This is a genomic window from Hephaestia mangrovi (assembly GCF_019880555.1).
Classification (GTDB): Bacteria; Pseudomonadota; Alphaproteobacteria; order Sphingomonadales; family Sphingomonadaceae; genus Sphingomonas; species Sphingomonas mangrovi.
Window position 1 is genome coordinate 57,672 of sequence record NZ_JAINVU010000009.1, and the last position, 43,360, is coordinate 101,031.

A 43,360-nucleotide genomic window follows, 5' to 3' on the forward strand; every position below is an offset into this window, starting at 1 on the left:
GCATCGCGGCAATCGATTCCATGCCGGCGACGATGCGGTCGCGCCATTGCGTGTCGCCTGTGCGCTCCCATTCGGTGTACCAGGCCGCGACCAGCGCCGCCCAGGTCGTACCGAACTGCATGAACACCTGGCCTTGGGGCAACGGCGTTTTCGCCTGCACCGCCGAGGTGCCCCCCGGCGGCTTCGATCCCTGCGGGCGCGCATTGACCTTGCGACCGATATCGACGCGCTCCAGCGTCTCTCCACTGGTAATCAACGCGTGCATCAAGTCGCCGACGCGCTCGTCGGCGGTGAAATAATAATAGATGCGCTTGTACAGCGCGTTGGAGATGCGCGGCTGCTTCGAACTGTCGCCCCAATGCTGCACGCCGTGGCGCGTGCCGAAGCCGGCGAAGCGCCCGATATGATAGACATCGACCTCGCTGGTATGCCGCGTCATCGCCTCGGCCATGCGGAACACGTCGGCGCGGCCGGTGCGCAGGAAGCCATACCACAGCCAAAGGTCCGACGAGAGCTCGCTATTGTCCCAGGCAAACCCGCCGATATCGTAACGCCAGACATGACGATCATTGTCATAGCTGTGCATGACGTCGCCATAGTTCCAGAAACCGTACCAGCGTCGCTCGTCGACCTGGCCGATGTAGAAATCGAGCTCACGCTTGGCGCGGCCCTCGATCTTGGCGAGCAACGGGGTCGAGCTGTCGGGCAGGCTCCAGACGCCGAACATGCCGGTATCGTGCGCGCGCCGTGTCGAGGCGAGCAGACGCGGCGGCTTGGCGACGCCGCCGGCCATCGTCGCGAGCCGCTCGCGCGCGGGCGTTTCGGGCAACGCCCACAGCCGGAACTCGGTCGTCCGCGCGATCCCGCGCGCATCGCCCCAGCCGGGCTCGTAATCCTCATAAGTGATGTCGAGACCCAGGTTCTGATGGGCGTAATCGGTCATGCCCATTTCGTCATGATAGAAGCGCATGTCCATCGGAGGCGCATCGGGCGCGTGATACCAGGCCGTGAAGCTCGCCTTGTCGCTTGCCGCATTGCGGATATCGAGCCGCGTCGGGCAGCGTTGCCAGAAATCAGCCATCGTGAAGGCAACACCGCCGCTCACTCCGCCGACATAGCCGAGGCCGGGCGCACGGCCGGCGCTGTCCACTGCGATCCAGCCATGCCCCGGGCTCGTCCGCTTGGTGATCGCGAAGCCGTCCGATGTCGGTTGCGACAGCGTGAAGTCATCCCATTGGGGGATATATTGCAATTTGCCGCGCACGCTATCGGCCATCTGCCCCAGGGGCGGCACAGCCTTGCCCGCAACCTGGGCATAGCGAAACGCTTGCCCGGGATCGCGACGCAGCCCGGTTAACGGCTGCACCGCCTCCCCCCATAAGCCGCCATCTTCCCCGGCAAACCGCAGGTGCCGATCATAGCCGGCATCGCGCATCGGCACGTCGCCGCTCAGCCCCAACCCGCACAGAAAGCTGCTGGCCGGATCGCCATCATAGATGAAACTGTGGACGATCCGCACCGACTCGCTGCCGGCGTAGAAATAGAGCCGCAGCGAGAATGGCAGCCATTCACCCGCCTCGCCCGCGTGTTTGCCGTCGAGTTTGATTACCGCGCGCACCGGCCCGCGCTGCTCGATCGTCGCTTTCTCGATGGTCGCGATAAAGGCGTTGCGTGGGCCGGCCGCCAGCCCTTCGTCATCGACCGCCGCAACCGACTGGGCAACCAATCGAACGGTATTGAGCACCTCTCGTTGACCGTGCGAGGCGGCGCGGATGATTGCCTTTCCGCGCGTGCCGATTTCCCATTGCACCGGACCGTTTACGACCTTGATGGTGTCGGCTTGCTCGCGGACGAAAATGGCCTGATCGGGCGTCGTAGCCTTGCCGGGCTGAACTTCTCCCGGCGCCGTCAAGGCCGCATTCGCCGGGATGGCGTGGGCGGTCCATTTGATCGATCCATCGGGCCACCAAGCCAGCGGCCAGGTCTGGACCGGAACGGCGCCTGCCCCAGTCAATTGATAGCCGGCTTCGGAATAGCGCGTGCCGCGCGGCCAGGGATATCCCCAAGTCTGGCCCTCGTGTTCCGTCGGCACTACGTCGTCGAGCCAGGCGACGCCATCATCGGGCGCGGAAGATTTGGGCGAGCGCTCGGCAAGCGCCGGAGACGCGTTCATACCGATCATCGTTCCGGTGATTGCCGAACCGGCAAGGAAATGCCTCCGGCTTAGCGACTCGTCCAGCATACCCTCTCCTTCTCTGGCTATGTCGCTGCCACCATATAGAACGTCGCCGAGTGTTCAATAAATGAGTTTATATTCCATATTATAGGAATATTAAAGCGGGAACGTTCGCTTTGTGCAAGCGGTTGACGGCAGAGGACTTCAGCCATGACCCAGCCGAACGAGAATATCACCCTGCCGCAACTGGAGCGAACGCCACAGCGGCACTTCTACACCGGCAGCGACATGTCGCGCGCGCTGTCTATCGGCGATTTGCGCGCTCGCGCTCACAAGCTAATGCCGCGCTTCGTACTGGAATATCTGGAAGGCGGTGCTGAGGACGAGGCGAGCCTGGCACGCGAGCGACAATGCTATGCCGAATGGCGGTTCATCCCGCGCCAGCTGGTCGACGTATCCCGCCGGTCGCTCGAAACCGAGATCCTCGGCAAGCCGGCCGCCATGCCGCTTGCGATCGCGCCGACCGGGCTCAACGCGCTGTTCATGCATCAAGCCGATAGCGCCCTCGCCCAGGCCGCAGTCGGCACGGGGGTGCCCTATATCCAGAGCACGATGTCCAACGACACGATGGAGGAGGTTGCCATCGCGGCGCCGGGCGTGCGGCATTGGTGGCAACTCTACGTGCTCGGCGGCGACGAAATCTGGCAGGAATTGCTGCGCCGGGCCGATGCCTGTGGTTGCGAGGCGCTGGTACTCACCACCAACTCGCAGATTTTCGGCGACCGCGAATGGAGCAGCCGCGACCGGATCGGCGGCGGCTGGCCGGATGCCTCGTCGATGATGGACGCGGCAAGCCATCCGCGCTGGTTTGCCGGCAGCATGGCGCACGGCATGCCGACCTTCGCCAACGTCATTGATTTCGTGCCGGAGGGCAAGCGCGGCTTTTTCGAAAGCGCCAACTGGATTCGCTCGCAAATGCCCAAATCGCTATCCTGGAACCACGTCGCGAAAATCCGCGACCGGTGGAAGAAGCCGTTTCTCCTGAAGGGGCTGCTACACCCGGACGATATTCGCAAGGCAATCGACAGCGGCGTCGATGGCGTCATCCTCGGCACGCATGGCGGCCGGCAGGAGGATTGGTCGGTCGCCGCACTCGACGTGCTGCCCGAAGCGGCAGAGATCGTGCGCGGGCGGATCGCGCTGATGATGTCGGGCGGCATCCGTCGCGGGACCGACATGCTGAAGGCCATGGCGCTGGGCGCGGACGCGGTGATCGCCGGGCGCGCGCCGCTTTACGGCCTGTGCGCGGCGGGCGCCGAAGGGGCGGCGCGCGCGCTCGAAATCCTGCACGACGAGGCGACCAACGATATGGGGCAGATGGGCGTTGCGCGCCTTTCCGACCTGACGCCGGAGATGATGGTGTCGATCAGCCGCGTCGCTTATCCCGGTGGTCGCCGCGGGTCGGCGATGGGCTGAGCGACGGGAACAATATTCCTGCCCCCTATCCCCTATAATTCGCCCCGCGCAGCCATCTCCCTGATCCGGTCGCCCGTGCGGCACGCCACCGCCTGAATGGTCAGCGACGGGTTGACGCCGCCCACCGTCGGGAACACCGATCCGTCGCAAATCCACAGATTGGGAATGTCCCATGAGCGACAATCGGCATTGACTACGCTGGTCGTCGGATTGTCGCCCATCCGCGCGGTGCCGTTGAGGTGGCAGGTGTCGTTCATCTCCTTCCACCGTTCGGTGGCGCCGGTGGCTTCCAGGCTCTGGTCCATGAAGTCGACGGCATGTTTGATCATCGCCTTTTCATTGTCACGGAAAGCGAAGGTGATGCGCGGGATGCGCAGGCCATATTGATCGGTTTCATCGGCCAGCGTGACGCGATTGCGCTCGTCGGGCAGCGTCTCGCCGACCATCTTCAGGCCGACCGAATGGTTGTTGCGGTTCATCTCGTCGATCAGGTCCTGGCCCCACAGGCTGCGCCCGCCGGCGAGTGACTTGGCCCAGATGATCGGCAGCGGCCCCTGGCTCATGTAGCTCCAGCCGCCGAAATAGTCCTTGCCGCTATCCTCGTAATTCCAATGTTCGGAAATCGCGAGGCTGGGCGGCCCCTTGTACGATCGCACCTCGTCTTCGACCTGGCCCCAGGCGGCCTGGTTGAGCTGCGCCATCAGATTCTTGCCGACCAATCCCGACGAATTGGCGAGGCCATCGGGGAATTCGTCATTGGCCGAATTGAGCAAAAGGCGCGGCGTCTCGATCGCATAGCCGGCGACAACGACATTCTTCGCCTTCTGGAACCGCCATTCGCCGTTGCGATGATAATGGACGCCGGTGGCGCGGCCGTTCCTGGTCTCAACGCGGCCGACCATCGCCAGGTCGCGGATTTCCGCGCCCGCCTCGATCGCGCGCGGCAGCCAGGTGACGAGCACCGATTGCTTGGCGTTGGTGGAGCAACCGGTGACGCAAAAGCCGCGATAGACGCAGGGATGCGCCTTGCCGCGTGGAGCGGAGAGGGTGGCTATCGGTGTCTCAGTCCAGTCGATGCCCAGCGCCTCTGCCCCGCGCGCGAGATATTCGGCCGCGGCGTTCAGCGGATGCGCGCGATAGGGGTAGCGACCGCGCTTCGGCCCCCAGGGATAGCGTACCGGCCCCGCGATCTTCAGCATCTCCTCAACTTCGTCGTAATAGCGCCACATCTCCTGCCAGCCGATCGGCCAGTCGGCGCCATAGCCGAGCTTGGTGCGCGTCTGGAAATGATCGGGGCGGAAGCGCAACGACACCATCGCGAAATGGACCGTCGAGCCGCCGACCGCCTTGCCCGAATTGTTCGACCCCATCTTGAGCGGCGTGTCGCCATCGACGATGCGTTCGTCGGTCCAGTAGAGCTTCTGCTGGTGCGTCTCGTCGGAGGCGAAATCCTCGAGGGGGCGCCAGTAAGGCCCCGCGTCCATCGCGACCACCGAGAAGCCCGCTTCAGCCAGCTTGCAGGCGAGCGTGCCGCCGCCGGCGCCGGTGCCGACGATGACGAAATCCACCTCGTCGATTTCCGGATATTGCCGCATCGGCACCCAGCCGCCGGGCTTGAACACATCGGGCGCACGACCAGCGCTCGCCTGTGGCGCGTGTTGCGGGTCAGCCGACATGAATGTTGCGCTCCTCGGCGGAGATCACCCGGCCGTCATCGCGCTCCGCCGCCTCCCAAGGGTCGCGGCGATTGGCCTGCAGCCGGACATAACCGCGCGGTGCAGCCGGGCCGCCAAAGCCCATCGCACTCCATGCGGAAGGGTGCGCGTAATAGGCCGAGACGATGTCGGGAATCAGCCGCCAGCTCCAGAACAACATTGCCGGCAAACTGGCCCATGCCGCCGCCTGCACATCACCCTGTTCGATAGCGCGCAATATCTCGTCCGCCTTGTCGCCGTCGAGGATCGCGAACGGGTGCCCTAATCGTTCCTGCGCCTCGGCGTCGATCGCGTCGAGCCCGCGCTCCCATGCCTCGCGGACCTGCGGCAGTTCGTGATGGCGGAAGCCATCGGACTCGTTCGTCATGATCTTATGCAACACCAGCGCCGTGGCGTTGGTCGCGGGACGCTGCTCAGGCTGCGGCACGATACGGTCCACCACCGCGCGCAACGTCGCGCGCTGCCCGGGCGTCAGCACCTCCGGCTCCTCGGTCGCCAGCCGGTCGCCGATTACCTTGCGCGTCTGCGGGTTCCAGCTCGGCGTGTCGCGCTTGGCCAGCACGTCGTAATGGGGGAAACGATCAACCATGCCGGCGCCTTTGCCGCATCATCAGCAGCGCACCGAAACCGGCGATAGCCAGCCCGGTGAAGGCCGGTGGCGCCGGGAGCGGCGGGCCCGCAAGGATGTTCTGCCGCCAGTTCTTCCAGCCGCCCATGTTGCGGGCGACGCCGTACGCGTGGAAGCCCATGCCGATCAACCCCAGCGCGGCAGTGGTGCCGAGCAGGATCATCGTCGCCTGTCGCGGGTGATCGTCGATCACGTCGCGCAGCAGCGACACCGCCGCGATCGGCGGCAACGTCACCGGCAGCCACATGAACGGATCGTGATACGCGCCGCGGAAATGCAGCAACGCCGCCTCGCCGACGGAGCCGAATAGGCCGACGCCGACCATCGCCCCGATCGCTCGCCCCGAGGCGAGCTCGACCGGGCCGATCCGATCCTTGCCCTGCGCCAGCGTATCGGCCGCCTTGCCCAGCGCGCCGGCGAGCACCAGCGCCGCGGGTGCGCCAGCCGGCGCGCCGTAGAACAGGTTGGTGAAGCTTGGCCCGCCCGGCCGCTTGAGCACGTTGTAGGCGTGGAAACCCAAGCCAATCAGCCCGATCGCGGTCGAGCCGACATGGCTGACGGTCGGCGCCGCCGTCCCGCGGCTTTCGGGCTGCTGTGCGCGCCGCCCGTTGACGGCGATGCCGAACGCCGACGAGGCGAGCGGCAGCACCATAGCCTTGTTGGCGAATGAGCCGCGATAATGTTCCAGCCCGCTATCGGCGAGAACCGAGGATGCCAGCGTCGTAGCGCCACCGGCGATCAGGCGGATCGCCACGGTGCCATCGGCTTGGGACGCTTGCGCCATGGCTCAGTCGTGATCTCCGAAAACGTGCGCCAGAACCTGCTTGGCGCTGCCCTTGATGACACCCTCCTCCTCCGGGTCGCCCTTGATCAGCATCTCGGTGAACTTGCGTGCCTGCTGGATGGTGATGTGTGGCGGCAGCGGCGGCACCTCGGGATCGGTTTTGACTTCGATCACCACCGGGCAGTCGGCCGCCAGTGCCTCGTCCCAGGCCGAAGAAAGCCGGTCCGGATTGTCGACGAATATCCCCTTCAGCCCGATCAGCTCGGCGAACTTGTGATAGGGCACGTCGGGTAGCTGCTGCGTCGCTTCGAAGCGGGGATTGCCTTCCATCACGCGCTGCTCCCAGGTCACCTGATTAAGATCCTGGTTGTTGAGCACCAGCACGACGAACCGGGGATCGCGCCAATTCTGCCAGTATTTGGAAACGGTGATCAGCTCGGCCATGTTGTTCATCTGCATCGCGCCATCACCGACGCTGGCGATCACCGGCCGATCCTGATGCGCGAACTTGGCGGCGATCGCATAGGGCACGGCAGCCCCCATCGACGCGAGCCCACCCGAAAGCGATCCCATCATGCCGCGCCGCATCTGGATGTCACGCGCATACCAGTTCGCGCAGCTGCCGCTGTCGCTGGTCAGGATGACGTTGCTCGGCAGCTTGGGGCTCAATTCGCGGAACACCCGCTGCGGGTTGACCGGGTTGGCCTCGACCATCGCCCGGTCCTCAAGCGTTTCCTCCCATTCGTTCTTCCAGTCGGCGATGGTGTCGCGCCACTTGGTGTCGGTCTTCTGGTCGAGCAGCGGCAGCAGCGCATCGAGCGTCGCGCCGACATCGCCCTGCAGATTGACCTCCATCGGATAGCGGATCGACAACATGCCGGGCTCGAGATCGACCTGCACGCCGCGCGCCTGCCCTTCCTTGGGCAGGAACTCGGCATAGGGAAAGCCCGAGCCGAGCATCAGCAGCGTGTCGCATTCCATCATCAGGTCGTAGCTTGGCTTGGTGCCGAGCATGCCAATCGAGCCGGTCACCCAAGGCAGATCGTCGGGCAGCACCTGCTTGCCGAGCAGCGCCTTGGCGCAGCCCGCGCCGAGCTTGTCGGCGACCGCAATCACCTGGTCAACCGCGTGCTTCGCACCCGCGCCGACCAGCATCGCCACCTTCTTGCCGGCGTTGAGCGCCTCGGCGGCGGCGCGCAGATCGTCGGCCTTGGGCACCACCTTGGGCTCGCGATAGCCGACACCGGAGAAGACCGCGCCGTGGCTGCGCGGCGGTTGCTCCATCTCCACTTCCTGCATGTCGTTGGGGAAGATCAGCGCCGTCACTCGCCGCTCACCCATTGCGATGCGCACGGCGCGGTCCGTGAGGTGGCGCACCTGGGCAGGCACCGCGGCATAACCGGTAAACGCGCCGGCGACATCCTTGAACATCGCCGGCAGGTCTAGCTCCTGCTGATAATGCGCGCCCACCGCAGTGCGCGCCTGTTGGCCGACGATCGCCAGCACCGGCATATGATCGAGCCGCGCGTCATACAGCCCGGTCAAAAGATGCGCAGCGCCCGGCCCAGAGGTCGCCAGGCAGACGCCGAGTTCGCCGGTGAACTTGGCGTGCGCAGACGCCATGAACGCCGCCATCTCCTCGTGGCGCACCTGGACGAACTCGAACTTGTCCTTCTGGCGATCCAGCGCGCCGAGCAGGCCGTTGATGCCGTCACCTGGATAGCCGAAAATTCGGCGGACGCCCCATTGATGAAGCCGTTCCCAGAAATAGTCGCCGACCGTCTGCGCCATCGTCGCATCTCCTATCTGAATACCGGACTGTCGCTGTGCCCCACCAACGGAGCGGGGCTGCGATCGTTCCGCAGGACACCCAACTTGACTTCTATCTCTACATAGGTTGTTTATAGCGAATGATCCGTCGTCGGCGTCCTTCGAAGCAGATGCTCGTCCTGTTGAAGGCGCTGGCTGCTCAAGCGCACCAATGGCGCCATGGCTATGATCTAATGAAGGAAACCGGGCTTCTTTCGGGCACGCTCTATCCGCTGCTGATGCGCATGACCGATCAGGGTCTGGTCGAGGCCGAATGGCGCGAACCTGTCCAGCCCGGGCGGCCGCCGCGTCACGCCTACCGGCTGACGACCCAGGGGCTGGAGCTCGCCCGATCGGCTACCGACCGCGCCGACGCGCCGCCGTCGAAGGCGGCTCTCGCATGACCGAGGCGATGGCGAAGGCCTTGATCGCTTTGGCCGGCCGCTGCCTCGGGGAAAGTCGACGCGATTGGGCGCTCGCCATGCAATCGGAGTTCGACATTGCTCGCGCGGAAGGACGGCCGCTCGCGTTCGCGGCCGGCTGCCTGATCGCCGCCGTGCGAGAAATGCCGATGCACGAGGAGGGGCGATTCGTCCTCGCGAACTATATTCTCGTGATCGGCCTCGTCGTTCCGATGGCGGCGCTGCAATTCGCCTGGGGGTTGGGCTTTCCGTCATCGGTGCCGGGACAGACCGGCCTTTACAGCATGCTGGCGCCGGGAATCTTCGGCGATCCCTATCTGGCTGGTGCCTACGCGGCAGCTGCGCCGCTGTTGCTTGCCCTTTGGCTGTTGCTCGGCTTGGGCCATCTGCGGCTCGCCTGGGCGGTGCTCGATCACGACTGGGCACGGGCGGGTCGGGCTGCGGCGTTCATCATGGCCTTGATCGTGACGCTCGCGATTTTCATGGCGGTGCTGTTCCTCGATTGTCGCGACGTGATGTTTCATGTGGCGGCATTGGCGGTCGAGCTGATCGCCCTTTCCTGCTCCGCGCGCTGGCATCGCGAGCTCTTCCCGAGCGGCGATGTCGCCTCGTGCTGGCAAACCATCTAGCGGCAATCGCTCACTGGCAACCGGGCAATGCAACCGGCTTACCGGTACCGCTTGACTCTTAAATCTACATATGTCGTATTATGCTTCAAGCGAGGCGAAAGCGACACATCCCCGCATCGCATCGCCGACGATCCCAAGGGGAGTTCGATCATGAAGGTCCGCGCTATCCTATTGCTTCCGGTTTTGAGCTTCATGCCGACATTGCCGATCACGGCATCATCCGCGGCCGAAGTCGCGCCCGCCCGAACCACCGAGGCGACAGCGCTCGACGCCGGGAAGCGCAAAGCAGTGCTCGACGCCGCGATCGTCAAAATGCGGGCCGATTACGTATTTCCGGAAAAGGTGCCTACCATCGCCAAGGCGCTGCGTGCCGCCCTCGCCTCGGGCAAATACGACGCCTTGACCGCTCCCGACACGTTCATCACCGCGGTCAATGACGATATCGAGAAGGCCGCGAACGACCGGCATCTCCACCTCATCTGGTCCGCCGATCCGCTGCCGCCGATGCCCGATCCGGGCAAGATCGACCCCGCGATTAAGAAGATGATGGACGAGCGCATGGCGCGCGTGAACTACGGCATCCGCAAGGTGGAGATTCTCGACGGCAATATCGGGTATCTGAAGATCGACGGTTTCCCCCCGGCCGAGATGGCGGGCGACACGTTCGCTGCGGCGATGGGCGTGCTTAGACACAGCGACGCGATGATCATCGACCTGCGCGACAATGGCGGCGGCGATCCGGAGATGGTCGCGCTGGCGATGAGCTATCTCGTGCCGCCCGCCACGCTGATCAACACCTTCCACAAACGAGACCAGGCCGTGAACGACCAGATCTGGTCGCTGCCCTTCGTTCCGGGCGGACGCTGGAGCACCGACAAGCCGGTCTATATCCTCATCAGCAAGCACACAGCGTCAGGCGGCGAGGAAATGGCCTATGACGTCCAACAGCTGAAGCGCGGCACGCTGATCGGCGAGCCGACATGGGGCGGCGCCAATCCGGGCACGTTCGAACCGATCGACGATCATTTCGCGGTCTTCGTGCCGTTCGGCATGGCGGTGAATCCGATCTCGAAGAGCAATTGGGAAGGAACCGGCGTCAAGCCGGATGTCCCCGTCGCAGCCGCTGACGATTTGGAAACCGCGAAACACCTAGCGCTGGAGAAACTTGCCGCAAGCGCCACTGGCGATAGGCTCAAGGAACTGCAGCATCTTCTCGATCCGAAGAATTCGACGCCCGGCGCGGCGCAATGATCGGTTCGCACCGAACTTGCTCGGCGAGCATCGGTGTCGCGGTCGCCATCGTGGCAATGCTGTCCGGCTGCCACCATCCGGGCCCTCCGCCGCCGCGGCTGATGTTCGATAACTTGCCGGTGAGCGGCACCCTTGCCGATGCCAGGCGCGCGGGTTTCACCGACTGCGTCGCGGGACCGGATTCAATGCGCTGCCGTCGCCGCTCAGTGATGTTCCAAGGCAAGGGACCGTATGAAGCGGCGGTCGATCTCGACGGCGATGATGGCGGCGGTGGCTTCGACCAGCTGACACTATGGCACGACGACGACCAGATGGCGGTTCAGGCGGCGGGCGATGCACTGCACATGACGGGCTGGAAATTGTGCATGACCGGCAGCGGCACGCACGGCGATTATGAGATTTACACGCGACAGGGATCACCCGTGAGGGTGGCGATCGATATCAGCTATTGGAGCAAGCGCCGGTTGCGCGTGATTCCGGAGCGCAATCCGAAGAAGCCCCTGTGCACGGCAACACCAGGATGATGCGAACGCTCCTTATCTCGGTGCTCTGCCTCTACGGGACGATTAAGTTCTGCCATGTTCAATTCGGCAGAAAGCGCGCGCTGAGCGAAGACGAGTCAGGCGTTACCAGCGCCGTGAAAGCGGGCGAGCCAACCGTTCTCCTGCTGGCGCTTTCGATCGCATTCGCACTCAACCTATATTGGACCTGGTGGTATCATCGACTGGGCGCGCGCGAGGTGGCGCGCGCGACCACTTGCTACGCACTGCTGTCGGCGACGCATCGTCTCCCTGGGTATGAAGCGAATGCTGGAGTCGGCCGCATCGAACCCGGTCGCGCGTCTTACATGCGCGTTGCGATCGAGCACGGCGCTTGGATCGGGGTCAGCGCGCCGAACGTCCGGGCCATGCTCGCGGGGAAGCGATCGTCGTTTGAAGTCACCTATGCCGCACTAGCCCGGCAGCGAGACTGGCGTGGCGTCAGCTTGGCGTTCGTCGATATGCAGCATTGCCTCAATGACCAATGGGCGCCGCACGGCGAGATGTTCAACCCATGATACGCCATAAATCGTCGGATCCCGTCGATGCCGCCCTTTTATTCAATTGTCGCTGCCAGAGCCTCTCGCCGATACCGTGACTTGCGCCACGCTTCAGCCGCCAGTCACACCAATCGTGTCGAGCAGCAGCTTGACGTTGAGGACGATGATAACGGCGGCGATGAACCAAGCCGTCGCCTTGAGCCATGCAGGGCTGGCCAGCCCGCCCATCTTCGCGCGATCGGAGGTGAATTGCACGAGCGGCACGATCGCGAACGGCAACTGCATCGACAACACCACCTGGCTCAGGATCAGCAGCCGGGCGGTGCCGCTCTCGCCATAGAGCGCGGCGACGATCACCGTCGGCACGATCGCCAGGCCGCGGGTGATGAGGCGACGCAGCCACGGCTGGAGACGCAGCCGCAGAAACCCCTCCATAACGATCTGGCCGGCAAGCGTGGCGGTGATCGTCGAATTCTGCCCCGATGCCAGCAACGCAACCGCGAACAATGTGCTCGCCAGTGCCGCGCCCAGCGTCGGCGTGAGCAGTCGATAAGCGTCCTGGATTTCCGCGACGTCGGTGCGGCCGATCGTGTGAAAGGCCGCCGCCGCCAGGATCAGGATCGCCGCATTGACGAACAGCGCGAGCATCAGCGCGATCGTGCTGTCGAGCGTCGCCCATTTGACCGCGTCGCGCTTGCCCTCGGGGGTCGGTTCGAAGGCGCGCGTCTGCACCGCGGCGGAATGCAGGTAGAGGTTATGCGGCATCACCGTGGCACCGAGGATGCCGATCGCGATGTACAGCATGGTCGGATTGGTGACGACCTCGCTCTGCGGCACGAACCCGGCGAGCACCGCGCCGATCGCCGGTTGCGAGGCGATCAGCTCATACAGGAAGCACAAGGCAATGATCGCGATGAGCGCGATGACGAACGCCTCCAGCCGCCGGAAGCCCCGCCGTTGCAGCAGCAGGATCAACAGCACGTCCAGCCCGGTGAGGCACACGCCCCACACCAGCGGGATACCGAACAGCAGGTTGAGGCCGATCGCGGTGCCGATCACCTCGGCCAGATCGCAGGCGACGATGGCGATCTCGCACAGCAGCCACAAGGCCAGCACGACAGGCTTGCTATAGGCATCGCGGCACGCCGCGGCGAGGTCCCGGCCGGTGGCGATGCCGAGCCGCGCCGCAAGCGCCTGGAGGACGATCGCCATGACATTCGATAGCAGGATGACCGACAGCAACGTGTAGCCAAACGCCGATCCGCCAGCGAGATCGGTCGCCCAATTGCCCGGATCCATATAGCCGACCGCGACGAGAAAGCCCGGCCCGGTAAACGCCGCCAGCTTGCGCCATCCCGCCCCCGAGCTGGGCACCGCGATCGATCGGAACACCTCCGGCAGGGACGGGGCGCCGCCGGTTCGCCAGCCGCCTTCGAGCGGGGCCGAGGCGGGCGAATCGTTCATCAACAGGCTCCGGGTTCGACCATCATGCAGATGCCAAACTAATCCCATAGCCCTTTCGTTCAAGTATAGCCTTGGCTAATTATCTATCGCGCCCGACGCGAAGCGGGTAGTCAATCGCTGCAAGGCGTCCAGCGTGGCATTGCTGACATGATGCTCGATACCCTCCGAATCGGCTTCGGCGGTGGATTGGTCGAGTCCGAGCGCGCGTAGGAAATCATAGACGATGCGGTGGCGGCGGCGCGATTCCTCGGCCATGCGCGCGCCGGCCTCGGTAAGGAACAGAGAGCGGTAGGGCTTGCTCTCGACCAGCCCCTCACGCTTCAGCCGCGCGACGATCTTGGAAGCGGTCGCCTGCGTTACCGCCATATTCTCGGCAACGTCGATCAGCCGCGCCTCGCCCTGTTCGGCGATCAGATCGCCGATCAGCTCGACATAATCCTCGGCCACCTCGCTCTGGTGCGCCTCGCGGGTGCGCCGGAAGGCGGCAGCGCGGCGTTGGGCGTTGGTTTCGGTCATCGGCTTCGGTATTCCCTTTGCCCCGCGCTGTATCGCAACTTCACACAAAGGCGAAGCGCTCGGTGACCGCTTCAATCCTTGGCGCCAACGCGAACGGCATGCACGACATAGCGCGACGGCCCGTGCCGCGTGGCGCCGAACGGGTAGCAGGTGGCTAATGCGAGTTGCTGGCCCCCGCCGGTCGCAATCGCGAAGCGATCCCATCGCACGATCTCGGCGCCGGTGACGACGTAGCGGCGCGTCCGGCCGCCCACCCCCTCGACCACGATGACGTCGCCTTTGCGAACATGCTGCAGGAAACGAAAATGGGTGTCGCGATGCGCGGCGATGACTGCAGTACCGGGTTCGCCGATACGCGCGGCAGCGGGGAGCAGGGTCGGGCCGAACGCCATCGCCTGCCCCGAGCCGGTATCGAGAACGATGCGATCGACGCCGAGCCGCGACACGCTGATCCGGGCGACGGGCGCCATATCGGCCCAGGGCCAAGGCTTGACCGAATGATGCCGCGCGACACTGCGATCGAAGGCGTGCTCGAGCAGGATCTGCGCGACCACCGCCTTGGCCGGCACGATTGCCCCGGCAGCGATGCGGGCGATGCCAGCCAGGCTGAGCGCGATCAGCAGGGTGGCGGCAAGGCCGCGCCCGAAGACGCGACCCTTGGGAAGCGCGCGGGCGGCCATCACGCTTCCCCCCGGCGACGGCGGTGCAGCAGGAACAGCCCGCCCAGCCCGATCAGCAGCAGCGCGAGCCCTTGCGCGATCGTCGCGGCGAAATCGGTCGCGGTCTGCGGCAGATCGAGCCCGGTCGCCTGCTCCGCCGCGCGCGCCGCCATCGTGTCGGCATTGCGCAGCGCCGCAGCGCCGGCCTTGCCGCCGAACAGCGTGCCGAAATCCCAGCCCGCGGGGAGGTTGATCGGCAGATCCTCGCTGGTCAGGCCCTCGCCGGTGGGCCGCGTCGGCGTCTCGTCGATCGCAACCAGGCTGGTCTGGCTGGTGACGATGCCGCTCGCCAGGCCGATCTCGGCGATTTGCGCATCGGCCTTGTCGTCGTCGATCACGCCGAGCGTGCGATCAGCCTCGATGTCGCTGATCCGGCGCCTCGCCCACAATTTGGCAACGGCCGAGCTCGCCTGCGCCTTGGCGAGATCGACGCTGCGCTGCCAATGCTTGTTCCCGATCGTGCCGCTGACGGTGAGCGTGCCGGCGAGATGATCGGTCTTGCCCACCAGCACCAGCGGGCGGCCGGCATAGATATCGGGCAAGCGCTTCGGCGTCAGGTCGAGCGTCCCGCCGGACACGCTGACCTTGAGATCGCGCATCGCCGGATGATCGAGCACGTCCAGCAGCGGCATCATCCGTGCCGCTACCTCCTCGGGCGTGCCGACATGGGTGTAGGTGCCGCCGCCGATCGTCGACATCCGCTCCATCAGATAATCATTGGGCGCCGAACCGATGCCGACGAAGAACACATGGCTGCGGCCACCGTCATGGCCCAGGGCGGCCAGCATCTCCCGCTCATTGGAAATCTCGCCGTCGGTAAGGAAGATCACCTGGCGCAGCGCGTCCGGCCCGCCGCTCGCCGCCGCGTCGGTCAGCGCGGCCTTGAGCGCCGGCAGCATCTCGGTGCCGCCATCCGCCTCCAGCCCTTCGGCATAATGTTTGGCGAGCGCGACCTGATCGGGCGTCGCGGCGACGCTGTGATCGAACAATTGCGTCATCGTATCGTCGAAGCGGATGATGTTGAAATGATCCTGCGGCCTGAGCGTCGCCAGGGCGTGGACCAGGCTGGCCTTGGCCTCGCGCATCGAATCGCCGCCCATCGAGCCGCTGTTGTCGATCACGAACACCATTTCGCGCGGCGGGGTCGTCAGTTTCGAGAGATCGGCCGGCGGCGTGATCGTCGCCATCACGTAATCGCCGTCCGTGCCATGCTCGCTGAACAGGCCCACCGTCGGATCGGCTGAGGCCGAGCGCCAGTCGAGCTCGAAATCGCGATCGGCCGGCGCCGGGCCGAGCAGCCGGACGGTGCGGTCGTCTCCGGGCCCCGAGACGCTGACGCGGTGATAGCGGCTGATCAGGTTGGCGACCTTGAAGCCCGGCGCGAGGTGAACGGTGATGGAAACCGGGTTGAGCTTGGCGCCCAAAGCGGGGTCGAGCACAGGTGCGCTGGTCACGGCATTGGCGTCGTTGACGGCGGCCGCGGAGGTCAGCGTGTGCGGCGGTGTGTAGCGCGGGCCGACCACCAAAGGCAGGCGCAGCGAGAAGGTGCCGTTGGTGGCGGTGACCGGCGCCTGATATTCGATCTGGACGAGCACCGTTTCGCCGGGGCCGATATTGGCGACGCTGTTGGTGAACATATTGGGCCGCTGCTGCTCGACCAGACCGGCCTTCTGGCCGTTGGCCCTGGCGGTCTCGTACATCTGGCGGGCGGCCTCGCGCTTCTCGATATGGCCGATGATGTCGCGTTGCCCGACCACCATCTTCAGGCTGTCGACGGCACCATCCTCAGGCAGCGGATAGAGATAGGTCGCCTCCATCCATTTGTCGGAGGTGTTGCGGAACGCCTGCGTCACGCGGACGCGGGCGATCTCGCCGGTCACCGTCACGTCCATGTCGGTGCCGAGGCGGACAGCGGGCAACGTCTCGCTCGCATGGAGGCCATGCAGCATCAGCGTGCCCGCGCCGGGGCCGTCGTCGCTGGCGAGGGCGCTATCCTGCGCGACGGCGGGTGCGGCGGGCATCGCCAGCGTGGCGGGGACGCTCATCGCGATCGCCACCGCGGGAATGAGGGCGCGGCAGATGTGGTGAAATCGAGGCATGGCAGGCTCCATCGGTAAAGAGGAGCCTTCCCTCTATGCGCACGACATGCCGGACAGCCACGAGCAACATCGGGCATTGTTTGCCGCAGCCGGCAGCCGCTGGCGGCGCGATGAGCCGTTGTGCGCAAATGTGCGCAGATGTACGGATACAGCGATGCACGATCTCGATCCGCCCGCCGCCGAAGCCGATACCATCGCCCGGCGCGTGCGCGAAGAGATCGCGCGCCGCCGCATCTCGCGGCAGGCACTGGCGGATATGGCGCGGATCAGCCTGTCGACGCTGGAAAAGGCGCTGGCCGGTACGCGACCCTTCACACTCGCCACGACGATCCGGATCGAGGAAGCGCTCGGCGTGCCGCTTCGCCACGGCGCGCCGGTCGCGCCGGCACCGGCGGCGATCGCGCCGGACGACATGGGCGCCTATTCCCGTTCGGCGGTCGGCTGGATCGAAGGGCGCTACCTCACATTGCGGCCGAGCTTCGGCACGCCCGGCGGCATCTTCGCTTACGTGACGACGATCCGCTGGCTCGACGACAAGGGCTATCTGGGCTTCGCCGAATCCGAGCGGACCGACGCCCGGTTCCAGCAGGCCGGACACGTCTCGCTACCCAACCTGTCCGGGCATATCTATCTGGTGACCAGCGAGCAGGGCCAGCACCGCCTGGTGATCCTGTCGCGACCGACGGTCGACGATGTGCTCTACGGCATCCTGGCGACGCTGGAGATCGGCCACGGCTCGCAACTGGTGCCGGCAATGACGACCATCGCATTGCGCAAGACCGACCGGATCGAGGACCAAACGCTGGGCCTCATCGAACCGGGCGCGCTCGCTTATCAGGCCTATCGAGAGACGCTTACGGCCGCCGCGCGGAATGACTTCGTCCGCTTTCATACGCTATAGGTGTCGATCGGGCACGGTCGCTGCAATCGCGGCGGATTTGACCGGGATCTGCACGCCACGGATTGAAACCGGCCTGCCCTTTATTGCGATGGCGCACCCGACAGGATTCGAACCTGTGGCCTCTGCCTTCGGAGCGCCCCTGAAATTCGTTTTTTGCGTCCACGAAAATCTATCATTTTCTCCTAAAAACAGTTATATAGAGGAATACGCTTCGCAGCCGTCCACCGGCGTACGAGGGCGTATATTTGACGTATATTTGACAAGTTGAGGGCCTTCGCCGATGCCCCAGACGCTGAAAGAAGCGCCGCTTACGACACGAAGCGCACGAGCCGCGTTGCGGTGCGGTGTCTATTGGCGGAGTATCGATCCAGACACTCACCTTGGCTACCGCAAAGGAAAGCGAGGCGGACGTTGGCTTGCGCGTTGGTACGAGGGTGCAGGTAGATATGCACAGATTACGCTAGGCACCGCGGATGATGTGATAGTTGAGGGAAACCTGTCCTTCAATGCGGCGGTAAGCTCGGCACGCGAGGCCGTTATCGCGGCCCGTCAAGCGGCCGCTCTGGCGCAAGCTGGACCAATCCAGACGGTTCGCTCTGCGGTTGAGCTATACATCATGAAACGCAACGAGCGGTCCTCTGCACGAGCCGGAAGGAAGATCCGCTCTAGCGCTGATCATCGGCTCAGCTTGCACGTGCTGAGCCGGCCCGAGCTTGCTGACGTCCCGTTGCACGAACTACTCGAAACCGACTTGGCGAAATGGCGCGCGCGTCTAGGTGGGAAAATCGCGACGCGCCGCCGCTTGACCGCCGATTTTCGGGCAGCGCTGAACGAAGCTGCGCGCGCCGGGCGAAAGGTACTCCCCCCGGAACTTCCAAGCATAATTAAATACGGGCTGCAATCACCCGAAAGTGAAGCGGCTGGTCCGGGCGAAACGATTGCGAGAACAGACCAGATCCTGACCGACAAGCAGGTCAGAGATCTATTGCTGGAGGCGGCGCGCTTTGACGCAGAGAAGGGATGGGGAGGCGATCTCTGGCGGATTGCTCTCGTAATCGCCGGCACGGGAGCGCGCTTTTCTCAAGTGGCCCGATTGACCGTGGGAGATGTCAGAGGCCATCGAATATTCATGCCGTCGAGCCGGAAAGGTCTGCGACGAACAGAGAACCACACTCCGGTCCCGATCGGTGAGGATGTAGCAGATGCGCTGGCCCCCGTCATGAAGGGGCGCCCGGCAAACGCTATCTTGCTCGAGCGATGGTATCATAAGGCGCTGGGACACGGCCGGTGGAGGCGCGATAGCCGGACTGGCTGGCGTGCCTCGTATGATATAACAAAAAGCTTTCAGACCATAGCTCTTGCGGCGGGTCTCACTGGCGTAACCACCTACACACTGCGTCACACTTCGATTGTGCGCGGTCTGCGCGCTGGGCTTCCGATCAGGTTGGTGGCCGCATTACATGATACGTCGACGCTCATGATTGAGCGCTATTATGCGCGTTACATTGCAGATGGATTGGAGGAGCTCGCCGCTAAAGCGATCGTACCGCTGGTAATCTAATCCATTGCGATCCTTCGTCTACTCGCTCGCGGCGCAGCGACGGCCTAATCGTCAACCAGAGTAAGTCAGCGCCCGTCTACAGAGCGGGCACTGCGCCTCTCGAGGAAACTCAGCGGTCCGGACCTGATCTATCGACCATCAGTCGTGCGCCGCGCTGCCCACATCCTTCATCATCGCGTCATGGTCTTCCGGTGCGCTGGCGACGGTCGCCTTGTATTGTTCCGGTGACATCGACGGCAGCTTTTCGAGGAACGCCACCATGTCCCAGATCAGCGGATCGGGATGCGTTTTTCCCCATGCAGGCATCGCGGTGAGCTTGACGCCGTGCTTGATGATCCAGAACTTCTCGGCCGCCGTCAGGTCGGTGCCCTTGGCGAGTTCGGGCGCCTGCGGGTAGAGGCCCTGCGCCATCTCGGTCGGCTCGACACCGGGTCCAAGATGGCAGCCTTGGCACATCTCGGCATAGAGCCCGGCACCGGTGGCAACGTGCGCGGGCGTTCCGAGATCAGCAGGGGGCTGGATGCCGCGGGCATGAACCGCGATCGATCGGTCGCGAAGACTCTCGAGCAGCGCGTAGACCGGTCGGCTGTGCGGCGCGTCGGCGGCGATGTTGTAGACCCCGAACCAGACGAACGCTGCCAACAGAACGAGCGCGGCGATGACCGCCGCGATGACGAACCGCAAGCTCGGGAGGTGATGGCGAAGGCTCGAACGGGTCACGGCAATACCTTTCTTAAAACCACGCGCGGATGCCGAGAACGAGGCTCGTGCTATGCGGCGCCTCGCCATCTTGCCGGGCGAAGGTCGCCGAGCGCCCGACCTTCGCAGTATAGGAGACGCCGATATAGGGCGCGAACTGGCGGCTGATCTCGTATCGCAGCCTGACACCGAGTTCGGCATTGCTCAGGCCCGCGCCAATGCGATCCCGTGGCACGTCCTGTGCGGCGAAGTTCAGCTCGACACGCGGCTGCAGGATCAGGCGCTGCGTGATGCGCTCGTCATATGTCCCTTCGGTGCGCGCCAGGAGGTCACCCTTGGTCGACAGAAACACGGCGCCGCTGACATCGAACTGATAGGGCGCCAGGCCCTCGATCCCTAGGGTCGCGAAGGTCTGGGTCGGTGACGGCTGGAAGTCGTGACGGACGCCGGCCTGCAGATCGAAATAGGGACCGATCGCGCGGCTGTAGAGACCCTGCACTTCGGCTGAGTCGACGCCCTTGCCGAACGTGCCTTCGCCTTCCGACTTGACGACGAGGCGGTCGATGTCGCTGCCGAACCAGCCTTCGCCTTCCCAGCGATAGCCGTCGCGGCCATCGTGGACCTGCAATTCGGCGAGGTTGATCATGACCTGCGAGAACGGCTCGCCGCCGTTTTCGTGGCGGAACATCGCGCGCGCAGGTTGCATCGCGGCTGGGGTGTAGGTGCGGTCGGCATAATGATCGGTTGGCACCGGGGGTGGCGGGGCGTCGCCCGGCGGCAGATCGGTGCCACTCGGTGTTAGTTGTCCGCTCGCGGGCATAGCCATCCCCGGCATCATGCCGGACGCCGCCGCGCCATCGTGATCCGCCGTCATGTTCATGTCCGGCAACGACGAGGTTTCGCCGCCTTCTGCGGGCATCGTCATGTCTTTCATGGGATCGCCATGGCTGTCGTGGCCCGGCTTCGGCTCCGCCTTCGTTGCCGGGCGCTTCTGCGCGACGGCCGTCTTCCTTCGGGAAGTCGCAGGAGCGGCCCTTTTCTTGGCCGGCATCGGCTTCGACATGTCCATGCCGGGCACCTGCATGCCTTGCATCGACTGAGCCGCCGCGGGGTTCGCCGTTACGGCCATGGCGCTGGCAGCGGCGAGGAGCAGCACCGGCTTCATGCCTCGTCTCCTTCCTTGCGCACCGTCACCACCCGCATCATCCCGGCCATCATGTGATAGAGCAGGTGGCAGTGGAACGCCCAGTCGCCCGGCGCGTCGGCGGTCAGGTCGAACGTCACGATTCCGCCGGGCGCCACCACCACCGTGTGTTTGCGCGGCGCGTGATCGCCGTGCCCCGTGACCAACTCGTAGAAATGGCCGTGGAGATGGATCGGGTGCGCCATCATCGTGTCGTTGACCAGGTTGACGCGCACGCGCTCGCCGTTGCGAAACGGAATGGGCGCGGCATGGTCCGACATCTTCACGCCGTCGAACGACCACATGAAGCGTTCCATGTTGCCGGTCAGGTGGACGTCGATCGACCGAGACGGCGCCCGCACGTCGGGATTGCGATCGAGCGCGACGAGATCGCGGTAAACCAGCACGCGGTGGCCGACATTTTCCAGCCCCTGACCAAAATCGCCCGTGCGGTCCTGCGGCATCGGCGCGATGGTGGACACGCCGGCATTCTTGGCAACCTGCGGCGCGTTCTTGAAATCGCGCATCGACATCGATGCCATGTCCATGGCGCCGCTCTTGCTGCCCGCCATGTCCATGCCGGCCATGTCGCCACCGCTCATCTTCATTCCGGACGTGCCTTGGCTCGCCATCGCCATGCCCTGCATGTCGCCAAGCGGCGTCGCACGTTTCGACGGTGCGCCGAACCCCGCGTCAACCGGCCCGCTCGCCAGCAACCGCGAGCGGTTCTGCTCGGCGGTTGGATCCGTCCCGCGCGGCGTCATCGCCTTCATCGCCATCCCGGCCATGCCCATGTCGGCGATCGTCGCCAGCGGCCTTGGGCGAAGCAGCGGCACCGCCGCGACCATGCCGGCACGCGGCGCCAAAGTCGCCCGCGCCATCCCTGAGCGATCGACCGCCTCGGCGACCAGCGTGTAGGCGCAGTTTTCTCGCGGCCTGACCACCGCGTCGAACGTCTCGGCAACGCCGACCTGGAACTCGTCGGTCTCGACCGGGCGGATGTTCTGCCCGTCGGCCTGCACCATCACTAGCGGCAAGCCGGGGATGCGCACGTTGAAGATCGTCATCGACGACCCGTTGATGATCCTGAGGCGCACGCGCTCGCCCGGCTTGAACAGCGCGGTCCAGTTGTCCGCAGGACCGTAGCCGTTGATCGTGTAGGTGTAGATCGATCCCGTGCCGTCGGAGATGTCGGCGGCGTCCATCCGCATGCCGCCCCATTTCAGTCGCTCGCTCTCCGGCTGGTCGCGTCCCGCCAGCAGCCCGGCGAGCGTCTCCTTCTGGAAGTTCATGCCGCCGGGGTTGAGCTTCATCCGGCGGAAGATCGCCTCGGGCGACAGCTGGCTGTTGTCGGAGAGAAACACGACATGCTCGCGGTCGTAGCCGACCGGATCGGCGCCCACCGGATCGATCACGATCGGGCCATGCAGCCCCGATTGCTCCTGCCCGCCGGTGTGGCTGTGATACCAATAGGTGCCGGCCTGCCGGATCGGGAACTGGTAGAGGAAGGTCGTTCCGGCATCGATGCCCGGGAACGACACGCCTGGAACGCCGTCATATTGCGGCGGCACCAGCAAGCCGTGCCAATGGATCGAGCTCGACCTGTCGAGCGCGTTACGCACCTGCAGCCGCACCTCCTGGCCTTCGCGCAGGCGGATCAGCGGTCCCGGCGTGGTGCCGTTGATGCCGATAGCGCGAAACGGGCGCCCGTCGATCGTGGCCGTCCGCCAGGCTAGTTCCAGCGCGATGTCCTCGCCGGACACGGACGGCAGCGGCGCGGCGATCCCGCTCGACACCGAGCGCGCCCAGGCGGGAGTCCAGTTCGTCAAGGCAGCACCGCCGGCGGCGAGTGCGGCACCGCGCAGCAGTTGCCGACGGTCGATTGGCTGGTTCATGGAAACTCCCGGTCGTTACCGCCGCGTGGCGGTTTGTTACCCGGAGATACGCGGGCGCTTGGGCGATCCCTCATTCCGCCGCAAATTTTTCCGCGAGCCGCGCCCGCGCGCGCGACAGACGCGTTTCGACCGCCTTGACGGTGATGCCCAGCGCCTCGGCGGTCTCGGCCTGGCTGAGCCCCTCGATGGTCCGTAGCATCAGCACATCGCGCAGCTTCGCCGGCAGCTGCGCGATCTCGCGCCGCAGAGCATCGAGCGCCGCACGATCGCCGGCGACCGTCTCCGGATCGGGTCTATCATCGGGGACGGTCGTGGCTACCGCATCGCCCCACGCCAACAGCGCGCGGACCCGCCGGCGACGCCGCCAGTCGCGGCAGCGGTTGAGCGCGATCGCCGATAGCCACGGGCGCAACGGTCGAGCGGAGTCGTAGCGCGCCAGGTTGCGATAAGCCGCGACGAAGCTGTCCTGGGTCAGGTCCAGCGCTTCTTCAACATCGCCCGAGCAGATCGCGACCAGCCGATATATCGCGGCGCGGTGCCGCCGCATGATCTCGGCGAACGCCGCCTCGTCGCCGTCGCGGGCGAGCACGGCGAGCCTCCGATCGTCGAACTGGTCGAGCGCTGTGGTCACTGCTGGTCGGCGGTCAGCGCCTTCACCACCGCGCGATCATAGCGCTCGGCCTGATCGGGCCGCAGGATCTGGCGCATCGCGAAGACATGTGCGAGCGTCGCCTTCTGCAGCCGCCCCATATCGGCGTGCGAGGCATCCACCGCCGCCGCAACCTCTGGCCCGTAGCCATGCTCCGATTCGATTGCTTCCGCGAGACGGGCGTTATCCGCCTTCATCGCCGCCTCGATCGTCGTCCGTCGCCGAGCATATTGCGCTTCAAGCTTTTCGAGCTGCGCCTTCTGCCTGACATCAAGATCGAGCTCGCGGTGCAGTAGTTCGTGCAGCTCGGTGCTCGGACTGGGCGGCGTCGGCAGTAGCGCGCGACCGACGAAGACCCCGGCCACGGCCGCAACGAACGCGATCGCCGCGACCAGGGTCGTCCAGCGACCGCGCGTCACTGCTCGCCCATCAGCAGCTGCGACGGCGCAAGTTGCGCTCCGTCGAGCGACGCCGCTTGCGCCGGGGCCGCGCTCGACAGGGGCAGGCCCGCGCCGGCAATCCCCAGTCCAGTCGCCGCAAGCGCGGCCAGTATCGCCAGGCGCCGCGGCATCCGGCGATCCGCCTCGGCCAGATCGTGAATACGCGCGAGCACCTGTCGCTCGAGGCCATCGAGCGACGGTGTCGGCATGGCCGCCAGATCGTGCAGACGCTGGTCGAGGTCGGGCATCGTCAATCTCCTGTATCGACAGCTTATACGCGCCGCCGCGTCCATTCCCTCAGTTTTCCTTGGCCGACCGAGGGATCATCTGCCTGCGTGCGTAATTGTTTTAGGCGAACGATCGAGGGAAACGACCAATGGCCGAGCACGGGCACGATCATCAACATGATGGGGATCATCACGCATCCGACGGAGCAACCGATCCGGTCTGCGGCATGACCGTCGATCCCGCGATGGCCCGGCACAAGGCGACTCACGACGGTCAGGAATTCTACTTCTGCTCGGCAGGGTGCCGCACAAAGTTCATCGCCGACCCGAACCGCTATCTAGCCGGTGACGGCGCTCCCGAGCCGGAGGCGACACCAGGGGCGATCTGGACCTGCCCCATGCACCCCGAGATCCGCCAGGAAGGACCAGGCACCTGCCCGATCTGCGGCATGGCGCTGGAGCCCGAGGAGCCGAGCTTCGATGACGCGCCAAACCCTGAGCTTGTGGATTTCACCCGCCGCCTGTGGGTGGCCGGCATTCTCGCGGTGCCGCTGCTCGTACTGTCGATGGGCGCCGACATGTTCGGGCTCAGGCTGGTCAACGCCGCGGCGTCCCCCTGGGTGCAACTCGCGCTCGCCGCACCGATCGTGCTGTGGGCCGGCTTTCCCTTCTTCGCGCGCGGCGCGGCCTCGATCCGCTCGGGCCATTACAACATGTTCACGCTGATCGCGATCGGCGTCGGCGCAGCGTTCGCCTACAGCGTGGTGGCGACGATCGCGCCGCACCTGTTCCCGCCGGCGTTCCATACCATACATGGTCAGGTGCCGGTCTATTTCGAGGCCGCCGGCGTCGTCGTCGCGCTGGTCCTGCTCGGTCAAGTCCTCGAACTGCGCGCCCGCGCCGCCACCGGTCGGGCGATCAGAGCGCTGATGGACCTCTCGCCGAAGACGGCGCGCCGGATCGATGAGCATGACGAAGAGCGCGAGGTGGCGCTCGACAAGGTCCAGCCCGGCGATCGGCTGAGGGTCCGCCCCGGCGACGCGGTGCCGGTCGACGGCATTGTCGTCGAGGGGCATTCCCATATCGACGAGTCGATGCTCACCGGCGAGCCCGAGCCGGTCGAGAAGCAGGTCGACGATCCGGTGACGGGCGGCACGGTCAACGGCACCGGCAGCTTCGTCATGCGCGCCGAGGCGGTCGGCGCACACACCATGCTGGCGCGCATCGTGCGCATGGTCGCCGACGCGCAGCGCAGTCGTGCGCCGATCCAGGCGGTCGCCGACCGCGTATCGGGATGGTTCGTGCCGAGCGTGGTCGGCGTCTCCGGGCTGACGTTCATCGTCTGGATGCTGGTCGGACCCGATCCCCGCTTCGGTCACGCTCTGCTGAACGCCATCGCTGTCCTGGTCATCGCCTGCCCCTGCGCGCTGGGTCTGGCGACGCCGATGTCGGTGATGGTCGCCGCCGGCCGCGGCGCGCATGCCGGCGTGCTGATCCGTAACGCCGAGGCATTGCAGGCCTTCGAGACGGTCGACACGCTGGTCATCGACAAGACCGGCACGCTGACCGAGGGCAAGCCTCGCCTTACTGCGATCGAGCCGAACGGGGCGCTCGGACGGAGCGACATTCTCGCTTTGGCCGCGTCGGTGGAGCGCCAGTCCGAGCATCCGCTGGCGGGTGCGATCGTCGCGGCGGCCGAAGCCGAAGGTGCCGATGCGCTGCAGGTGCGCGACTTCACGTCGCACACCGGCATGGGCGTCGAGGCGACCGTCGATGGCCACCGCGTTGCGATCGGCAACGCCGCAATGATGCATCAGGTCGGTGCCGACCCAGCGCCGATGGAAGCGCGGGCTGCGCAGCTGCGGGCTGCCGGTGGTGGCACGATGTTCGTCGCCATCGACGCGACGCTGACAGCAGTGCTGACCGTTGCGGACCCCGTCAGGCCGGGAGCTCGCGACGCTATCACCGAGTTGCGCGCAAATGGGCTTCGGGTCGTAATGCTGACCGGCGACAATGCGACGACCGCCGAGGCGGTCGCGGACGCCGTCGGCGGCCTCGACGACGTTCGCGCCGGACTGACGCCCGAGGATAAGGCGGGGGCGATCCGAGAGCTGCAGTCGGCCGGCCATTCGGTCGCGATGGCCGGTGACGGAATCAACGACGCGCCGGCGCTTGCCGCCGCCGATGTCGGCCTCGCCATGGGCACCGGCACCGATGTCGCCATCGAAAGCGCCGGCATCACGCTGACCAAGGGCGATCTCGCCGCGATCGTCCGCGCTCGGCGCCTCGCCCGGGCGACGATGCGGAACATCCGGCAGAATCTGCTGTTTTCGTTCCTGTTCAATGGCATCGGCGTGCCCGTCGCGGCCGGCGCGCTCTACCCGATCGCCGGCATCCTGTTGTCGCCGATGATCGCGGGCGCCGCGATGGCGCTGTCGTCGTTCACCGTGGTGCTGAACGCGCTGCGCCTCAACACCACCCGCCTTTGAAAGGGTCTCGATGCACGCAACATTCCCCGCCTGGCTTCATGCTCTCTCGATCGTCACCCTCGTTGCCGGCGGGTTCTGCGCTGCGATCATCATCGTCGACGAGGTCAATCGGCCGCAGAAGATGTGGATCATGAACCTGGTTTGGCCATTGACCGCGCTGTTCGGCAGCATCCTGTGGCTCGCAGCCTATTTCAAATGGGGCCGCGCCCGGCCTGGGCAGGGCGACAATGCCAAGCCGCCGATGGCGGTAATGGTCGGCAAGGGATCGAGCCATTGCGGTGCCGGATGCACTCTGGGCGACATCATCGCGGAATGGGCGGCGTTCGCCGTTCCTGCAATTGCGGTCTGGTTTGGCTGGCATCATTGGACAGCGGAGAAAATCTTCGCGGTGTGGATACCGGATTTCATCCTCGCCTATCTCATCGGCGTCGTCTTCCAATATTACACGATCAAGCCGATGCGGGGCCTGTCGGTCGGGGAAGGCATCTGGGCGGCGGTCAAGGCCGACACCGCGTCGATCACGTCCTGGCAGGTTGGCATGTATGGCATGATGGCGATTCTGCAGTTTCTCTGGTTCAAGCAGGCGTTCGGGGGGACGGCTGAGGTCAACACCACCGAATTCTGGTTCGCCATGCAGATCGCGATGCTGGCGGGCTTCTGCACCTCTTATCCGGTCAACTGGCTGCTGATCGGGATTGGGTGGAAGGAGAAGATGTAAAGAGAGCGTGCGAGAGAGCGTGGGCCAACAGGTCGGTTCTCCGCGCGGCCGTCCGTTCCCGAAAGCGGCGCCTTGAAGGGAGCCCTTCCGGATCCTCCGACATTCCGGTCGCTTGCTGTCTATTGCAAGCGGATTTCCCTCTTAGCCGATGTTGCGGGAAGCGGCCACCAGCCTTGCATCCCGCGCCTCTGGCGCGACCGCGCTCTATGCCGCGTGCGCCGCACCGAGCCGCTGACGCGTCTCGGCCCATTCGGGTCACGATCACTGATGCCAGGGCGGGACATGCGTCCCGCATGATGTCGCCGGCGCGGTGCGCCGGCGGCGTATGCCTGCGGCGTCGATCTGGCGGGGTGGGCGTCACTCCCCTCTGGTCCCGCCGCGGCGTGCCGCAACCGGCTTCGCCGGTCTTCCACTTCGTTGCAGCCCTGCGGGTGCGGCCCGCCTCTGACGGCGGGACCGACGGTCCGCTCCTGCCGCCCACCCCGCCAGTCCGGCGCCGGTTGCGGCGGTTGAGAGAAGGAGTGGAACAATGGAACTGAAGCATATCGCTATCGAGCGTCTGTCGGTCTCGCGCGCCAACATGCGCGGCGGCAGGAAGGGCGCAGACATCATGAGTATTCTGCCTTCGGTGCGCGCGCGGGGTGTATTGGTGCCCCTGATCGTGCGGGCCAACGGATCGCCCGAAACCTACGAGATCGTGGCCGGGCGACGGCGCTATGAGGCGGCGTGTGCGGTGGCGTCCGAAGCCGGCGAGATCGATCCGCTGCCCTGCGCGGTGATCGAGGCGGGCGACGATGCCGCCGCGCTAGAAGCGTCGCTGATCGAGAACATCGCGCGGCTCGATCCCGACGAGGTGACGCAGTGGGAGACCTTCACACGGCTGATCCGCGAGGGCCGCAGCGCCGCTGATATCGCCCTGACCTTTGGCCTCACCGATCTTCAAGTGCGGCGCACCCTGGCGCTTGGTAACCTGTTGCCGCGTATCCGCTCGCTCTACCGTCGCAGCGAGATCGATGCGGCAACCGTCCGGCATTTGACTCTCGCCAACAAAGTGCAGCAACGCGATTGGCTGACGCTGCTCGACGATCCGACCATCTATTGTCCGACTGGTCAGTCATTGAAGGCATGGCTGTTCGGCGGCGACACGATTCCAGTGAGCGCGGCCTTGTTCGATCTTGCCGCCTTCGACGGCGAGATCGTGTCCGACCTGTTCGGCGACGAGCGCTACTTCGCCAGCAGCGAGGCGTTCTGGGCAGCGCAGCAGGCTGCGATCGAGGCGAAGGTCGCCGACTATCGGGACGCCGGCTGGGAGGTCGCGGTGCTCGATCGCGGCGCGCCGTTCCATCGCTGGGAGCATGAGCATTGCGCGAAGCGCAAGGGCGGGCGGGTTTATGTCGAGATCGGCCGGCGCGGTGCTGTCGTCTTCCATGAAGGGTTCGTGACCTTGAAGGAAGCGCGCAAGCAGGCGGCGGGCGAAACGGTCAAAAAGCCCGTGCGGCCCGAGATCACCAGCGCGATGCAGGATTATGTCGATCTGCATCGCCATGCTGCCGTGCGTGCCAGATTGGCGGATGCGCCGGGGGTAGCGTTGCGGGCCGCGGTCGCGCACATGATCGTCGGCTCGTCGTTCTGGTCGCTGCGCATCGAGCCGCAGCGCGCTGGCAAGGATGCGATCACCGAGAGCGTCGAGAACAGCGCATCCGAAGCCGCGTTCGATGAAAAGCGCCGCTCGGTGCTGGAATTGCTCGGGTTCGACGCCGAAGCGCCGACCGTCGTTCACGGCAACGATTACGACACCGGCCTGCCCGAGCTGTTCGTGCGGCTGTCTACGCTCGACGATGCGCAGGTGCTCGACATTCTGGCGATCGTCATGGGCGAGACGCTTGATGCGCGCAGCAGCATCACCGACCTGATCGGCGAGCAACTGTCGGTCGATATGGCGGCGGTGTGGCAGCCCGATGCGGCGTTCCTCGACGGATTGCGCGACCGCGCGGTGTTGCTGGCGATGGTTCGCGAGATCGGCGGCGATGTCGTTGCCGATGGCAATGCCGACGCCAAGGCCAAGGTGCTGCGTGGCATCCTCGTCGATCATATCGATGGCACCAATGGCCGTGAAAAGGTCGAGGGCTGGGTGCCGCGCTGGATGGCGTTCCCGGCATCGGTCTATACCGATCGTGGCGGCGTCGGCAGCGTGGTGCGGACCGAGGAAGTTGCCACGCTGACCAAGCTGGGCGAGACGTTTACCGCACCGCAAGCGGCCAATGATGACGATCAGATCATCGAACCGGAGGCGGCGTCATGATCGCCGAGCAGCCGGCCCCGGCGGTGGTCGAGACGGTGCAAGCCGGTTTGCAGACCCTTCGCAGGTTCGACCGGATCGTGTTCGTTGCCCACTGCGTCGGTGCGATGAGCTATCCGGACATCGCGGTGATGACCGGACTTGGGGTCGCCGAGGTCGAGCGACGGATGGCCCGCGCGCTCTACGAACTGGACCGCCATCGATCCGGCTATCGGCCACCGTGGTGGCGACGATGGCTGCGCTGATAACCTAGACCTCGCCCGGTGCAAACCGGGCGAGGTTCGTCGTTCGTCAACCCGGAACAGGTGCCAGAATGGCTGCAATCGTCTGGCCCAGATGGCATGCCGCAAGACTGTTGCAGCGCCGTTCCAGTCGCTAAGGTCCCGCCAATATGCGCACCGATCTCGATCATCTGCCGCCCGCCAAGCAGCGCGAACTCGAGCGCGTCGTCGAGATTATCTTTGAAGAGTTCGGCGACGCGACCAAGCTGGCCACCGGCAAGCGCAAGGCGGGACGCATCCTCAAGATCATCCTGTTCGGCAGCTATGCGCGCGGTGGCTGGGTCGACGAGCCGCACACCGAAAAGGGCTACCAGTCCGACTACGACCTGCTGATCATCGTCAACCAGGATGAGCTCACCGACCGCGCGACCTATTGGTATCGCGCCGACGAGCGGCTGATGCGCGAGATGACGATCACCAAGACGCTGCGTACGCCGGTCAACTTCATCGTCCATACGCTTCAGGAGGTGAACGACGCGCTCGCGCACGGCCGATTCTTCTTCATGGACATCGCGCGCGACGGCGTCGCGCTCTACCAGGCCGACGACAAGCCGCTGCACAACCCGCGCCCCAAGACGCCGCAGCAGGCGCTCGACATGGCGCGGGAATATTTCGAAGAGTGGTTCCCAAACGCGATGAAGCGCTTCGAAAGCGCTCAATTTTTAATCGGGCGAGGACATGAAAAGCAGGCTGCGTTCGACCTGCATCAGGTGACGGAGCAGCTCTATCACTGCGTCCTTTTAGTCTGCACCTTCTACACGCCGCACGTTCACAACATTGGCTTCCTGCGTACCCAGGCCGACAAGCTTGACGCCCGTCTGGTACATGTCTGGCCACGTGACACGCGAGAAAATCGTGCGCGCTTCGAGAAGCTCAAGGATGCCTATGTGAAGGCGCGCTACTCGAAGCATTACCAGATCAACGCCGAGGAACTGGCGTGGCTTTCGGCTCGCGTCGAGGACCTTGGGCAGGCGGTTCATGCCGTCTGCACCGATCGGATCGAGGCGCTACGGCGTAACGCAGGCGCCTAGTTCGACGCCGCTCGCGCGACCATCTTTTGAGCAATCAAAACGCATCTTCTGCCGTCCGAAACGCGCCTTGAAAGCACGTTTCGGACGGCGATGGAGGCTGTCCTTCTGGGCCGCAATTCGATCAAGAATAATCGATTTGCGGCCTGAATCGGCGGACGTATTTGCTAGCGTCGGCTCCGCCCTGACGACTGAGCCGACCGGGACGAAAAGCGGTTATGGGCAGGAGTTCGAAGGGGACGGGGTAAGGCAAGTTAAAAGCGGTGCCTCCACGAGGCGCCGAAAGTGGCGTCTGCACGTCGTTTTTGATGGAGGCACTACGGCTGACGTGCCTCCAATTTCTTTCCCTTAGCCCCGAACGCCAGCATTTCCGCGGCTGTTGGCGCAAGCCGCGTGGAGGCCCTTGAGCGCGCCCTCTCACCATCCTCATCTGAGTGATTTGGCGTGAGGAAACCACCATGGCGGACGATGATTTCAGCTTATGGCTGGGCCGGATCGGCGCCGATCGACCGATGGCGCATCAGCTTCGACGCTCGGTCAATCTGGCTGGCGCAAGGACACGGTCGTCTATCACCCGGGCAGCCCGGTTCGATGGCAGCCGGATCGGCCGTGGGTCAGGCGTCGGCAGGATGCTCGGTTCGTCCAACCGCTTCGGCGGTTTTCGCGCGCGTCGCGTGGTGGTCAAAGCCCGGTTCGTGAAGCTCGCCGGGAAGGGTGCCAAAGCGGCGGTCGCGCACATGCGCTATTTGCAGCGCGACGGCACCACGCGCGACGGCGAGCGCGGCACGCTCTACGCCGCCGATCAAGACATCGCCGATGGCAAAGCATTTCTCGAGCGCGGCGCCGGCGACCGCCACCAGTTCCGCTTCATCGTCGCGCCCGAGGACGGCGCCGAATATCCCGACCTCAAGCCGCTGGTGCGCCGCTGGATGAACCAGGTCGAGCAGGACCTGGGCACGAGGCTCGACTGGGTCGCGGTCGACCACTTCAACACGGGGCATCCGCACAGCCATGTGCTGGTGCGCGGCGTCGACGATCGCGGCCAGGATCTGATCATCGCGCGCGAGTATATCAGCCGGGGTCTCGCCGGCCGTGCCGCCGAGCTGGTCAACCTAGACCTCGGCCCGCGTACCGATCGCGAAATCTTCATCGCTCGCCAGCGCGAGATTACCCAGGAGCGGTTCACCACTATCGATCGCAAATTATTGCTCGCGCATGAGCCTGACGGGCTGGTCTCTGCCTGGCATCGCGACGGCGTCGAGCAGGGCCTGCGCGCCGCGCGGCTGGGCACGCTCGAACGCATGGGGCTGGCAATCGAGGGAGGAAGGGGGCGCTACCGTCTCGCCGATGATCTCGAAGCAACGTTGCGCGCGATGGGACGGCGGGGTGACATCATCGCGACCATGCATGAGCAGCTGAAGCGGCGTACGCCCGAGGTGCCGCCGCACGATTATGCGATCTACGATCCAGCCGAAGGCAAGCCGCTGATCGGACGTGTGGTCGCGCGCGGGCTCGCCGACGAGCATCGCGATCGTCACTACATGATCGTCGCGGCAACCGATGGCCGCAGCCACTATGTCGAGCTCGGCGCGCGCTCGCTTGGCGAGACGCTCGAACAGCTGGAGATCGTCGCGGTAAAGCCGGTGGTGCCGGCGGTCCGCGAGGCGGATCGCACGATCGCCGCGGTCGCAGCTGACAATGACGGCATCTATAACGTCGAGGGGCATTTGCGGCATGACCCGAGTGCGACCCAGCGGTTCGCCGAAGCGCATGTCCGCCGTCTCGAGGCACTGCGCCGGCGCGACGGCGTGGCCGAGCGGCGGCTCGACGGCAGCTGGACGATCGCGCCCGACCATCTCGACCGCGTGCTGGCGAGCGAACAGCGCGTCGCTATAGCGCGCCCGGTCGAAATCGAGCTTCTGTCGGAACAGCCGCTCGACAAGCTCACGCGACACGATGGTGTGACCTGGCTCGACGAACGGCAACAAGGCGACGCTACCGAGAAGCTGGAGCGCGGATTCGGCGCCGAGCTTCGCAAGGCGCTGGCGCTGCGGCGCCAGTGGCTGATCGAGCAGGGCCTGGCCTGGGAAGAGGGTGACGCCGTTCACTTCAAACCGGGCCTGATCGAGACGCTTCGCCAGCGCGAGCTGCGCCAGGTCGCGGGGCAGCTGTCGAAAGAGCTCGGGCTCGATTACGCCGAGCATCGCGGCGGACCGATCGAAGGCATCTACCGCAAGCCGGTACAGGTCGGATCAAGCAAGTTTGCGCTGATCGAGAAGTCGAGAGAGTTCACGCTCGTGCCGTGGCGACCGGTGCTCGAAAAGCAAGTCGGTCGCTACGTCTCCGGCATCCAGCGCGGCGGCTCGATCAGCTGGACGTTCGGTCGCCAGCGAACAGGCCCGGAGATCGGCGGGTTCTGAGCGTCACCAAGAAGGGGGCCCGTGGCACCGGACAGGCTCTGTCGCTGAATACGCGCGTCGCCGACAATGCGAGCCATGCAAACCAGAAAGACCCGCCATCAATTTTATCTGCCCAACGATCTGTCGGCGAAGCTCGATGCGATGGCGGCGCGATCGGGGTCGTCAAAGACCGCGATCCTTACCGACGCGCTGACCGCCTGGTTCGATCGTCGCGCCGCCAATGAGCTCGACCAGCGCTTCGGCATCCGGCTCGATCGCCAGAGCCGCACCGCCGATCGCACCGAGCAGAAGCTCGACTATCTGACCGAGGCGCTCGGGCTGTTCATTCGCCATCAGCTGACGCTCACCGCGCACCAGCCCGCATTTGATGCTGAAACGCAGCGGCTGGGGCGGCTGCGCTACGACGAGTTCGTGAAGCTGGCGGGGCGGCTGTTGGCGCGCAATTCTGCCGGAGCCGCGTCGAGCGCGCCACCAGCTCTATCCGCAGATCAGAAATGAAGGAGGAAGCCATGCCCACCGCCGCGCCGCATCCCGTCAGCCACCCGGCGATCACGCTGCGCATTCCGGATGCTTGCCGCGCAACCGGGATTGGCCGGTCGAAACTCTATGAGCTGATCAAGCTGGGCGAGATCGACTCGATCAAGATCGGTCGGATCACGCTCATCCCCGTGACCAGCATCGAGCGACTGATCGCGCGCTCCGGTGCCGCCGTTATCCCCGATGAGCGGGAAAGGGAGCGGCAGATAATGTCGATGCACCCGTTTCTCGCCAACGCCGTAATCACCGCGGCGCTGGCGCATATGACGGATCAGGTAAGAGGCGGCCTGAACTCAGCCGACCAGCTCACGCGATCCAAGGCCGAGGACGGCCTGGCAGCACGAATTGTCGAGACTCTGCTGGAGGCCGGTTGATTGCTGGGGGCGATTGGTAGCGGTCCAAGGCGGGAGAGGCTCCAGCGCAGGGCAAGGCCTTGATGGCGACTTCTGGGCCGTTAGCGGTAGGTCCGCTTTGCGGTTCTGAACCGCAGAAAGTAGTCACTTTTATCCCAGAGCCGCTAGAGACCAAAAGAAGGAGAGGCGCGTTGATAGCAGGCACCTTTTGCTGTGAGCAGTCCGAGGCCGTTATGGAAGGTCATGCCCTGGTCGTCACGCCGACCAGCGCATCACTGATCGCAAGCTTTGCAGCCGTTGTAATTGGGCATGACAAGCGCTTGCAACTAGAGGCTTGCACCCGGATAGGAGCCAAGTGACGGTTACGGGGGGCACTTTGAGAGATAAAGAGGCAGCTGCGAGGATCAAGATCAACCGGCTTCTTGAAGAGGCTGGTTGGCGTTTCTTTGACGATGCCAACGGTCCCGCGAACATCGTTCTAGAGCCCAACACCAAGGTCACCGAAACTCAGATCAATGACCTCGGTGAAGATTTTGAAGCCACGAAGAACGGCTTCATCGACTTCCTGCTGCTAGATTCAAATGGGCGGCCATTGATTGTCCTTGAAGCAAAATCTGAGAGCAAAAATCCTCTGTCCGCCAAGGAGCAGGCTAGGCGCTATGCGCGGGAGCAGGACGCTCGCTTCGTGATCCTTTCAAACGGGAACATTCACTATCTTTGGGATCTCAAGCAGGGGAACCCGAGTGTCATCACCAAATTCCCTGGTCCTGGCGAGATCAAGGATCACCATGCATTTCAACCCGACGCCGGCCGTCTAGCAAGCGAGCCGGTAGCGAGCGACTTTATCGCGCTCACGCAGCTGCCGAACTACGCCAGCGAGGCTGGTTGGAAGAACGAAGATGAGCGCCCAGCGTTTGTCGACAAGAACAATCTTCGCTTCCTGCGGGACTATCAGAAACGGGCAGTCCACGCCGTTCAACGGGCAGTGAAGAAGGGTGATGTCAGGTTCCTGTTCGAGATGGCGACGGGCACCGGCAAGACCCTCACCTCAGCAGCAATCATCAAGCTTTTCCTCAAGACCCGCAACGCGCGACGTGTCCTGTTTCTGGTCGACCGGATCGAGCTGGAAATCCAGGCCGACAAGGCGTTTAAGGCCTTGCTCAAGAAGGACTTCACTTGCGTCATCTACAAGGAACAGAAAGACGACTGGCGAAAGGCCGACATTGTCGTCGCCACTGTCCAGTCGCTGCTTTTCAACGACAAGTTTCGCAGGGCCTTCGCGCCGACAGATTTTGACCTGGTCATTTCAGACGAAGCGCACAGGTCGATCGGCGGAAACGCTCGCGCCGTCTTCGAGTATTTCGTCGGCTACAAACTCGGCCTTACCGCCACGCCGAAGGACTACGTCAAGCAGTCGAAGAAGGCCTCCACAGCGCGTGATCCCCGCGAAACCGAGCGGCGCATTTTGCTCGACACCTACCGGACTTTCGGGTGCGAAAGTGGCGATCCGACCTTCCGCTATTCGCTGCTCGATGGGGTCAGGGATGGATTTCTTATCAACCCCTACGTCGTGGATGCCCGGACTGAGATCACCACACAGTTGCTTTCGGACGAAGGCTTCACCGTCGAAGTTACGGATGAGGACGGCAACGAGGTCAAAGAGGCTTTCGGCGGGAGGGACTTCGAGAAGAAGTTCTTCGCAGAGGCAACCAACGAGGTGTTCTGCGGGACCTTCCTGCAACACGGCCTGCGCGATCCGGTAACGGGTGAGTTCGGCAAATCGCTCGTCTTCGCGGTAAGCCAGAACCACGCTGCCAAACTGGCGCAGACCCTGAACGAGATGGCCGATCAGCTTTGGCCGGGAAAATATCAGTCAGACTTCGCGATGCAGGTCACGAGCGAGGTCATGAACGCGCAGGCCATGACCGTGCAGTTCGCGAACAACAATCTTGGTGGGCGAAGCCGGTTCAACGAGCACTATCGGACCAGCCGGGCGCGCGTCTGCGTGACGGTCGGGATGATGACAACAGGCTATGATTGTCCCGACATACTCAACCTCGCTTTGATGCGGCCAATCTTCAGCCCTTCCGACTTCGTGCAGATGAAGGGCCGTGGGACCCGCAGACATCGGTTTGCAGAGGAAATGCGTGACCCGGCACTCAAGGTGCAGATTGCCGACCTTCAGAAGACCGAATTTCGCCTGTTCGACTTCTTCGCCAATTGCGAGTTCTTCGAGGAGAAGTTCGACTACGATGAAGAGCTGACCCTTCCCCAGCCGTCGACACAGCCCTTCATCAACAAGGTCGAAGCGCCACGCCCCGGATTCAAAGGTTTCGAGACCTTCCAGCCGGACGCGATCGCCACACAGAACGAGCAACAGATCGGCCTGGAGGGAATGCGGATCGATCGCGAGTTCTTCCAGAAATTCGAGGACACCGTCCGCCAGGATGCGGCTCTGACCGCCATGGTCGAGCAGCAAAACTGGGAGGCAGCCGTGCGGCGCGTCGTGGAGACCGTTTTCGACAAGCCAGACGACTTCTTCAGCCTCGACAAGCTTCGCCGTGCCGCCGGGCTCGATCGCCGCCTGACAGTGCGCGAGCTGATCGAGAAGGCTTTTGGCCATATCCCGCGTTTCAAGTCGAAGGACGAGCTCATCGACGACGAGTTCCAGAAGTTCCTGCTCGACCAGAAGCCCGAGCAGGCCGACCGGATCGCGCAGATGCGCTACTATTTCGAAGCCTACATCAAGGACGCCAATGTCCGGCGCATCATCGACGATGGTCGGGTGGCCGATCTCAACGTCAATCCGATCTTCGGCATGAAGGATCTGAAGGCAGTGCCGAAAGAATGGGTCCGCCGCATCCCCGAATACATCAAGGACTATGTGTCCCTGAACCCGTTCCTCCCATAAAGACGCCCCATGCTAGACACTGATACCAAACGACGCATCAATACCTGCCGGGACATCCTCGTTGGCAAGGTTCCTGACCCCAAGAGCCAGGTCGAACAGATCACCATCGCGCTGATCTACAAGTTCATGGACGATATGGACCTCGAAGCGGAGGAAATGGAGTTCGACCGAAAATTCTTCACAGGCGAATACGAGCGCTATCGCTGGTCGAAGCTGCTGGCGCCGGGCGTGAGCGGGCAGGAGATGCTCAATCTCTATTCCGAAGCTCTGCTAAAGATGGTCGAGAACGAAGGACTGCCCGAGCTCTTCCGCAACATCTTCCGCAACGCCTACCTGCCTTATCGCGATCCTGAGACCCTGCGCAGCTTCCTGCGTGAGATTAACGGCTTTACCTATGACCACAGCGAGCGGCTGGGCGATGCGTTCGAATACCTGCTCTCAGTGCTGGGAAGCCAGGGCGACGCCGGGCAATTCCGCACACCGCGCCACATCATCGATTTCATGGTCGAGATCATCGATCCGAAGAAGGGCGAGGTGATCCTTGACCCCGCCTGCGGCACAGCCGGGTTCCTGATCTCCTCCTACAAGCATATCCTGAAAGCCAACTCGACCGTGCAGGATCGCAATGGCGGCAATGGCGCAGAGGTCGATGCGGCGGAGGCGACGCTCGACAGCCCATTGCGCTATCCGGGCGACCTGCTGACCACAGATGACCGCGAGCGCTTGGCGAACAACATCAAGGGCTATGACATCTCGCCGGACATGGTGCGGCTGAGCCTGGTCAACCTGTACCTGCACGGCTTCCTCGATCCCAATGTCGAGGAATACGACACGCTTACCAGCGAGGACAAATGGGGCGAGACGGCGGACGTGATCCTCGCCAACCCGCCCTTCATGTCGCCAAAGGGCGGGATCAAGCCGCACACGAAATTCTCGATCGCTTCGAAGCGGAGTGAGGTGCTGTTTGTCGACTACATCGCTGAGCACCTGACGCCCAAAGGCCGCGCGGCGATTGTCGTCCCCGAAGGCATCATTTTTCAGAGCCAGAGCGCTTATGTCGAACTACGGAAGGCTTTGGTTGAGAAATACCTCGCAGCGGTGATTTCGTTGCCAGCGGGCGTGTTCAATCCCTATTCGGGCGTAAAAACTTCAATCCTCATTCTGGACAGCGCAGTTGCCAAGGCGAGCGATGAAGTCGCCTTCATCAAGATCGAAAATGACGGCTTTGGTCTCGGTGCGCAGCGCAAAGCCGTAGAGGGAACCCAGCTGCCTCAGGCCAAAGCTGAATTGACCGCATGGCTCAATGCGAAGCGCAACGCGGCAGAATCTGAGCTGAACTCTTCCATCGGCTTTGCGATTGAAAGAGGCCGCGTTGTCGAAGACGGCCAATACAATCTCAGCAGCGACCGCTATCGAGAGGCCACTGAGCGAGAAAGTATCTGGCCTCTCGTCCCATTAGGAGACGTTACCCGCAGATTCAGTGGCGGAACTCCATCTAAGGAGAACTCAGACTTTTGGTCCGGCGAAATTCCATGGGTGTCACCCAAGGATATGAAATCGGATGTCATCCATGATACCGAGGATCATATATCGGAGGCCGCAATTGAAGGCAGTGCGACTTCTCTGGTCCCTGCGGGCACCGTCTTGTGCGTCGTTCGCTCCGGTATTCTAAAGCATACTTTTCCGGTCGCTCTTACCTCGCGACCAATGTGCTTCAACCAAGACATTGTTGCATTGAGCTGCGACGCCGATCGGCTCGACCCGCTCTTTCTATTTTGGTCCCTGAAAGGACGCGCAGCTGAAATCCTTTCGAAAGGTATCAAGCCTGGCGTTACTGTACAGAGCTTTCATTCAGGCTTCTTCAAGACGTTCCAGATTCCCCTTCCGCCGCTCGAAGTGCAGCAGGAAATTGTAGCAGAGATCAAAGGATATGAGGCGGAAATCACAGCGCTTGAATCCCAAATAGCTGACCGCAAGAAGGCGATAGATCAGGCCATTTCGAAAGTCTGGGGACCAGAACCTAGTGGAGACTCTGTGTGATAGACGAAGCCGGACAACTCGAAGGCTTCCTGCCAATCTCCTATCGCACGCCGAAGGAAGAGCAGTATGTCCGCTTCCTGTGGGAGGCGTTCAACGACAATTGCGAAAGCGGGAAGTACCAGTTCGCCTTCCTCGCCTACCACATGCTCACCATGTGCTTCGTGTACTTCAACATCTGGCAGATCAAGCTGATCAAGCCAGCCGACTTTGCGACCGCGCTGATCGGTTTCGGTAAGGACATGGAGAAGGAACTGCTGGAGTCCACCAGCCCCTTCACCTTTCACGTTGTGAACGAGAGCAACGTGATGCGCTTCCTCAAGCTCATCCAGTGCGACAACGGCAAGATCGGCACCTACACCAAGCTAGTAAAGGACCGGAACGAGACGGCACATTCCAACGGCAACATCTTCTTCAGCACCGAGGCCGAGCTGGCCGCCAAGATCCACGAAATCCTGCGCATCGTCACAGAGATACAAAGCCACAGCGAGGCGATCATCGTCGATGGCTACAAGCGCTTCCTGCTCGACTCCGCCGACCCCGAAGAACGAGAACATATCGACGCGATCGACCAGGTCCGCGAGGTCCTGATCCACGAGAACTACATGTCGCTTATCGACCTCGATTTCTGCGCCAGGTTCGACATCGCCGAGTTCGCCGACCATCCGCACTTTGCCGAGATAGAAGCGCTCCATCGCGAAGTGCAGGGGTGGGTTGAGAGCGAAGAGGCGTTGGCGGCATGAGCAAGTACAGCTTCAGCGGAACCTTCAAACGCTCATCGCCGGCATCCTTCGCCGATAAGGTCGGCATTCCGCTAGGCTGGATTGTAGTCCACCACAGCCACATCCCGGAGAAGGCTGATCGCCGAATAGCACATGGCGAGTGGTTCGAGATTTCCTCAGATCGCGGCACCATTTATCGGATGCTGCGCTTTTCTCCGAACATAACCAAGGGTGACGACCAGAGCCCCGGAAAGATGGTTATCGACTGGATCGGCTGGATCGATCTGCACAACCGGGATGAGGATGTCGACGGCCCGCTCACACTCACGGTGAGTCGGGTCCCGCTTTTGAAACGGCCTTGGGTATATCTCAAACATCCCGACCCGGCAGTTCGGCTGTCGGGGTGGCTTGGTTGGGCCTCCGTTATTCTGGGCTTGGCCGCACTTCTGATCTCAATTCCCTACCAGTGGATCGGCGAGAAGATCGGCAGTCTGATCAATGCGATCGCATGCTTTTGCGGCGGAGGTTGAGCATGATGGACGTGACAATGGCCCAGCATCCCGTTGGTCAGGGAGGGTTGATGAGCGGGCTCCTCGAAAATCACGGGGGAAGCCTGCATTGGGCCTACGATTGCGGGTCTAACCAGACTGACGCACTTAACCGTGAGATTGCGGTTGTCGCTGCGCAGGGTGACTTGCAATTGCTGTTCCTGTCTCATCTGGACAGCGATCACGTGAACGGCATTGACAGCCTGCTGGCGAAAGCTCGCGTGGAGGAGGTCGTGCTGCCCTACCTTCGCGACATCGACCGGATTGTTGCCGTAGCGCATGATGCCGCAATGGGGGCGCTAACAGGTGGATTTCTTAGGTTTCTGAATGACATAGAGGGCTGGTTTCGCGAGCGTGGCGTTGAGCGGATCACGTTTATCGAGCCGAGGGACGACGACGATGAAGGCGGTGATGGCCCTTTCATTCCTGAAGTTGGCGATGGCGGAGGTGACGAACCAATAAAATCCAAATGGGTTGGCAAGCCTGTCGCTCCACCCGACGGTGACGGGACTGCCCATTATCCGGAAAATCCAACGGTGCAGCGGCTGGAGGACGGGGCAACGTTGCATCTTTGGGCGGGCCAGCCGTTGGACTGGATATTGTCCCCCCACGCGCACAGGCCGTCGAAATCAGCGTTGGCCGCTTTCGAAGCGGAACTCAGTAAGCGATTCAGTGGGGGGCACTCCGATCCAGACTTTCTGCAAATCATCCTCGCCGACCAGAGCCTGAGAAGCGAACTCAAAGAGTGTTACGACGCTATCTGGAAGGATCATAACTTGGTTTCGATGGCCTTGTATGCTGGACCGGTGAAGAGCGACGCTTGGATTTCCTGGACTGACCGTCACTACCGCTTTCCGTGGTTCTCGCGTCGACATCATCGCGGCGCAGTAGGCTGGCTCTGCACAGGTGATATGCATTTGGACGTCGTCCGACGCCGAGATGCATTCATCCAGCACTACCGCCGCCTCCTAGACAAAGTGAACGTCTTTGCTCTGCCTCACCATGGTTCACGCGCAAACTTCAGCCTTACGCTCTTCAGTGCATTGCCGAATGCCTCCCAATTCACAGCCGCCGCCGGACCCAATAGCTACGATCATCCATCAGAGTACGTGATCCGCGCGGTACAGGCTGAAGGCAGGAGTTTCGTTAATGTGAGCGAGCATTCGCACACTGCCTTGGAATGGAGGCACTACATCTAATGCCCCAACGTACTGCTCTTTGGACCGTCTCCGATCAGCCATCCTCGCTTTCTGAAGCGACATTTCCTTCCGAGCGCCTGCTCGAGGATATGATCATTGCCGCGCCGCGCATTCTCTCCGACGAGTGGATGCTAATCGGGCGTCAAGAGCGGACGGTGACAGGAAGGCTCGACCTTCTGGCCGTTGCTCCGGATGGTGCGCTCGTTCTCATCGAACTCAAACGCGATCGGACGCCTCGGGAGGTGGTAGCTCAGGCGCTAGACTATGCATGTTGGGTCGAAGATCTGGAAGCTGATGACATCGCCGCGATCTATGATCGCTTCGCACCGGGCCGGGACCTGGCGGCCGATTTCCGAGTTCGCTTCGGTCAAGCTCTGGATGAGGACGAACTGAACCAAAGCCATCAAGTGGTCATCGTCGCAACGCATCTCGACGAGAGCAGTGAGAGGATCGTGCGCTATCTCGGCGACAAGGGGATCGCCATCAATGTTCTTTGCTTTCAGGTGTTCGATCACGGCGGGCAGCAACTGCTGAGCAGAACTTGGCTGGTCGATCCGGTCCAGACGCAGGTCAGCGCTTCTACGCCGACTTCGCGAGGTCCGAGGGAACGCGAACCTTGGAACGGGCAGTTCTATGCCTGCTTTGGCCACAGCGAGACGCGCGACTGGTCAGAAGGACGAAAGTACGGCTTCATCAGTGGCGGCGGCGGGACGTGGTATAGCAATACCCTCAACCTACTCTCTCCTGGCGACCACGTCTGGGTAAAGGCACCTGGCTACGGCTTTGTGGGCGTGGGTGAAGTTATAGGTCCACGTGAACCGATAACCGAGTTCAAGATTGAAGTTGACGGAGAGGAGCGTCCTGCGGCGGAAGTTTTACGTGGTGGTACGTACCACCGGGAGGCAATCGAGGACCCCGAACGCATGGAGTATTTCGTCCCAGTCAAATGGCTACACTCAGTCCCGATCGAAGCCGCGATCAATGAGATTGGCATGTTCGGGAACCAGAACACCGTTTGCAAGCCCACAACACCAAAATGGCGCACCACAGTCGAACGTCTTAAGGAACGTTGGAATCTGTACGACTGACTTGGTCCTGTTTGCCGGGTGCAGCACTTTGTTGTTAGCCGTTGGAAGGAAACCGCAGTCACTCCTGCGTGCTCAGTTAGGAAGGTTGCCCCCTTTATTTAGGCAATAGAAATTGTCCGAGCAATGTCCGGCTTTGGGCTGGTTGAAATTTGATGGGAACGTCAGAAACTAGGGCGCGATGCCGCCGTTCTGCTATGCGCCCTAATGACGGCCATAGCTGCTCGGTGGCCGCGCGCCGAACAGCGGACATAGAACATCTGCGTGTCTTGGGTGCCCAGCGGGTGTGCCGTGCTTACGCTGCAGCGGTACGCGATGGCCTGTTGAACCGCGCCGGGTTTGCCGGAGGCCTTGGGTTGTGAGTCACGCTGCCATATCGATGTTGTCCGCGGCAGCATAATATTGGTCTTCCGCTTCGGCAGGCGGGATGTTGCCGATGGGCTCGAGCAGC

General features: G+C 63.5%; 37 protein-coding genes (1 of these 37 running past the window's edge). 22 read left to right on the forward strand and 15 right to left on the reverse strand.

Annotation, left to right across the window (positions count from 1 at the left end):
• A protein-coding gene (locus tag K7G81_RS16265) for an exo-rhamnogalacturonan lyase family protein (RefSeq protein ID WP_223031881.1) crosses the window boundary here: on the reverse strand, positions 1 to 2,242 show its 5' portion. 506 nt of this gene lie to the left of the window's left edge; 2,242 of the gene's 2,748 nt are visible here — the first part of the coding sequence; its start codon is at positions 2,240 to 2,242; its stop codon lies off the left edge, out of view.
• Positions 2,243 to 2,386: 144 nt separating this feature from the next.
• Between K7G81_RS16265 and K7G81_RS16270 the strand changes: the two genes are divergently transcribed.
• Positions 2,387 to 3,652, forward strand: a complete 1,266-nt coding sequence (locus K7G81_RS16270) for an alpha-hydroxy acid oxidase (protein ID WP_223031882.1) — start codon at positions 2,387 to 2,389, stop codon at positions 3,650 to 3,652.
• A 32-nt stretch (positions 3,653 to 3,684) separates the two neighbouring features.
• Here the strand turns inward: K7G81_RS16270 and K7G81_RS16275 are convergent, their stop codons facing one another.
• The 4 genes from K7G81_RS16275 to K7G81_RS16290 are packed head-to-tail and all read right to left on the reverse strand — an operon-like array spanning position 3,685 to position 8,570.
• Positions 3,685 to 5,328 carry a GMC family oxidoreductase gene (locus K7G81_RS16275; protein ID WP_223031883.1) on the reverse strand — a complete coding sequence of 548 codons (1,644 nt, stop codon included), beginning with the start codon at positions 5,326 to 5,328 and terminating at the stop codon, positions 3,685 to 3,687.
• Positions 5,318 to 5,956: a gluconate 2-dehydrogenase subunit 3 family protein gene (locus tag K7G81_RS16280; RefSeq protein WP_223031884.1), complete on the reverse strand. Its 639-nt coding sequence runs from the start codon at positions 5,954 to 5,956 to the stop codon at positions 5,318 to 5,320. Before K7G81_RS16280 ends, K7G81_RS16275 begins: the two co-directional genes overlap by 11 nt.
• Entirely contained in the window at positions 5,949 to 6,779 is an 831-nt protein-coding gene (locus K7G81_RS16285) for a hypothetical protein (protein WP_223031885.1), read from the reverse strand. The genes K7G81_RS16280 and K7G81_RS16285 overlap by 8 nt, the downstream gene beginning before the upstream one ends.
• A gap of 3 nt (positions 6,780 to 6,782) precedes the next feature.
• The gene (locus K7G81_RS16290) at positions 6,783 to 8,570 is read right to left on the reverse strand and encodes a thiamine pyrophosphate-requiring protein (RefSeq protein WP_223031886.1); all 1,788 of its coding nucleotides are present in this window, start codon (positions 8,568 to 8,570) and stop codon (positions 6,783 to 6,785) included.
• Positions 8,571 to 8,719: 149 nt separating this feature from the next.
• On the opposite strand from K7G81_RS16290, the gene K7G81_RS16295 reads away from it, so the two are divergent.
• The 5 genes from K7G81_RS16295 (at position 8,720) to K7G81_RS16315 (ending at position 11,947) form a co-directional block, all read left to right on the forward strand.
• A complete protein-coding gene (locus K7G81_RS16295; protein WP_223031887.1) occupies positions 8,720 to 8,992 on the forward strand; it encodes a PadR family transcriptional regulator in 273 nt (90 codons plus the stop codon).
• Positions 8,989 to 9,639, forward strand: a complete 651-nt coding sequence (locus K7G81_RS16300; protein WP_223031888.1) for a hypothetical protein — start codon at positions 8,989 to 8,991, stop codon at positions 9,637 to 9,639. The genes K7G81_RS16295 and K7G81_RS16300 overlap by 4 nt, the downstream gene beginning before the upstream one ends.
• Before the next feature lie 150 nt (positions 9,640 to 9,789).
• Complete coding sequence (locus K7G81_RS16305; RefSeq protein WP_223031889.1) at positions 9,790 to 10,890, forward strand: S41 family peptidase; 1,101 nt, start codon at positions 9,790 to 9,792, stop codon at positions 10,888 to 10,890.
• Positions 10,887 to 11,414 (forward strand): hypothetical protein, encoded by a 528-nt coding sequence (locus K7G81_RS16310; RefSeq protein ID WP_255587205.1) that lies wholly within the window; start codon positions 10,887 to 10,889, stop codon positions 11,412 to 11,414. The genes K7G81_RS16305 and K7G81_RS16310 overlap by 4 nt, the downstream gene beginning before the upstream one ends.
• Positions 11,411 to 11,947 (forward strand): hypothetical protein, encoded by a 537-nt coding sequence (locus tag K7G81_RS16315; RefSeq protein WP_223031890.1) that lies wholly within the window; start codon positions 11,411 to 11,413, stop codon positions 11,945 to 11,947. The genes K7G81_RS16310 and K7G81_RS16315 overlap by 4 nt, the downstream gene beginning before the upstream one ends.
• A 93-nt stretch (positions 11,948 to 12,040) precedes the next feature.
• Here K7G81_RS16315 and K7G81_RS16320 read toward each other — a convergent pair whose 3' ends face one another.
• The 4 genes from K7G81_RS16320 to K7G81_RS16335 form a co-directional block, all read right to left on the reverse strand.
• Positions 12,041 to 13,393, reverse strand: a complete 1,353-nt coding sequence (locus tag K7G81_RS16320) for an Nramp family divalent metal transporter (RefSeq protein WP_223031891.1) — start codon at positions 13,391 to 13,393, stop codon at positions 12,041 to 12,043.
• Between the two features lie 75 nt (positions 13,394 to 13,468).
• Entirely contained in the window at positions 13,469 to 13,909 is a 441-nt protein-coding gene (gene mntR, locus K7G81_RS16325) for a manganese-binding transcriptional regulator MntR (RefSeq protein ID WP_223031892.1), read from the reverse strand.
• Between the two features lie 71 nt (positions 13,910 to 13,980).
• Positions 13,981 to 14,589, reverse strand: coding sequence for a class GN sortase (locus K7G81_RS16330; RefSeq protein ID WP_223031893.1), 609 nt, complete (start codon positions 14,587 to 14,589; stop codon positions 13,981 to 13,983).
• Entirely contained in the window at positions 14,589 to 16,727 is a 2,139-nt protein-coding gene (locus tag K7G81_RS16335) for a marine proteobacterial sortase target protein (RefSeq protein WP_223031894.1), read from the reverse strand. Before K7G81_RS16335 ends, K7G81_RS16330 begins: the two co-directional genes overlap by 1 nt.
• Positions 16,728 to 16,881: 154 nt before the next feature.
• On the opposite strand from K7G81_RS16335, the gene K7G81_RS16340 reads away from it, so the two are divergent.
• Complete coding sequence (locus K7G81_RS16340; RefSeq protein WP_255587206.1) at positions 16,882 to 17,628, forward strand: helix-turn-helix domain-containing protein; 747 nt, start codon at positions 16,882 to 16,884, stop codon at positions 17,626 to 17,628.
• Between the two features lie 616 nt (positions 17,629 to 18,244).
• Positions 18,245 to 19,189 carry a tyrosine-type recombinase/integrase gene (locus K7G81_RS16345; RefSeq protein ID WP_255587207.1) on the forward strand — a complete coding sequence of 315 codons (945 nt, stop codon included), beginning with the start codon at positions 18,245 to 18,247 and terminating at the stop codon, positions 19,187 to 19,189.
• 138 nt (positions 19,190 to 19,327) lie between these two features.
• On the opposite strand, the gene K7G81_RS16350 is transcribed toward K7G81_RS16345, so the two are convergent.
• From K7G81_RS16350 to K7G81_RS16375, 6 genes are all read right to left on the reverse strand, one after another.
• Positions 19,328 to 19,909: a c-type cytochrome gene (locus K7G81_RS16350; RefSeq protein ID WP_369412136.1), complete on the reverse strand. Its 582-nt coding sequence runs from the start codon at positions 19,907 to 19,909 to the stop codon at positions 19,328 to 19,330.
• A gap of 13 nt (positions 19,910 to 19,922) precedes the next feature.
• Positions 19,923 to 21,053, reverse strand: coding sequence for a copper resistance protein B (locus K7G81_RS16355; RefSeq protein WP_223031897.1), 1,131 nt, complete (start codon positions 21,051 to 21,053; stop codon positions 19,923 to 19,925).
• Positions 21,050 to 22,966, reverse strand: coding sequence for a copper resistance system multicopper oxidase (locus tag K7G81_RS16360; RefSeq protein WP_223031898.1), 1,917 nt, complete (start codon positions 22,964 to 22,966; stop codon positions 21,050 to 21,052). The genes K7G81_RS16355 and K7G81_RS16360 overlap by 4 nt, the downstream gene beginning before the upstream one ends.
• 70 nt (positions 22,967 to 23,036) lie before the next feature.
• Positions 23,037 to 23,597 (reverse strand): RNA polymerase sigma factor, encoded by a 561-nt coding sequence (locus K7G81_RS16365; protein WP_223031899.1) that lies wholly within the window; start codon positions 23,595 to 23,597, stop codon positions 23,037 to 23,039.
• Positions 23,594 to 24,034: a periplasmic heavy metal sensor gene (locus K7G81_RS16370; RefSeq protein WP_223031900.1), complete on the reverse strand. Its 441-nt coding sequence runs from the start codon at positions 24,032 to 24,034 to the stop codon at positions 23,594 to 23,596. The genes K7G81_RS16365 and K7G81_RS16370 overlap by 4 nt, the downstream gene beginning before the upstream one ends.
• On the reverse strand, positions 24,031 to 24,303 hold the full coding sequence (locus K7G81_RS16375; RefSeq protein WP_223031901.1) for a hypothetical protein: 273 nt from the start codon (positions 24,301 to 24,303) through the stop codon (positions 24,031 to 24,033). Before K7G81_RS16375 ends, K7G81_RS16370 begins: the two co-directional genes overlap by 4 nt.
• Before the next feature lie 128 nt (positions 24,304 to 24,431).
• On the opposite strand from K7G81_RS16375, the gene K7G81_RS16380 reads away from it, so the two are divergent.
• From K7G81_RS16380 to K7G81_RS16445, 14 genes are all read left to right on the forward strand, one after another.
• Entirely contained in the window at positions 24,432 to 26,771 is a 2,340-nt protein-coding gene (locus tag K7G81_RS16380; protein ID WP_223031902.1) for a heavy metal translocating P-type ATPase, read from the forward strand.
• Between the two features lie 10 nt (positions 26,772 to 26,781).
• Positions 26,782 to 27,489, forward strand: coding sequence for a DUF4396 domain-containing protein (locus tag K7G81_RS16385; protein ID WP_223031903.1), 708 nt, complete (start codon positions 26,782 to 26,784; stop codon positions 27,487 to 27,489).
• Between the two features lie 529 nt (positions 27,490 to 28,018).
• Positions 28,019 to 29,791, forward strand: a complete 1,773-nt coding sequence (locus K7G81_RS16390) for a ParB/RepB/Spo0J family partition protein (RefSeq protein ID WP_223031904.1) — start codon at positions 28,019 to 28,021, stop codon at positions 29,789 to 29,791.
• The gene (locus K7G81_RS16395) at positions 29,788 to 30,033 is read left to right on the forward strand and encodes a sigma-70 region 4 domain-containing protein (RefSeq protein ID WP_223031905.1); all 246 of its coding nucleotides are present in this window, start codon (positions 29,788 to 29,790) and stop codon (positions 30,031 to 30,033) included. Before K7G81_RS16390 ends, K7G81_RS16395 begins: the two co-directional genes overlap by 4 nt.
• Positions 30,034 to 30,179: 146 nt before the next feature.
• Positions 30,180 to 31,100 (forward strand): nucleotidyltransferase and HEPN domain-containing protein, encoded by a 921-nt coding sequence (locus K7G81_RS16400; RefSeq protein WP_223031906.1) that lies wholly within the window; start codon positions 30,180 to 30,182, stop codon positions 31,098 to 31,100.
• A gap of 455 nt (positions 31,101 to 31,555) precedes the next feature.
• Positions 31,556 to 33,517: a relaxase/mobilization nuclease RlxS gene (rlxS, locus tag K7G81_RS16405; RefSeq protein ID WP_223031907.1), complete on the forward strand. Its 1,962-nt coding sequence runs from the start codon at positions 31,556 to 31,558 to the stop codon at positions 33,515 to 33,517.
• Positions 33,518 to 33,592: 75 nt separating this feature from the next.
• Positions 33,593 to 34,015 (forward strand): ribbon-helix-helix domain-containing protein, encoded by a 423-nt coding sequence (locus tag K7G81_RS16410; RefSeq protein ID WP_255587208.1) that lies wholly within the window; start codon positions 33,593 to 33,595, stop codon positions 34,013 to 34,015.
• Positions 34,016 to 34,026: 11 nt separating this feature from the next.
• On the forward strand, positions 34,027 to 34,428 hold the full coding sequence (locus tag K7G81_RS18080; protein ID WP_223031909.1) for a helix-turn-helix domain-containing protein: 402 nt from the start codon (positions 34,027 to 34,029) through the stop codon (positions 34,426 to 34,428).
• A gap of 334 nt (positions 34,429 to 34,762) precedes the next feature.
• Entirely contained in the window at positions 34,763 to 37,318 is a 2,556-nt protein-coding gene (locus tag K7G81_RS16420) for a DEAD/DEAH box helicase family protein (RefSeq protein ID WP_223031910.1), read from the forward strand.
• A 9-nt stretch (positions 37,319 to 37,327) separates the two neighbouring features.
• Entirely contained in the window at positions 37,328 to 39,358 is a 2,031-nt protein-coding gene (locus K7G81_RS16425; RefSeq protein WP_223031911.1) for an N-6 DNA methylase, read from the forward strand.
• Positions 39,355 to 40,098 (forward strand): hypothetical protein, encoded by a 744-nt coding sequence (locus K7G81_RS16430; RefSeq protein WP_223031912.1) that lies wholly within the window; start codon positions 39,355 to 39,357, stop codon positions 40,096 to 40,098. The genes K7G81_RS16425 and K7G81_RS16430 overlap by 4 nt, the downstream gene beginning before the upstream one ends.
• A complete protein-coding gene (locus K7G81_RS16435) occupies positions 40,095 to 40,607 on the forward strand; it encodes a hypothetical protein (RefSeq protein WP_223031913.1) in 513 nt (170 codons plus the stop codon). The genes K7G81_RS16430 and K7G81_RS16435 overlap by 4 nt, the downstream gene beginning before the upstream one ends.
• 2 nt (positions 40,608 to 40,609) lie before the next feature.
• Positions 40,610 to 41,824: a ComEC/Rec2 family competence protein gene (locus K7G81_RS16440; RefSeq protein ID WP_223031914.1), complete on the forward strand. Its 1,215-nt coding sequence runs from the start codon at positions 40,610 to 40,612 to the stop codon at positions 41,822 to 41,824.
• A complete protein-coding gene (locus tag K7G81_RS16445) occupies positions 41,824 to 42,912 on the forward strand; it encodes an endonuclease NucS domain-containing protein (RefSeq protein WP_223031915.1) in 1,089 nt (362 codons plus the stop codon). Before K7G81_RS16440 ends, K7G81_RS16445 begins: the two co-directional genes overlap by 1 nt.
• Positions 42,913 to 43,360: the final 448 nt, after the last annotated feature.

Coding starts and splice junctions, on each gene's coding strand:
- K7G81_RS16270 (WP_223031882.1), top strand. CDS start 2,387: ATGACCCAGCCGAACGAGAATATCACCCTGCCGCAACTGGAGCGAACG.
- K7G81_RS16275 (WP_223031883.1), bottom strand. CDS start 5,328: ATGTCGGCTGACCCGCAACACGCGCCACAGGCGAGCGCTGGTCGTGCG.
- K7G81_RS16280 (WP_223031884.1), bottom strand. CDS start 5,956: ATGGTTGATCGTTTCCCCCATTACGACGTGCTGGCCAAGCGCGACACG.
- K7G81_RS16285 (WP_223031885.1), bottom strand. CDS start 6,779: ATGGCGCAAGCGTCCCAAGCCGATGGCACCGTGGCGATCCGCCTGATC.
- K7G81_RS16290 (WP_223031886.1), bottom strand. CDS start 8,570: ATGGCGCAGACGGTCGGCGACTATTTCTGGGAACGGCTTCATCAATGG.
- K7G81_RS16295 (WP_223031887.1), top strand. CDS start 8,720: ATGCTCGTCCTGTTGAAGGCGCTGGCTGCTCAAGCGCACCAATGGCGC.
- K7G81_RS16300 (WP_223031888.1), top strand. CDS start 8,989: ATGACCGAGGCGATGGCGAAGGCCTTGATCGCTTTGGCCGGCCGCTGC.
- K7G81_RS16305 (WP_223031889.1), top strand. CDS start 9,790: ATGAAGGTCCGCGCTATCCTATTGCTTCCGGTTTTGAGCTTCATGCCG.
- K7G81_RS16310 (WP_255587205.1), top strand. CDS start 10,887: ATGATCGGTTCGCACCGAACTTGCTCGGCGAGCATCGGTGTCGCGGTC.
- K7G81_RS16315 (WP_223031890.1), top strand. CDS start 11,411: ATGATGCGAACGCTCCTTATCTCGGTGCTCTGCCTCTACGGGACGATT.
- K7G81_RS16320 (WP_223031891.1), bottom strand. CDS start 13,393: ATGAACGATTCGCCCGCCTCGGCCCCGCTCGAAGGCGGCTGGCGAACC.
- mntR (WP_223031892.1), bottom strand. CDS start 13,909: ATGACCGAAACCAACGCCCAACGCCGCGCTGCCGCCTTCCGGCGCACC.
- K7G81_RS16330 (WP_223031893.1), bottom strand. CDS start 14,589: ATGGCCGCCCGCGCGCTTCCCAAGGGTCGCGTCTTCGGGCGCGGCCTT.
- K7G81_RS16335 (WP_223031894.1), bottom strand. CDS start 16,727: ATGCCTCGATTTCACCACATCTGCCGCGCCCTCATTCCCGCGGTGGCG.
- K7G81_RS16340 (WP_255587206.1), top strand. CDS start 16,882: ATGCACGATCTCGATCCGCCCGCCGCCGAAGCCGATACCATCGCCCGG.
- K7G81_RS16345 (WP_255587207.1), top strand. CDS start 18,245: ATGAAACGCAACGAGCGGTCCTCTGCACGAGCCGGAAGGAAGATCCGC.
- K7G81_RS16355 (WP_223031897.1), bottom strand. CDS start 21,053: ATGAAGCCGGTGCTGCTCCTCGCCGCTGCCAGCGCCATGGCCGTAACG.
- K7G81_RS16360 (WP_223031898.1), bottom strand. CDS start 22,966: ATGAACCAGCCAATCGACCGTCGGCAACTGCTGCGCGGTGCCGCACTC.
- K7G81_RS16375 (WP_223031901.1), bottom strand. CDS start 24,303: ATGCCCGACCTCGACCAGCGTCTGCACGATCTGGCGGCCATGCCGACA.
- K7G81_RS16380 (WP_223031902.1), top strand. CDS start 24,432: ATGGCCGAGCACGGGCACGATCATCAACATGATGGGGATCATCACGCA.
- K7G81_RS16385 (WP_223031903.1), top strand. CDS start 26,782: ATGCACGCAACATTCCCCGCCTGGCTTCATGCTCTCTCGATCGTCACC.
- K7G81_RS16390 (WP_223031904.1), top strand. CDS start 28,019: ATGGAACTGAAGCATATCGCTATCGAGCGTCTGTCGGTCTCGCGCGCC.
- K7G81_RS16395 (WP_223031905.1), top strand. CDS start 29,788: ATGATCGCCGAGCAGCCGGCCCCGGCGGTGGTCGAGACGGTGCAAGCC.
- K7G81_RS16400 (WP_223031906.1), top strand. CDS start 30,180: ATGCGCACCGATCTCGATCATCTGCCGCCCGCCAAGCAGCGCGAACTC.
- rlxS (WP_223031907.1), top strand. CDS start 31,556: ATGGCGGACGATGATTTCAGCTTATGGCTGGGCCGGATCGGCGCCGAT.
- K7G81_RS16410 (WP_255587208.1), top strand. CDS start 33,593: ATGCAAACCAGAAAGACCCGCCATCAATTTTATCTGCCCAACGATCTG.
- K7G81_RS18080 (WP_223031909.1), top strand. CDS start 34,027: ATGCCCACCGCCGCGCCGCATCCCGTCAGCCACCCGGCGATCACGCTG.
- K7G81_RS16425 (WP_223031911.1), top strand. CDS start 37,328: ATGCTAGACACTGATACCAAACGACGCATCAATACCTGCCGGGACATC.
- K7G81_RS16435 (WP_223031913.1), top strand. CDS start 40,095: ATGAGCAAGTACAGCTTCAGCGGAACCTTCAAACGCTCATCGCCGGCA.
- K7G81_RS16440 (WP_223031914.1), top strand. CDS start 40,610: ATGATGGACGTGACAATGGCCCAGCATCCCGTTGGTCAGGGAGGGTTG.
- K7G81_RS16445 (WP_223031915.1), top strand. CDS start 41,824: ATGCCCCAACGTACTGCTCTTTGGACCGTCTCCGATCAGCCATCCTCG.